This window comes from Hallella colorans (assembly GCF_003096815.1).
In the GTDB taxonomy this organism is placed as follows: domain Bacteria; phylum Bacteroidota; class Bacteroidia; order Bacteroidales; family Bacteroidaceae; genus Prevotella; species Prevotella colorans.
On sequence record NZ_QENY01000008.1, the window covers coordinates 57,672 to 110,975 of the forward strand.

The window sequence follows — 53,304 nt, forward strand, 5'->3', positions numbered from 1 at the left end:
CGATGCCCTTTCCTGTTATCTCACTCAGCGGACGAGGCTCTTTGGGAGTGTCGGTTTGAGCCGGGCGTTCGTCGGCCCCAAATAGGTCTTTGCTAAACTCATCGCCCGCACAGTTCATGTCTCCCTTGGCCAACAGTCCAAGCACAGTGCACATCGTGCCGTCCTTGACGTTGATGGCGGGCAGGTGAGAGTTGATGGTGTGGGTAACAAATTTTGCTATTCTGATTTTTTCCACGTGCGTGTGGTTTCGGAACGCGCGCTCAATGTTGCACATGTTTGAGCCTCCACCCGTGAGGATGATCCCCCCAATGAGCTTGTCGTAATATTCGTTTGGCACTTGGCACCATACGTTTTCAATGATCTCTTGCATGCGCGCCTCCACTAACTCGATGAAAACGCGCGCAGGAATGCTGCGTTCGGGGTCGATGGTATAGGTAGCATCGGCGTCTATGTCGGCTGTCTCGGTATAGGCGTTGCCATGTTTTAGTTTGAGTTTTTCTGCCTGTTCCTCCTCCATTTGAAGAGAAGCAATGTCTTTGGTAACGTTGTTACTGCCCAATGGTATGACTGCAAGGTGTCGCAGTATATTTTTGTAATATACGCAGACGGTAGTGGTATCAGAACCTAAATCCACCAAGACCGCACCACTCCTACGCTCGCTATCGGTGAGCACCGCGTCGGCGAGTGCTAATGGCGAAAGGTACATTTCGGCAATGGCTATGCCTGCGTTGTCAAAGCATTTGTTGATATTGCGGTAGAAAGTGCGCCGCCAAAGTATGTTCAAGAAGTTGCCCTCAAGGTGCGAGCACTGTATACCCACGGGGTCGAGTTGATACTGGTTGTCCAACTTGTATTCTTGGGTTGCTGCATCAAGTATCTCTTGATCGGTGTATTGCATGCTGCGATTGGCGTCCATCAGCTCGTTAACCATGTCTTGTGTGACGATAGTGTCATTGGGAAGTTCCTTGACATGCGTGTTTCTAACGCTCCGAATAGATTGTCCGCCTACTCCCACATACACGTGTGCTATTTTAGCTTTGAGTGTGGTTTCTAACTTTTTAACGATATTGGTGAGTGTCTGTACCGTCTTGTCAATGTTATAGACAACACCTTTTCGAACGCACGACGAGGAGTCTTCTTTCACGACTGCGAGAACACTGATGCTCCCATCGAGATTTTTCTTGCCCGCGATGCCGGTCATCTTAGACGACCCAAGTTCGATCGCTACTATAAATTCTGCCATAGGTATATAATAATTTTCAATTCAATTCTTTCTTCTTGCAAATGATTTGGTTGTCAAATTCTACGTTGATATACGAGTATTTGTTCCATCCAGCCTGTGAGAGTCCGTATCGATAAAATTTTTCCAAACGGTCCATTTTTTTCTGCACATAATCAGTAATCATCTTTTGTCTCATGCTGGTGTATTTAGTTTCGGGCAGCTGCCCTATATAGATGATATGGTTTCCGACGCGTGGCACCAGCTCTACTCCATGATCGGGCAGCACGTTGATCTGTACTATTTGGTTTTTCCAAAACTCGCTCGCGTTGAGAGACTCGGCCAAATAGGATATGTAATGGCGTGCGTACCACTTGTTGATATACCCCGTGGCGATGATCAGATCGCTGGTGTAATGTGAGTTGGGCATGATACTGTGCTTGTCATCGATGTAATAGTCGTCGCCATTGATGGCTTTGATGCGCAGCGATGGCATGCGTTGGGTCAGCGAAATGGAAACGTGCCCATTCTCTGTCTTGTAACATTCGGCTTGCTTGACAAACGGACTTTGTTCCAATGTCTCTTCGATGACGCGCGTGTTGATGTCTGCCATGAGTTTGGAAAGAGGGTAGAGTTTGCTTTTTTCCAGTCTTTTTTTTATCTCCGTGGCATTGATAAAACCATTGGTGGCCTCGTCCTCGATATTGATGTTAACCTGTGTGCATATTCGTTGCTCTGCGTTTGGCCTGTCAAACGCGGTGATGGCAATGATGATATATCCTGCAAGGATTACATCGAGTGCGATGATCGTGGTTTTTCTCCAGTTGATATGCATGTCAATTTATGGCTCAATCTTGTGGTGAGCGTTCGTCCTTCTCTTTTATTATTTTGGCTATGGCAGGCACGGCATTGTCCAAATCGCCTGCGCCCAAGATCGTGAGCACGTCAAAATCCCGTTTCTTTGCGAGCTCAAGCACGCTGTCTTTATCAATAATAAGTCTCTCAACACCCTGTTCGAGGTTGTCGTAAATGAGTTGCGACGTGATGCCGGGAATAGGTTTTTCGCGAGCTGGGTAAATCTCGGTGAGTATCACTTCGTCAAAATGGCTGAGCGCATGGGCAAAGTCTTGATAAAAGTCGCGAGTGCGGGTGTAGAGGTGCGGCTGGAAAATGACGGTGAGTTTTCGATCTGGGTATAGTTCCCTAAGACTTTTGGCGCATTGCAAAATTTCTTTGGGATGGTGCGCGTAGTCGGATAGGAGAACGTGTTTAGGTGTGCGAATTTTGAAATCGAAGCGTCGCTTCACACCATGATATGTCTCCATGCCATATTTCAGCTCGTCAGCAGTGCACCCACATAGCTGAGCCATTGCCATAGCGGCTACCCCATTCTCGATGTTGATGGGGATGGGTTGCCCAAGCTTGACGCCTATCACGGATTTTATTGGTGAGATGAAATCAAATGTTATTTCACCTTTGTCAATGACAATGTTTTCGGCGTGGAAATCGCCTTGTTCACGGCTATAGGTATAAGTGTTAACACCTTGTTGCACGTCTGCCTGCATTTCAAGGTCAGTATGTATGATGAGTGCGCCACCGGGCTGGATAAGTTCGGTATAATGGCGGAAACTCTCAAGGTATGCCTCTTTGGTACCATATATGTCAAGATGGTCGGGGTCGGTGGATGTTATAACCGTCATCCATGGCGAAAGCCAATGGAATGAGCGATCAAATTCGTCAGCCTCTATCACCACATAGTCGCTTTTGTCAGATAGGATATAGTTGCTGTCGTAGTTCTTCGAGATGCCACCGAGAAAGGCGTTGCATCCCAAGTGACTCTGATGCATGATGTGAGCGCACATGGTTGAGGTAGACGTTTTGCCATGAGTGCCAGCCACGCACAGTCCCTTGTGGGTGCGAGTGAGCGTTCCTAACACTTGCGCTCGTTTTTGCATCTCAAAACCATTGGCGCGAAAATATTGCAATTCTCGGTGCTCAGCAGGGATGGCTGGGGTGTAGACCACAAGGCAAGAGCTGCTGTCTCGACATGCTTGTGGTATCTCGTCCACATTTTCTTCGTAGTGGATCATCATGCCCTCGCGTTCCAATTGCTTGGTAAGCTCTGTCCGTGTCTTGTCGTATCCGGCCACGACCATCCCCCTGTGAATGAAATATCGGGCGATGGCACTCATGCCGATGCCACCCGCTCCCACGAAATATACTGCTTTGATATCGTCGATTTCCATTGTCATGATTATCTTATTGTCCTCCCCCGGCAAGTTTTATCACTTCCTCAGCAATAATGTCTGCAGAGTCTTTCAGTCCTAATTTTTTAATATTGCGAGACAATAAGGCCAGTTTGTTGTCATCAGTCACCGTTTGTAGGGCTGTTGATAGCAACACTTCAGGGGCCTCTGCGTCTTTCACGTAGATGGCGGCGTCTTTGTTTACAAGTGCCATGGCGTTTTTTGTTTGGTGGTCTTCAGCCACGTTTGGGCTTGGTACTAAAATGACAGGCTTGCCCAATAGACAAAACTCGCTGATGGAACCAGCTCCCGCTCGGCTCACCACCAAGTCGGCTGCTTGGTATGCCGCTCCCATATCGCTAATAAAATCAAGCACTTTCAGGTTAGCAATCTCACCAAAATCAGCGACGGCACGGTTTATCTTTTCGTTGTAATACTTCCCTGTTTGCCAGATAAACTGAACGTTGGAGGCTTTCACTTGGCCTAAATGTTGACGCATACTTTCATTTAGTGTGTGTGCTCCAAGACTTCCACCTACGAGCAAGATCGTTTTCTTGTCGGGAGCAAGGCCGAACGATTGGCGAGCCTCTTCCTTGCTTTTTTCGCAGCGAAGCACGTTTTGTCGTACTGGATTGCCAGTCATGACGATCTTCTCGGCTGGGAAAAACCGTTCCATTCCATCGTATGCCACGCAAATCTTGGCCACTTTTTTGGATAGCAACCGATTGGTCACGCCCGCATAACTGTTTTGCTCTTGGATGAGGCATGGTATGCCCTGCTTGGCGCAAACATTGAGCGTTGGGCCACTGGCGTAACCGCCTACGCCCACAGCGACCATTGGTTTGAAGTCGCGAATGATGGCCTTGGCCATGCGTTGGCTCTTCCATATTTTGTACATCACACTGATATTCTTGAGCAAATGTTTGCGATCGAATCCACAAATGGGTAGACCTTTGATATCGTATCCCGCCGCTGGCACACGCTGCATTTCCATGCGGCCGAGAGCGCCTACAAACAATATCTTGGCGTCAGGGCATTTGGCTTTGATGGCATTGGCTATTGATACGGCTGGAAAGATATGTCCTCCGGTACCGCCACCACTTATGATAATTCTTAAGTCGTTGTTCATATGAGCGTTATTATATTTGGCAAAAGTAATCAAAAAAAACCGCTTTAGGGTCTTTTCGTCCCACTTTATTTATTAGTTTTCAACTCTTCGATAGCACCTTGAGCCATTAGTTCTCAGCATTTTGTTCATGAAAGAATTTTCCAAGACTTTCAAGTCAAATTCAAATATAAGGCTTGTTCTGTCTAAGTGGTGACAAGAGAAGATGCTGTTTGCTCGTCATCGGCGGCGATGTTTTTTTTCGCCGAGCGGCTCACGCTGAGAATTGCGCCAATATAAATGCAGTTGATGATAGACGAGGTGCCACCCTTGCTGATAAGTGGCAGCGGCTGACCCGTGACGGGCGCCAAGCCCACAGCTACGCACATATTGAACAATGCCTGCGTCACCAAGAGCATGGCAAGCCCCATGGCCAAGAAAGCCGGGAAATTGTTCTCGCACCGATTGGCTATGCGCCCTGTGCGAAAAAGTAGGATTATATACAGCATGGCTACGAAAATAGCACCGGCAAGCCCCAATTCCTCAATGATGATAGCATAGATAAAATCAGAAAAAGCTTGTGAGAGAAAATCTCGCTCCACCGAGTTGCCAGGCCCTTTTCCTATGACGTTCGAAGAGACAATAGCTATATTGGCATGCGCCACCTGTGCGTCTTTGTCAAGATCCACTTCTTCGGGTGGCACTTCTTTGCTGTAAAGAAATTTGTTTATACGCGATTTCCAAGTGTCAAAACGGTGCAATATGCCAGTATTGTTGCCCTGCTGGTTCGGGGTATCAATGGTTGCCACCTTATCTGTCAGGTTGTTCGACATGTCCTCTGGCATCTCATCCTTTCCCAAAATCATCACCGATGCAATAACTGCAACTATCAAAATGGTTACCACACCTATCAACTTACCCAACTGTTGGGCTGGCACACGCCCCACTACCATCATCAAGAAAATAACGGCGCACAGCAATGCGGCTGTGGAGAGGTTCTCAAGACCGATGAGCGGCACAAAGATGCCACATACCACAAGGATGTATTTCATGGCGTGCTTGTCGGCTCCGTCATCTGTCTGCATAGCGCTCAATATCTGGGCGGTAGCTAACACCAGCGTGCCCTTTGCTATCTCGGATGGCTGAAACTGTATGCCAAGTATTTCTATCCAGCGACTTGCGTTGTTAACCTGACCAGCAAAAAACACCCAAATCAACGTAAGCGCCGAAATAACTATTAGGATTGGTGTCGCGATCTTGAAGTATTTGCACTTGATATTGAGTGTCACTACCATGCAGAAAAAACCAACAGCCAATATAAAGCAATGCTTAAAGATGGGTGCGAGGTAGTTTCCCCCCTTGTACGTCAAGCCAGAAGAGGCCGAGAAGACCTCCACAATGCTGATTATGCAAAGAAAGAAGAACACCATCCAGATGACCTTGTCTCCTTTGAATATGTTATTGAATTTCTGGTTCATTCATATTTTGTTTGCTAATATGATAGCTATAAACGTTTATGCTCCAATCTAACCTTTGTTATAATGGCCATTAAAGGTTTCGTACCAATGTCTTAAACTGATCTCCTCGGTCCTCCATGTTTTTGAAAAGGTCAAAGCTGGCGCAGCATGGCGAGAGCAGCACGGTGTCGCCAGTCTTGGCCATTCGGTAGCAGGCTTCCACACACTCTTTCATCGAGTGGGTGTCTGCCACGGGTATCCCCATGCCGTCAAAATTATCATGCAATTTTTTGTTGTCGGCTCCGAGATATACCAATCCGACGCATTTTTGTCTCACTAACTCTTTGATGGCCGTGTAATCGTTGCCCTTATCCTTGCCACCGAGTATGAGGATGGTAGGAGTGCGCATGCTCTCCAAGGCGTACCAGCAAGCGTCTACATTGGTTGCTTTGGAGTCGTTCACGTAGTGCACGCCGGCTACGTCGCACACTTTTTCTAAACGATGTTCCACCCCGGGAAAGTCGCTCAGGCTCTTGCGGATAACCTCTTTCTTGATGCCACTGATGTTGGAGGCTATGCCGGCGGCCAGCGAGTTGTATATATTGTGTTTCCCCGTGAGAGACAGCGCTTCTTGCTCCATGTTAAAAGGCACGGGATATTCCAATTTGTACTGTCCCTGCTCAATATATCCGATACTTCCCTTTTCTTTCACTTCTGAGAAAGGACACTGCACGGCGTGTATGTCATATTTGTCCAATTCTTTCTTCACCACGGGGTCGTCGTTCCAGTAGATGAAACTGTCCGTCTCCGTTTGGTTGCGTATGATGCGCATCTTAGCGTTCACGTAGTTTTGGAATTTGTAATTGTAGCGATCAAGGTGGTCGGGCGTTATGTTGAGCAATATGGCGATGTTTGCCCTGAAGTCATACATGTTGTCCAGTTGAAAAGAACTCAATTCTATGATGTAATACTCGTGAGGGTCTTCCGCTACCTGAAGCGCGAGGCTTCGTCCAATATTCCCTGCCAGTCCCACGTCATACCCGGCGGTTTTGAAAATGTGGTATATGAGAGATGTCGTGGTGGTCTTTCCGTTGCTGCCGGTGATACAAATCATCTTGGAATGAGTGTATCTTCCCGCAAACTCTATCTCGCTGATAATGTGTGTTTGCTGTTTGATGAGTTTTTGGATGATAGGCACTTCATCTGGTATGCCTGGACTTTTTATCACCTCGTCAGCGTTCAATATATCTGCCTCGGTATGTCCACCCTCCTCCCATGCTATGTCATGGTCGTCAAGTAGTTGTTTGTATTTATCCTTGATGCCTGTAGAGTCAGACACAAATACGTCAAATCCCTCTTTTTTGGCCAAGACCGCGGCTCCGGCTCCGCTTTCTCCAGCTCCCAAAACTACTATTCTTTTCATAATCTTTTTCTTCTTTATTTGTATGTGTGACATTGTGCGTCAGGTTAGTCAAGCGTTTCGCGCGCAGTCCCAATCATTTTTCTTTAGCTTATCTCATCTTCAAAGTGATAATTGTCATAGCCGCGAGGATAATGGTGATAATCCAAAAGCGGATGGTGATTTTGCTCTCGTGTTTGGCCGACCGTGGAGCTTTTACGAGATAATTGCAGTCAGGGTCCAATTGGTCTTGCGTCACACGGAAGTTGTCGTGTATGGGCGTGCGCTTGAAAACACGTTGTTTCACCCCCTTGCGTTTACCCCATTTGTAATACCACACCTGCACTATCACACTCAGGCTCTCCACAAAAAAGATGCCGCACAGTATGGGCAACAACAGTTCTTTGTGTATGATGACGGCGGTCACCCCAATTATACCGCCTATGGTTAGCGACCCCGTGTCGCCCATGAACACCTGTGCGGGATATGCGTTGTACCATAAAAAACCGATGAGTGCGCCTACGAATGCGCACATAAACACCACCAATTCTTGTGAGCCGGGTATGTACATGATGTTCAGATAGGCGGCAAACTCCATGTGCGAGCTTACGTAAGCGAGTATGCCAAGGGCTACGCCAATAATAGCAGAGTTGCCCGCCGCCATGCCATCCATGCCGTCATTGAGGTTGGCGCCATTGCTTACGGCCGTGACCACGAGAATGGTCATAATGACAAAAAGAATCCATCCGGCCGCCACTTTGTGCTTGCCACAGAACGACATGATTTGTGAATAATCCAGATTGTGTCCTTTTAGAAATGGGATGGTGGTCTTGAGTGTCTTGCGCGCATCAGTCCTATGTTTCACTACCATCTCTTGTCCTTGCCGCTCAAGCACTATGTTTTCGTTCGATTTGACGTCGGGCGAGGCCCAAAGCACCAATCCTACGATAAGTCCAATGCCCAATTGCCCCACTATTTTGTATTTGCCTTTCAGCCCATCCTTGTTTTTCCGGAATATCTTGATGTAGTCGTCCATGCCGCCAAGAAAGCCTAACCATACCGTGGTGATGACCATGAGGATGAGGTAAACGTTTCTCAACCTACCCAACAGCAGCACTGGAATAAGCACCGCCATGATGATAATGATGCCGCCCATGGATGGTACGCCTATCTTCTTGGTGCCGAATGGGTCTATCTTCTCATCGCGTGCAGTCTCGGTAATCTGTTTCTTTTTTAAATATTTGATAAACCTTTCACCAAACCACACGGAGATGACAAGAGACAATATCAAAGCCAAAAGAGCCCTGAAGGAGACGTATCCCCACATCCTCGCACCCGATATGCCGTACTGTTCTAAAAATCTGAAAAGATAATATAGCATATTTTATATTCTTTTTGTTTTGTTGCTTGAGCTGCCTCGATGTTTTAATTGTTGAGGCCGAAAATCTCTTTCACCACCTCTTTATCATCGAAATGGTGTTTCACACCTTTTATGTCTTGATAATTTTCATGCCCTTTGCCAGCTATCAAAACAACGTCTCCTTTTTGTGCCATCATGCAAGCCGTTTTGATAGCCTCACGCCTGTCCACGATACTCAACACTTTTTTCATTTGCTGACTGTTCAGACCAGCCAGCATATCGTCAATGATGGCCTGTGGATCCTCAAAACGGGGGTTGTCACTCGTGATGATCACCTTGTCACTTTGCTTCACGGCCTCGCGTGCCATGAGCGGCCGTTTGCCTTTATCGCGGTTTCCTCCTGCTCCACACACGGTGATGACATGTCCTTTTCCGTCCACCTCATGTATGGCATTCAGTACATTCTCAAGTGCGTCGGGTGTATGGGCGTAATCCACGATGGCCGTATAGCCATCGGCCGACTGTATAGGTTCTAACCTGCCACTTACGCTGTGGAGCGTGCTCAAGGCCACGAGGATATCCTCGCTCTTCTGTCCAAGCATGATGGCGGTTCCATACACGGCCAGCAAGTTGCTCACGTTGAACTTGCCGATAAATTGAACGCCCACCTCGTGCCCATCCACGTTGAGATACATGCCGGCAAAGTGCATCTCCACAATGTTGGCTTTGAAATCGGCCATTCGGCTCATGGAATACGTCTTTACCGTAGCCTTTGTGTTCTGTACCATGTACATGCCGTTTTTGTCATCGGCGTTTGTGATGACGAAAGCCGATTTTGGCAGCATGTCAAAAAACGCTTTTTTTGCGTTTCTATAGTTCTCGAACGTCTTGTGATAGTCTAAATGGTCGCGTGTCAGGTTGGTGAAAATTCCCCCCGTGAAAGTCAGGCCGCCAATGCGCTTCTGTGCGATGGCGTGACTGGAACATTCCATGAATACATAGTCGCAACCCGCCTCCACCATTTTGTGGAGCAGATAGTTCAATTCTATGGGGTCTGGAGTGGTGTGGTCGGCTGGTATGGCGCTTTCTTCTATGTAGTTGCATACCGTAGACAGCAGCCCGCATTTGTATCCCAATTTTCTGAACATATTATATAATAAGGTGGCGACGGTGGTTTTTCCGTTAGTTCCCGTCACCCCAACGAGTTTCAGTTTCTTGGATGGATAATCGTAAAAGGCTGTTGCCACCTTGCCCACTTCGTTCTCCGTGTCGGCCACTCTCACATAGGTAACGTCCGCAGACCGTTCCGTGGGCAAGTCTTCGCACAAGATGGCCTTGGCTCCCAACGAGATGGCTTTGGTGATGAATTGATGGCCGTCCACCAATGTTCCTTTCATCGCTACAAACAAATTGCCATCGTGTATCTTGCGCGAATCAATGTTCACGCCAGTGATATCAACATCCGTATCACCAATGATGGCAATCGACTTAATGCCAATCAGCAATTCTTTTAATTTCATATATTGTTTATTTATGGTCCAATAGTTTTATTCACGGGCAACGGCTTACTCCAATGTCAGCACGCAAACGTCTCCTTTTTTAATGTAATGGCCGACTGGCAAGCTCTGTGCCACCACCTTGCCCCTACCTTTGATGCGGCATGTCGCACCTCTACTCTCAATGAGATAAACAGCGTCTCGAGCGCCCATACCTATGACATTGGGCACACATTTCTTGCCAACCGTTTTTTGTTTTACCAATGACACGTGGTCGGCACACTTTTTCACCTTGCCCCACACTGGCGTTTTCGTGGCAGAACCGCTGCTAAAATTAGTGTTGGTCTTGATGCCAAGGTGCGACAATACATAGTCGGCCGAGAGCACGTTGCCATCTTTCACGTCAGGAATTGGCATCGATAAGGAGTCTCGAGCGTCAGCCACATCAAAACGAATGTCGTGCGCCATGATGCCCTCGGCTATGTTATGAAACACCACTCCGCTCATGCCACCGCCCGAGGCGGGTAGCCCAGATTTTTGAATACATACGATACAGCTGTACCGCGGCGCGTCAGCGGGAAAGTATCCGGCGAACGACAACAAATAGTTCACCCGTCCACTCTTATATCCAGCGGCACCTTGCGATATTTGCGCGGTGCCTGTCTTGCCTGCCACGCCAAAGGCCTCAGACCCTGCTTTGCGCCCTAAACCTTCGCTTACCACTTTTCGTAGCATCTCTTGCATCAGCTTGATAACACGTGGCGAGGCTATCTGTTCGTGCCCCTCCACCACTTGTGGCGGAAACTCTTGCAATATTTTGCCGTCTTTCACGGCTGCTTTCACAAAGCGTGGCTGCATCATTTTGCCGTCATTGGCTATGGCGTTGTAGAACGTCAACGTAGAAATGGGTGGTATCTGAGACTCGTATCCGATGCTCATCCATGGTAGGGCGGTGTTGCTCCAATTGACCCATTCACCGCGTTTGTTTTTCTTGGGCATGCGTACTTTGCCATGCGTGGCACCAACGATGGGTATGTGCAGGTCGGCGGTGATACCCGATCGATATACACCGCGTACAAATTTTTCGGGGTTGGCATGGTAATATTCGTCTATGATACGGCTCACGCCGATGTTCGAGCTCACTTTCAGTGTTTTCGGAAGCGTCATCGTGCCATAGCCACCACGACGCCAGTTGTGGTCTTTCATCTCCCTACCGTACATGGGCCAAATGCCCCCACCAGTGTCCACCACCTTGTTAGTGTCGCACATGCCGTCTTCCAACGCCGTCATAATAGAGACAGGTTTGAATACCGAGCCGGGCTCTAAGAGGTCGCTTACGGCGTGGTTTTTGATTTCACGATACTCGCCGTCCACGCATTTCTCCATGTTCACGATGGCCTTCACGTCGCCGGTTTTCACCTCCATCACAATGGCTACGCCCACGTTGCCGTTTATTTCTTTCAGCTCATCGATCACCGCGCGCTCTGCCAAGTCTTGCATACTCACGTCGATGGTGGTCACGATGTCTGCCCCGGCAATAGGTGGCGTGTCCACAATGTCAAGATAACGATTGAGCACTTTGCGGCGATGCTTAATGCCAGTGGTGCCGCGCAAGAGTGAATCATACGACAATTCTAACCCACATCGGGGGGTGCGACCACCATTCATAGCTGCGTACATGTCGCCCACGGTTCGTCCAGCCAACGTGCCGTAAGGCCGCTCGCGCGCATTAAGCTCCTCCCAGTGAAAGCCACTCTTGTTCTTGCTCAGGTTAAGCACTGGCAATTGTTTCACCTGCGAGAATGTATTATAATCTATGCGGTTCGGCCAAATGGGCCAATGTCGTTTCTCTTCTCGTCGTCCTTTTTCCAACGAGGCTTTAAACTCCGCTGCGCTTCGCTCCGGGAATATATGGTTCAAGCCCATGCATATACTGTCTATTTTGGCCTCCCAGAGCGAGTCTGTGCCCGTGTCTTTGAGGGGCTTGAAATCCATATAGATTTTAAACTCTGGTAGCGAGGATGCCAGCAGCTGCCCGTCACAACTCAATATGTTGCCACGCGTGGGTATCACCTCCACGCTGTCTTTCTTCACTCGATTGGCCACTTTCAGCCAATAGTCGCGTTTGGCGGTCATGACGTATGCCGCTTTGCCCACCACAGCGATGGCCACCAAGGTCATCAGCACGGCAATGGCGCTATATCGCGGCATAATCTTATTATAGTCAAACTTGCTCATATTGGTACTATTCGGGTATGTTGATGATGTATGGTGGTTGCTTAGCTATTTTCAGCACGCTGTCTTGGTTTGTTTTGAGCATTTCCATCACGTTGCTCTCGCGACTCTTCTCGGTGAGCTGACTCGTGCTTGAGAGGGCTTTGTATTTGGCATCTTTCAATTCTTCTTGCAGACGATCTATCTCAATGATGTCACGCTGGCAGCCATATCTGTTGGCAATATAGACCACCATGAAAGCCGCTATCAGTACAAAAAGCCATATTTGCCGACGTATGGCGGCCGTGTTTAGTATGTCACCACCCAATATTTTGCGCAATGAGAATTTGCGCGACAGAGGTGCTTCTCCTTCGATGGCTTGTTCCTGTATCACCTGTTTGAGCGTCGGAGCCTGTTCGGTGTTGCCCACTTCCGTTTGGGGTGTCTCCCCATCCTTCAGGTTTTCTGTGGAGGTGGTGGTGCGCAAGGCTTCTCTCACTGCTTGGTCGGCGGAGCCATCGGGGGCTTGGCTGAACGTATGCGAATTATTCTTTAAATCCTCTTTCATTTCTTTTCCGCTATTCTTAGTTTGGCACTTCTGCTTCTTGGGTTGTGCGCCTGCTCGTTTTGGTCAGGTATGATTACTTTGTTGTTCACAGGTTTGAGCGCAAGATCCACATTGCCAAAGAAATCTTTCTCAATCCGTCCCTCCACATTGCCAGTTTTAATCAGGTTTTTCACGATGCGATCTTCTATCGAATGGTAAGTTATGACACACATTCGACCACCCGGGGCGAGTAGCTGCGTTGCCGCCCGGAGCATCTCTTTGAGGGCTTCCATTTCTTGGTTCACCTCTATACGCAGAGCCTGAAAGAGTTTGGCCATGTCCTTTTTCTCTCGTTCTCGATTGAATATGGGTTCCGCTATTCGCAACAAATCTTGTGTGGTGGAGATGGGGGCTTCTTTTCGCGCCTTTGCGATGGCTGCCGCTATTCGCCGTGCGGATTTCAATTCGCCATAGAGGTAGAAGATGGAAGCCAGTCGTTCCTCGGTCTCTTCGTTTACAACATCTGCGGCCGTCCTTCCCGCGCGATTGTTCATGCGCATATCCAAGGGAGCGTCAAAGCGAAACGAGAACCCCCGTGTCTCATCGTCAAAATGATGGCTCGACACGCCGAGGTCGGCCAAAAGGCCATCTATACTGCTTATCTTGTAATAGCGCATCCAATTTTTTAGGTAGCGAAAGTTGGAGCGCACAAAGGTGAAACCTTCTGCCGTGACATCTCCGATGTTAGCCTCTGCGTCTTCATCTTGGTCAAAACTGAACAACCGCCCCTTGCCACCAAGCCTCGAGAGTATCTCACGCGAGTGGCCGCCACCGCCAAAGGTGACATCCACGTAGATGCCACCGGGCTTGATAGCCAGGCCGTCCACGCTCTCTTTGAGCAACACTGGGATGTGATATGTCTCTGCTTTAGTAACCATATTTTTCGGGGGGAAGTTTTTTTTGGCAGACTTTGATTATTCAAGTTGGCTGTCCTTGCTGCTCATAAGTTGTTCCAACGCTTCCGCAAACTCGTTTTTTTTCATGATGGGTAAATTATCGTTGGCTTGACAAGCCCATATCTCAATGGTGTCGCCCATGCCTACAAAGCGTAGCGACTGCTTGATGCCTACGGTCTCAAGGAAGTCTCGAGGGATAAGGATGCGCCCACTGGAATCTATCGAAACGTATGTCACTCCACTCACAAACGTGCGATAGACCATCTGTTGCGCACGATCCCAGCGTGAAAGTCGACTGCGTAACTCGTCCATTAGATCGTTCCACACTGGCTCGGGGTAGAGCACAAGCGTACGCTCAAAGATATCTTGTCGAAGCACAAGACCCTCTTCCTCGCCATGCACGAGCTTCTTGCGAAACTGTGCAGGGAGAAAGGCTCGCCCTTTGGTGTCGATCTTTGCTTCTATATTGCCTAAAAAACGCATGCGTACATCTATGTAATCTGATTTCGCTTCAAAGTTACGCAAAATTCCCCACTTTTAGCCACTTTGCCCCACTATTTTTCATTTTAGGTTGTTTTTTAACGCTATTTGCTTGTTCTATGCATTTTCTAAACGTCTTTGGCAATGTTGCCGTGTGTTGTATTTTTGCCGTATGTGGTGAGAGTGTAAACTTATCAGCCATATTCGAGATAAGGAAAAAAAAGATGTAATAAATCTTACAAACGCCCCATGTTTAGAATTTATCGGTCCAAACCAATGCTGTGGAGGCCGGAATAGGCCATTTTTGATATTTTTCACAAATCGCTGTTTATAAGGCACTTGTTGCTTTTCAGATTTTATTGACATGTAAGATCAATCATAAGGGCCGTACAAATAGTGTTTTAGGGCATCATGATTGAGTAACAATGACAAACCGAAGAAGATATTCCAGCAAAAGTTTTATTTTATCATGGCACAGTTTTTTAAACTTTGGCGGATATACCACATGCTTTCGTTCGATTTATTTTTTATGATTTATATTGACATTTTCTGAAGCGTTTGTACTGCTGAGAGTGTTTATGAGCTGATGGCAGTCATAGATAGAGATGACTCAATTTCCATTTCGGCAACACAGTGATGATAAAGAAGGGATTATATTTAAAAATCTGACGGTTTTATATTTCATTTTTAAGAAATTACGTTTTTTTTTAAAAGAAAAAGTAAAAATTACGAAAAGATGTGCTATTTTTGCAACTACTTAGCATGATCGGAAACATGGTACAAAACGTACAAAAAACAATTGACATTGAAAAGGTGCTGAGAAGCAAGATGGGGGGCAAGGTGAAGTATGTGCCCCGTTTTGTCATTAATTGGTTGAAGCGCTTGGCCCACGAAGACGAAGTAAACGCTTTTTTGTGGGAAAATCGTGACAAAGAGGGCACGTCATGGTTGGAAGCGTGCGTAAAATACTTGGACATGGACATTTCCATCGAGGGCGAGGAAAACCTGCCCGATAAGCATGACGGTAAGCTCTATACCTTTGTTTCCAACCATCCGTTAGGAGGACAAGACGGCGTGTGCCTTGGTGCCATCATCGGTAGACGTTATGACGGAAAATTTCGCTACTTGGTGAACGACCTTTTGATGTTTTTGCCCGGATTGAGACCAGTGTGTATCGGCATCAATAAAACCGGGCGGCAAGCGCGAGACTTTCCGCGAATGGTAGAAATGGGCTTTCAAAGCGACAACCACATACTCATGTTTCCGGCCGGCCTAAACTCGCGTCTCATTGGCGGAAGAATACATGACTTGCCGTGGAAAAAAACATTTGTGACCAAAAGCGTGCAATATCAGCGTGATGTGGTGCCCATCTATTTCAGTGGACGCAACTCTAAACGCTTTTATCGCATAGCTAAATGGCAAAAGATAATAGGGCTGAAAGTAAACATTGCCATGCTTTTTTTAGTCGACGAGATGTACAAAAACCGGCATAAACACTTTAGAGTGGTTGTTGGGAAACCCATTCCTTGGCAAACTTTCGACAATAGAAAAAAACCGGTGGAATGGGCAAAATATGTAGAAGATAGGGTTTATGAGCAGGCAGGAACACTGGGATTGCGTGCGGAGTAAGGCCAACTATAAACAATATGGAAGAAAAAATTATCCAACCCGTTAGCAAGGAGGCGTTGAAAAAAGAGCTCACGCCAGAGCGACTGATGCGCACCACCAACAAAAGTCATAACGACATCTACGTGGTCACGGCTCAAAATTCGCCCAACGTGATGAGGGAAATAGGCCGGCAGAGGGAGATTGCCTTCAGAGGCGCGGGTGGTGGAACGGGCAAAGCCGTTGACATAGATTGCTATGACACCATGCGTGACGGTTGTAACCAATTAGTGGTTTGGAACCCAGAGGCCGAAGAGATCATTGGCGGATACCGCTATCTGTTTGGCGACAAATGGAAAATAAAGGATGACGGACAGCCTAATTTGGCCATGAGTCACCTGTTCAGGTTCTCTGACGATTTTATGAAACACTATGCGCCCTATACTGTTGAGTTGGGCCGGTCGTTCGTGTCGTTGGGGTATCAGAATGTGAGAAAGAGTGTCAAGAGTATCTTTGCGCTTGACAATCTGTGGGACGGACTTGGCGCACTTACCGTGCTCAATCCGCGGTGCAAATATTTTTTGGGAAAAATGACAATGTATCCCTCGTTCAGCAAGCGTGGACGAGACATGATATTATACTTTCTACAAAAGCATTTTGGGGATAAAGAAAAGCTCATTTATCCGATGAAACCTGTAAAAATGGAGACTGATCAAACAGAATTGGCTTCTATTTTTTGCAAAAAAGACTTTAAAGAAGACTACCGCATATTGAACCACGAGGTGCGCCAATTGGGTTTTAACATCCCACCGTTAGTCAATGCTTATATGAACCTCAGTCCTTCGATGAAATTTTTTGGCACAGCCATCAACGACACGTTTGGCAACGTGGAGGAGAGCGGCATTCTCATTGCGACAGACGAAATATTTGAAGAGAAACGTGTTAGGCATATCAATAGTTTTGTGAAAGAGCATCCAGAAGCCCTCAAGATTCCCGGGAAACCCAATAACGTGATACTGTAACGGCTTGAGAAACACTACCGTTGGCACACGATCAAAAACCCCTTCCATAGCCAGCTGCCTATGGAAGGGGTTTTTGATAGCATCCGCATTTGGCATGAATGTATTTTAACACATTCACGTACTCATAGGGACAGCTACACAATGGGCAAGGATATGCCATTGATTTTTTGGTATATGTCAAGAGCGTAAATATCCGTCATACCACTGATATAATCCAAGACAGCCATGACGCGCGTTTCCAAATTGTCGCTTTCAATGTCGTATTGGCTACTCACGCGGTCTATGAGTTGCTTGCTATGAAATTTACCAGGATTTACGGCAGCGTCTATAAATCGCTGCATCAACGTCTCCATGATCTTGTAACCACTCAGTTCCACGTCCAAAACAGGCTTGCTTCGGTATATTTTCTTGTAAGCTATCTTCGCGCATCGCTTGTACGCTAAGCGCTGATGTTCGGCGATATTGTCAATAAGGCTACCTTGAAACGTGCCCGACAAGATCTCGTCCTCATGCTCGACAAATGTCTTTACACACTCGCCCTCAAGCAACCCCACGACGCAGGCACGCATATAATTAATGCGCTCGTTGAGATCTGTTACTCCCTCGGCCTCTAAACGTTCCTTGATAGACTCCCGCATGGGTTGCTCCATGAAGCCCAAGAGTAGGTCGGAGGTTTCCTCGTATGACAAGATCTTGAGTTTGTGTGAGTCTTCAATATCCATGATCTCATAGCAGATGTCGTCTGCCGCCTCCATCAAATAGACCAAGGGATGTCGTACATAGCGTAAGGGATCATTGGGCTTTGATATGCGAATAATGCCCAATTCATCGGCTATTTTTTGATAAGTATCTATCTCCGACGTAAAAAAACCAAACTTGCCGTGTGCTCCGGAGATCGCGCTGGCGAATGGATATTTCACCATAGCCGCAAGCGAGGTGTATGTCATCACAAATCCTCCGGGCCTACGCCCTTTAAATTGGTGGGTCAATAGGCGAAAAGCGTTGGCGTTTCCCTCGAAATGTGTGATATCGTCCCAAAACTCCGAACTTACCTTATGTTTGAGAAAAGAACCTTTGTCCTCCGTAAAATAGGTTTGAATGGCTTTCTCTCCAGAGTGCCCGAATGGTGGGTTTCCCATGTCGTGTGCCAGTCCGGCGGTTTGAACAACGGTTCCAATCTCCTCAAACAGGGTTCCTTGAAGCTCCGGATGCTTTTTGATAAGACGCTTGGCCACGTCGTCGCCCAATGACTTGCCGAGTGAGGAAACTTCCAAAGAGTGGGTGAGCCGGTTGTGCACGAATATGCTTCCGGGCAGCGGAAAGACCTGCGTCTTGTTCTGCAAGCGGCGGAAGGGAGCCGAATAGATGAGCCGATCGCCGTCGCGTTTGAACTCCGATCGATCGTCATGGCGCAAGGGATGTCGATCTTCCTGCCCCAGACGCCTGTTGGATATGAGTTGTTTCCAGTCCATCATAATGCTGTATGCTTTGTTCGCAAAGTTACGTTTAATTTTCTGTTTTCGGTCTTTTTAATATTTAAAATGTAATAATGTGGTTATAATTGTTTATATTTGCACCCTATATGGTAAAAATTAAAGTTGTCAACAAGGGGCACCAGTTGCTTCCCCGATATGCCACAGCGCAAAGTGCGGGTATGGATTTGAGGGCTAATCTTGACGCACCTATCGTGTTGAGACCAATGCAAAGACAGTTGGTGCCAACTGGATTGCATATCGCTTTGGCCGATGGTTATGAGGCTCAAGTGCGCCCAAGAAGTGGATTGGCCCTGAAACACGGCATCACCGTGCTCAATACGCCTGGCACTATCGACGCCGATTATCGTGGAGAGGTTAAAGTTTTGCTCGTGAATTTTTCTGACGAGGAGTTTGTTATCAACGACGGCGAGCGTATAGCGCAAATGGTGATAGCGCGCTATGAGCAGGCCTCTTTTGAGCAAGTGGACGAGCTTGACGAAACAGGTCGAGGCTCTGGAGGATATGGTCATACGGGGATAAAATAACAATTGCAGATGGTCGGAATGTGCAAACAATTCACGTTATACATGGTCGCCATTTTTATGGCCATGACATGGGCTATGCCCTCGCACCTATATGCCAATGAGGGGAGAGCCAAAAACGCGAAGACACAAAAAGCATCGCGCAAACTAAGCTATTCGGACAGTTTGCGTTACAAATATTTTTTCCTTGAGGCTGTACGGCAACAAAATGCCGGACACTATGCGGCGGCATTCGATTTGTTAGGGCATTGTCTTGAGATAGACTCTTTGGCGGCCGAGGCTTACTTCTTACAGGCGCGGTATTTCTCGCAGCTTCGCCAAGACAGCGTCGCGCTAAAACGTTTGGAAATGGCCGCTCAATTGCGCCCCGAGAATAGCACATATCAAGAGAAATTAGCTCAATATTATATAGGACTGAGCGATTATGCCAAAGCAGTCAAAGTTTACGAGCGATTAAGCGAGACGCAGCGAGATCGCAGCGACGTGATGAACATCCTCGTCCAACTATACCAACAGCAGAAAGATTACGACAAAATGCTCCATGCCATCGACAGATTGGAGCAAATAGAGGGCGAGAACGAACAATTCGCTTTGGCTCGTATGCGTGTGTACGAACTGAAAAACGATACCAAAAAGGCTTACCAAACATTGAAAACTTTGGCCGACACGCATCCCAACGACCTTACTTATACAATTATGTTAGGCAATTGGCTCTTGCAAAACAAGAAGCCCCAAAAAGCGTTCAAGTTGTTTGACACCGCGCTAAAAGCGGAGCCTGACAATGTTTACGCGCAAAGCTCGATGTATGATTACTATCGAATGAATGGGGAAAAAGAACAAGCCAAGGCGATGATGGAACGTATCTTGTTGGGAAAAAACACCCCGAAAGAAACTCGTGTGCAGTTTTTGCGGCAAGTCATTCAGGAAAATGAGCAACAAGGAGGAGACTCCACCGTTATCCTTTCACTGTTTGATCACATGCAAAAAGAATTGCCAAAAGACTCATCGATATTAGAAATGCAAGCAGCTTATTATTCGCTCAAGAAGATGCCTCAAGAGCAAATCAATCAGATATTGACACAATTGCTCAAGCTTGCACCCGACAATGCCGCTGCGCGCTTTCAGTTAATCCAAAGTAAATGGGCCAAGCAAAATTGGAAGGAAGTGTCCGAATTAAGCGAGCCGGGCATGCTTTACAATCCTGATGAAATGGCGTTTTATTATTTCACAGGTCTTGCGCGTTACTATCAAAAAGACGACAAGGGTGCTCTTGATGCCTTTCAGCGAGGCACTGCCGAAATCAACGATAAAAGTGATCCAGCCATTGTAAGCGACTTTTACGCCATCATGGGAGAGATATACCATAACCAAGGCTATCGTGAAAAGGCATACGAGGCTTTTGATAGTTGCTTACAATGGAAGCCAGACCATGTTAACACGCTCAACAATTACGCCTATTTCCTTTCTGTTGAAGGAGGAGATCTCAAGCGAGCGGAGGCTATGAGCGCATTGGCGGTTAAGGCTGAGCCCAAAAACGCCACTTTCCTTGACACTTACGCATGGGTGCTTTACTGCCAAAACAGGTACGCTGAAGCGAAGATATACATAGACCAAGCCTTGAAAAACGATACCGACTCAGTGCTCAGCGCTGATGTTATGGACCATGCTGGAGACATATACGCCAAGGTAGGAGACATTGGCCATGCCTTGGAATACTGGCAAAAAGCCATCAAGTTGGGCGGAGATGCCAAGGCTATCAATCGGAAAATAAAACGATATACGGTGAAAAAATGAAGACAGCACGAGTTTTTTTAATTTTATCCATTCTCTTGGCGCTTGCCTCTTGCGGTACTAAGAAAGCCATGGTCAATGACAGTGGCTCGGTGATAAACAAGCCATCAAACGGCGCGACATCGATGGAGGCGCAAAAGTTAGCCTTTGTTCAAAAGGTGAGTGACCAAAAAGTTTACGCTAAAAACATTGTCGCCGACATGACCTTTACAGCTCAAACAGGAGACAAAGACATTACAGTGCCGGGAGCCATAAGGATGCGAAAAGACGAGGTCATACGCTTGCAACTGTTCATTCCGCTGCTTGGGAGCGAGGTGGGAAGATTGGAGTTCACCCCCAATTATGTACTTGTCATTGACCGACTTCACAAACAATATGTCAAAGCTGACTACAATCAATTGGATTTTTTAAAAGAGAATGGCCTGAATTTCTATTCCCTGCAAGCATTGTTTTGGAACCAATTGTTGCTCCCCGGCGCTTCAAGGATTGGTGAGGCTGACCTCCATAGATTTGACGCCAAACTCGATGGAATGGGAAAAAACGTTGATGTCACTTTGCAAAACGGCAAGATGGGCTATGTGTGGCAGGCCGATCGCGACAACGGACAAATACAAAACGCTTTGGTAACTTATGACAATGACGGGCGCGACAAGTCGGAATTGACTTGGAAGTACAGCCAGTTCAAACCTCTTGGAAGCAAGAGATTTCCAACTTTTCAAGAGTTTTCGTTCTCCACGACAGCTACCAACAAGATAAAAAAGACTATCATAAGGATTGATATGGGTACGCTTAGCACCAATGAAAAATGGAATGCTCGCACTACCATCTCACCTTCTTACAAACAAATGGACGCACGAGATATTCTCGGAAAATTACTGAATATGTAATGAGAAAAATACTGATTATTTTATTGGCATGTATTTTAGTGGTTGGCGTTGATGCCCAAACGAGAAAACAAACACGAAAAAAACACACAACAACAGCCAAGACTTCATCCAAGAACACTTCTCAAAAGAGAGGGGGTAAGAACAGAACGTATAGCAATTCTTCTATCAGGGGATTGCAAAAACAGCGTGTGTCCATTCAAAAAAAGATACGAGAGCAGGAGCAAGCGCTCCAAGCCAATAAGAAAGACGTGGAGCAACGGTTGCAACAATTGCTCATGCTGAACGGAGAAATAGACCGTCGACAAAAAAACATTGAGGAGATACGAACCGATATTCATCATATAGATGGCAATATTGGCATACTCAACACGCAGTTGTCCACACTCGAGGCACAATTGAAAGACCGGCAGGCGAGGTATATAAAATCCATGAAGTATATGGCGCGCCATCGTTCTGTACAAGACAAGTTAATGTTCATTTTCTCTGCTAAAAATTTGTACCAAATGTACCGCCGCTTGAGATTTGTGCGTGAGTACGCACAATACCAGCGCGCTCAAGGTGAGATGGTAAGAGCCAAGCAACGTGAGGTGACCAACAAGCGACAACAATTGCACCACGTGAAAGGACAAAAGAACAACCTCTTGTCAAAGGGTGAACAAGAGAAACAAAAGTTGGAAGGCAACAAAACCGAGCAACAACAGATGGTGCAAGGATTGCAAAAGCAACAGAAAACCATCCAATCGATCATTGCCGAGCAGCATAAAAGGGATGCCGCCCTTAATGCGCAGATAGACCGCTTGGTTGAGATAGAGATACAGAAAGCCCGGGCACGCGCTGAAGCCGAAGCCAAGCGCAAGGCAGCCGCGGCCGAAGCCGCCAAACGTAGAGCTGCCGAAATAGCGCGCAAGAAAGCTGCAGCCGCTGCCGCTGCTCGTGAGAACGCCCGCCGAATAGCAGAAGCCAAGGAGCGAGAGGCCAAACTGAAGGAGGAGGCCCGCAAAGCAGCTGCGGCCGAGCAAGATGCTCGTCAAGCTCGCTTGGAGGCTGCCGCGGCAGCCGAGAAAAAAGCTAAAGAGTCTGCTGTAGCCAATGAGCGAGCAGCCCAGCAAGCCGCAGCCCGGAAACTGGCTGAACAAGCTCAGCGAGCCGAGGCTATCCAACGCGCGGCTGAGGCAAAAACCGCAGCCGCCGAACAGGCAGCCCGTGAGGCCGAGTCGCAGCGTAGAGCAGCTGAGCGCAAAGAGGTGGCAGACGCCGAGAGGGCAAAGAGGGAAATAGCCGATGCCAAGGAAAACGCAGAGAACGCGCGCAAATTTTCAACCGTGGATCGGATGATGAACAGTGGATTTGAGGCTAATCGTGGCAGGTTGCCCATGCCCATTACCGGCAAATACAAGATAGTGAGTCATTTTGGACAATACAATGTAGAGGGATTGAAAGGCGTGACGCTCGACAACAAGGGTGTCAACATCATGGGTAGCAATGGTTGTCAGGCTCGCTCGGTGTACGATGGAGAGGTGAGCGCGGTTATCAGCTACGGTGGAACTATGGTTGTCATGGTGCGTCATGGCGCTTATATATCCGTGTATTGCAACCTTCGGTCGGTCTCGGTTAGCAAGGGACAGAAAGTTGGAACAGGGCAAGTGATTGGAGCTGTCGGCGCTGATAATATACTTCAATTCCAACTTCGCAAGGAGAGAGCCAAGCTAAATCCAGAAGTTTGGTTAAGAAGATAGACCCCATGTGCTTTTCTTGATAGGTGGTAGTCCATGGCTGATGGCTCAAGCCGCAAAGGCTGAATTTTATTGCTCATCTACGATTTCAAGAAGACAACAGGGCTTCACTGTCATAAAATAGTCACAAAAAAGCGATATGTAAAAATTGTCGTTTGAGAGGCGTTTTTCCCTATTCCAAGGCAATGTTGGGTCGCTCAAGTATATCACGTTTACGCTTTGTATTCACGATTAATGCTTTATGGCGTCGTGTTTAAGGCGTAAACGCAATCCGTTTCATACTTATTCGAAACACCTTTAATGCCTAATCAGCATCCGAATAGCACTCAATCGCAAGCCATTGGGAAGAGATTTTTTAGGCGAGCATGCTTTTCTGGGTGTAACATCTTGTTCTGCAGGTGCTTGATAAGATGGCTTCATTTTCGCGTATTTGCATCTACACACTTCCTTTGTTGTAAATAGGCGCGTCTTACGAGACCTATTGTAAAGTTTTTTACAATATATTTTCATCTTTCGAGTCCGACTTTTTTGGGCATTCCTCACTCTGCGTTTACTGCATGCCTATATGTAAAAAATGCCCATTTCATCGTTTGTATTTCATTTGTACATCCTGCCATCTCATCCCATGGCCAGCATTTCTCACGCACCAGTCCTCTGTCTTTGGCACCACAATTTAACTCTTTGCTCACGTATCGTTTAAATATTTGCAGATGCGCCACGCTTACAAAACACCCTCGTGGCAACGCTGTGGATATGCCACGGCAAACACAACCACCTACGATTAACGTGCACACCAAATTAAAAAAATAACGATATTCTTGTTTTCTTACATGATAAACCTTATCTTTGCATTATAATAAACTATATCGTATGCGTAGCAAACTCCACTTTTCGGTATTCGTTCACGAGCAGGCCAAGAAATATGGCTCTCGCCCAGTGTTGACATTTAGGAGCTTTGGTAATCCTACATGGAAGACCGTGTCATGGAACCAATTTTCTCTTCGGGTTAAACAGGTGAGTAACGCATTGCTTAACATTGGCGTGAAGCCCCAAGAAAACATAGCCGTCTTCTCGCAAAATTGCATACAATATTTGTACACAGACTTTGGCGCTTACGGCGTGAGGGCATGCTCTATACCGTTTTATGCCACTTGCTCGGAGCAACAAATACAGTACATGCTCAATGATGCGCAGGTGAGATTTCTTTTTGTTGGCGAGCAGGAGCAGTACGATAAGGCTCGTCGTGTGCTACCAGTTTGCCCTTCGTTGGAACGTATCATCGTCTTCGATGGCAGGGTGCGCATCAGTAGCCACGACCCCAACGCCCTTTATTTTGAGGATTTTATTAAACTTGGCGAGCAACTTCCGCGACAAACAGAATTAGACGAGCGATGGGCAGAAGCCAAGGATGAAGACATTTGCAACATTTTGTATACCAGTGGCACCACTGGCGAGAGCAAGGGTGTGATACTTACGCACGCACAATACCAAGCTGCCATGAAAGCCAATGCCGAGGTTGTGCCAGTTGGAGAAAAAGACCGTGTGATAAACTTTTTGCCCTTCGCGCACATCTTTGAGCGTGCGTGGGCATACTTGGCATTACGCCAAGGAGCGCAGTTGATCATCAATACCTATCCCCACGACATACAGCAATCCATGCGCGAGACGCATCCCACGTGCATGTCAAGCGTGCCACGGTTTTGGGAGAAGGTGTTTCAAGCCGTGAAAGACAAGATAGACCGGTCTAATGTGGTACAGCGCAAACTGTTTAACCATGCCTTGGCGGTGGGCCGCAAATATAATGTAGACTATCACGGTAACAACAAACGGGCACCTTTAAACTTGATATTGGAATACAAGATGATGAACAAGATGGTGCTTAGCTTGGTGCGCAAGGAGCTTGGTTTGGAGCGTCCGCACCTGTTCCCGACGGCTGGTGCTTACGTGTCAAAGAATGTTGAAGAGTTTGTTCATTCGGTCGGCATACCTATGGTGGTGGGCTATGGTCTCACCGAGAGTTTGGCCACGGTGTCCTGCGACCGATTTGACAAGAAGTTTACGTTAGGCTCTGTTGGCTTCCCTATCAGTGGCTTGGAAATCAAGATAGATGACAACGACGAGATATTGCTCAAGGGCCCTACTATCACCAAGGGCTACTACAATCGTGACGACCTCACGGAACAAGCCTTCGACAAGGACGGTTTCTTCCACACGGGAGACGCAGGATACATAGAGAATGGAGAACTGTTCTTAACAGAGCGTATCAAAGATCTATTCAAAACGAGCAACGGTAAATACGTGGCTCCACAAATGGTGGAGTCGTTGTTGCTGGTAGACAAGTTCGTCGACCAAGTGGCGGTGATCGCCGACCAACGTAAATTTGTCTCGGCCCTTGTCGTTCCGGCATTTAATATCGTGGAAGAGTGGGCGAGAAACCATAATATCGTATTTGAAAATCACGAGGAATTATGCGCTAACCCAGATGTGCACAACATGATGATGGAGCGCATACAAACGCTGCAACAGAGCTTGGCCTATTACGAGCAGATCAAACGGTTTGTGCTGTTGCCACATCATTTCACGATGGAAACGGGCGAACTGACCAACACTTTGAAGATGAGGCGCCCCATGATCAATAAAAAATACAAGGAGCTGATAGACCAAATGTACGAGGAATAGTTGTCATGGCCGGTGACTACAAATGGCGTTTTTAAAACACATGACATCATTTCACATCTCCTTACAAGGCAAAAACAAAGACAATGATTACATCAGATCAAGTAAAGGATATTGTGGAGCGCACGAACAAGCTCCATCACTACCTCAACATAGACCAAAAAACAGTAGAGCTGGAAGAAGAGACGCTGCGAACGCAAGCGCCCGATTTTTGGGAAGATCCCAAGAGGGCCGAGGCTCAAATGAAAAAGGTGAAGGCTATTGAGAAGTGGGTCAAAGGCTATAAAGAGGCAAAGCAGTTTGCCGATGAATTACAATTGGCTTACGACTATTACAAAGAAGAACTCGTTACAGAAGAAGAGGTGGATGCCGACTATGCCAAAGCTCTGAGAACTATTGAGAATTTGGAGTTGAAAAACATGTTGAGACAGGAGGAAGATCCCATGGACGCCGTGTTGAAAATCAATTCGGGTGCCGGTGGAACCGAAAGCCAAGACTGGGCCAATATGTTGATGCGCATGTACATGCGCTGGTGCGAGGCTCATGGATATAAATTGACTATCACCAACATGCAAGACGGCGACGAGGCGGGTATCAAAAGTGTCACCATGACAGTGGAGGGCGGTGAGTATGCCTATGGATACCTCAAGAGCGAGAATGGCGTTCACCGGTTGGTGAGAGTGTCGCCTTACAACGCTCAGGGCAAGCGCATGACGAGTTTTGCCAGCGTTTTTGTCAGTCCTTTGGTAGATGATACTATCGAGGTGTACGTAGACCCGGCGCGAGTGAGCTGGGATACGTTCCGCTCAAGTGGCGCGGGCGGCCAAAACGTGAACAAGGTGGAGTCGGGCGTGCGCCTGCGCTATCAATATGAAGACCCAGACACGGGCGAGAAAGAAGAGATATTGATAGAGAACACCGAGACACGCGACCAGCCCAAAAACAAGGCCAAAGCCATGCAATTGTTAAAAAGCCAGCTCTATGACCGTGAGCTTAAGAAGCGCATGGAGGCACAAGCCAAGATAGAGGCTGGCAAAAAGAAAATAGAATGGGGTAGCCAAATACGTAGCTACGTGTTTGACGACCGCCGTGTAAAAGACCATCGCACGAACTATCAAACATCTGATGTGGATGGCGTGATGGACGGCGATTTGGATAATTTTATCAAAGCCTACCTCATGGAATATGCCGGAGGCGAGGAAGCTCAATCACAGTACTAACAATATCTAATGTTAAACTTTCTAATTGGAAAAATATCATGAGCAAAAACAAAACAAACCCACATGAGCCTGTACGTGAGATTAACAGTATGAGCAGGGAGGTGAAACGCATGAACAGAGAGGAAAAACAGAAAATTCATGGCGCTACAATTGTGAAATGGATCTTTAGTGTTCTCATTCTTTTGGCCATACTTTACATGATATGGACCATGACTATCGTAGGATGAGTGGGCTTGAGATAGAGCGCAAGTTCTTGGTGAGAAGAGGGGGCGAATATAGGGATGTCGCCTTCTCAGCCAGCCATATCCAGCAAGGTTACATTCCTGCTATGGGTGCCACGGTGCGTGTGCGTGTGCGCGACGACCATGCTTTCTTGACCATCAAAGGTCGAAGCAAAGACGGTGGCCTGTCGCGATACGAGTTTGAGAAAGAGATCACGTTGGATGAAGCCAGGCATTTGATGAAGCTATGTCAAGGTGGAACCATCGACAAACATCGTTTCTTGGTCAATAGCGGCAACCACGTGTTTGAGGTGGATGAGTTTCATGGGGACAATGAGGGGCTTGTATTGGCAGAAGTGGAATTGTCAAATGTAGCCGAAGAGTATGAAAAACCCGATTTCATCGGGTTGGAGGTTACGGGTGACGCGCGTTTTTACAATTCCCACCTGTTAACTAATCCTTATGTCGCTTGGAAAGATACCGTGCCAGAAGAGTACCGATAGCGGCGCCCAAGAGCACGCCAAGGGCGTCGGCCAAGAAATCGTAAATATCACCACTGCGGTTGCCTCCGGTGCATGTGGCTTGCACAATCTCGATGAGACCACCCATTGCAATGGGAAGGATTACGGCGCCGACGATAATTTGTGACCACCGAATATGTTTATGCCTTTGACCGTATTCGGTCAACAAAATGGCACAAAAAACGCCATACATCACTATGTGCGTCCATTTGTCTATCATCGAAACATTGCTCAACGGAGTTTCGGGAATGGGTATAAGGCATAGCGTCCAAATGGTAACAATGACGAGACAAGAGAGCGGATAATGCCTGATGATGTTGCCTATTTTCATAATTTTGCTTACGTTTTAGGTGTAAAAGTATAGAAAAATTTACACGTGGCCAACTAATAAACAACGAAAAGAGAGATATTTGATAAAACACGCTCGCAAAATGGGAGCTGTCAATGTGTGATGACGTTTAGTATGCTTGTTGGCTTGGGTGTCAAAGATCATAGCCCTTCGCTACACATTTGATACCTACCATATAGTCAAGTCATCGTGGCTTTCAAGCTAAGTATCGAGGCTTGACATGCAGGGAGCTGTCCATTGAGTATAATTTGAGATATGAAACTGAAAGATTTTTTCTATTTCAACCGTTCAGACCGTGCGGTGTTGCTTTTCTTTCTATGTCTCGCGGTAGTTTCCATGGCATTTATCTTTATTGTTGGCGGGGATGGAGAAGACACTATTTTGGATACAGAAGACACGTTGTCACGACGAGATTTGCCCTATTCATCGTACTATTCACATGCAAATCGTCATTACATTGAGGCAGAAAACAGACAAGTGGAACGGTTTGCTTTCGATCCCAATACGGCCGATAGCACAGAGCTATTGCGATTAGGCTTGCATTACTGGCAGGTCAGAAACATATACAAATACCGCGCGGCGGGTGGCGTTTACCTTCGACCGGCCGATTTCGCCCGTCTTTATGGCCTTACACGTAAACAGTATAGAGAGCTTGAGCCTTATATACACATCAGTAGTGACTATGCCCCTGCTGCCGGCCTTTTTGCTGAGGAAAGACATGAGCGGCGTGACACTACACACCGATATCCCACAAAACTAAAAGTGGGGGAGCAGTTGGACCTCAACCTTAGTGATACCACCGCGTTGCAACGCGTACCCGGTATTGGTCCCTATTTTGCTGGCAGGATAGTGCGTTATCGCCAGAGGTTGGGAGGATTTTATAGCGCACGACAGTTGAAAGAAATAGAGGATTTTCCAGAGGAGGCCATTTTTTTCTTCCGCACAAGTAACAATATACATAAAATCAACGTCAATATGTTGAAGCTAAATGAGCTGAAGCGACATCCTTACATCAATTATTATCAAGCCAAAGCTATCATAGACTACCGCCGTTTACGCGGTCCGCTACACAGTTTGGACGAATTACGATTGCTCAAGGATTTCACCGCGGAGGATATAGCACGGCTTCAACATTATGTCATTTTTTAATAAACCAATGCTTATGAAAAAGATTTTATGGATGTTATTGCTCTTGGTTAACTTTCAGTGGGTATCGGCACAGGAGGCGCAGGCACTGATCAACGAGTTTAAAACACAGAAGAGTGCCGAGTATATGAATGTGTCCCACGCTATGATGGGAATAGCGGCTTTAAAGGTAAAAAATGATAATGTCAATGCTCTGCTAAAACAAATAAAGACGATGAAAATCTTGGAGCTTAGCGAATGTGACAAAAATGTACGCAAAAAGTTTATCGAAAAAGCTCAAAAACTTACTGCCAAGGGATACGAGGAATGCACCCGTGTACGTGACGGAGACGATAATGCGCTTATCTTGATGAAGGGCAACGACAAGGTGATAAACGAGTTGTTGGTGCTTTCAAACGATAAGAATGATTGCACTTGTGTGTTAGTGATAGGCCAAATAGACATGAATAGTTTACAGGGAGTAATCGACATGGTTGAAGTCAATGCTGACTAAGTGTATGATGATAGGCTAAACCCTCCGTGAGATAATCGAAAGCCTGTTCACAAACATGTAAAAACAAACACCAATCATACTGGACGACCAGCTTGATTGGTGTTTTTTCTTTGGTCGGGATGAGGCGACTCGAACGCCCGACCCCTACGTCCCGAACGTAGTGCGCTACCAACTGCGCTACATCCCGATAGTCAAACATAGAGCGTGGAATGACTGTCCATGCTTTCTTTGACGATGCAAAGTTACATCTTTTTTCTGAAATGTATGCATTTTTTCATGGAAATGTTTGGAGGATTAAGTAAAATGCCTTACCTTTGCAAACGCAATACAAAAGAGGTACCTTAGCTCAGGTGGTAGAGCAATGGACTGAAAATCCATGTGTCCTTGGTTCAACTCCAAGAGGTACCACTTCCTCCTTTCATTCGGCCCGGATTTCACCACGTGTGATTCCGGGCTTTTTCTAAATTACAACTCCTTTGTTAGCTCTGCGAGATGTATGCCGTTGGAGCCCTTAACAAGTATATACCATCCATTGGGTGTGTCTGTGGCGATGGCCTTTTTTACCTCATCCACATTGTTAAATTTGCGAAAGGGGCTGTCGGTCTTGCCAAATTCCTCTCCCACTAACCACACTTTGTCAAATCCAGAAACTTTGAGCATGTCGACTATCTTCTGATGTTCGACCTTGCTCACGTCGCCCAGCTCGCGCATGTCGCCAAGGATGGCCATCTTGGGTTGCGCTACATGTATGCGCTTAAAGTTGTCTATAGCTGCCGACATGCTTGTGGGATTGGCGTTGTAAGCGTCTACGATGACATGGTTTTTGGCCGTTTCCATCAGTTGGGAGCGATTGTTGGCAGGCGTGTAGCTCTCCAATGCGTGGCAGATCTGCTGTGGCGATACTCCAAAATGCAATCCTACGGCAATGGCGGCTAACATGTTATCCAAGTTGTAAGTGCCAATAAGATGTGTCGTAACCTCATAAGTGGTTTCGTCATGGAGGCTGGTGGCCATTGCGGCTGCCCATTTGAAACGCAAGAAAGGCTCACAACTCACCACCTCGCCGCGTACTTGCGCCATAGCGTCTTGGCCGTAGCTGACAATGCGCTCAAGCCCACGCTCGTGGGCCATTGCCATCAAATACTCGTTGTCGGTATTGAGAAACGTCAAGGCTTGATGAGCCTTCAGGAAATCGTATAGCTCACCTTTGGCCCTCATCACGCCCTCGAACGAGCCAAAGCCTTGCAAATGGGCGCGCCCTACATTGGTGATCAGACCACAGGTTGGCTCCACGTAGTCTACCAATTTCTTGATGTCTCCCACGTGCGAGGCCCCCATCTCCACTACTGCCATTTGATGGTCGGCGTTCAGTCGCAACAGTGTTTGGGGCACACCCACATCGTTGTTGAAGTTGCCCTCTGTGTGCATCACATTAAATTTCTCCGCCAACACCGCCGAAAGCAGTTCCTTGGTCGTGGTCTTGCCATTGGTGCCAGTTATTCCCACGACTGGAATGTGGAATTGCCTGCGATGCTCACGCGCTATCTCCTTGTAGGCCACGAGGCAATCGTCCACCACGATGAAACGGTCGTCACCATCGATAGCGTACTCCTTCTCGTCAATGATAGCGTAGCTGCAACCCTTGTCGAGCGCGGATTTGGCAAATTTGTTGCCGTCAAACGAAGTGCCTTTCAAGGCTATGAAAATACTTCCCGTGGGGCAATTTCTGCTGTCGGTGGTAATCAGGGGGTGTTGTTTGTACAAATTGTACAGTGCTTTAACATTCATATTTAATGATATTCTTTTGAGCTGCAAGATATGTATTTGGGGATATGTAGGGTTTGTCAATGTGGCAATATTGCCAGACAATTTTGCCGAAATGCCTTGATGCAAACCCCTTTGACGTCGTTATCGGTCTATTCGGCCACCTTTAGCTGTCATGTTAGCGATTATTTCGTCTTCTGTTACCAAGTTTTGGTCGCCCGAAATCGTATTTTTAAGGGCGGAGGCCGACACCGAAAATTCCAAGCACTGTCGGTCATCGCCCGGCCATCGGTGCATGGCATGGATAAAGGCCGCTACCCAAGCATCGCCCACACCCATCTGATCCACGATGGGATTGATGTCCCAAATGCGTGATGTGCGTATCTCGCCGTCCACCCATAGCACTCCTGCGTTGATGTGATGCTGAAACGATAGCTGGTTGCGATGGGCCATCAGCATGCGCCGGCAGTTGGGAAACATGCGGTGTACCTTGTCAAAATACCGACGGTAAGCGTCCAAATCGAACTGATACGAATTGTCCAGCGCGTTGAAAGGGATAGGCTCAAGGTCGGTGGCCACATACCATTCGTTTTGGTCTCCAAAAACAAAGGCGCTGTATTTCATCAGCTCTTGCGTAGCCGTTCGGGCGTCAGCGCCAGGATATTTCCACAGCGACGATCTATAATTGATGTCGCACGACAATTCTATGCCACGCTCATGGGCCATCTCCACGGCATCCATCGTCGTGTCGAGAGCGGCCTTACTTGTAGCGCATGTTATGCCGGAGCAGTGAAACAACGTGGCATCGGCGAGCACAGGCTCCCAGTTTATGTCGCCATACTCCATCGTGTTAAACGACGATCCGTCTCTGTCGTACACCACTTGTGTGCCTCGAAAAGCTGCCGAAGGTTCAAAATAGTAGGTGCCCAACCGTTTACCCCTGCGCGCCACGTGCGATACATCCAGTCCCAACTGTCGCAGGTGCATCAACGCCGCCTCGCCAAGGTTGTTGTCAGGAACGCTTGTCACATACTCCACGCGGTCGCCAAGCTGGGCCAAACTCACTGCCACGTTGGCTTCTGAGCCTCCATAATTGGCATCAAATCCACCTGTTTGGAACAACCGCTGACTGTCGTTTTTTGACAGTCGGAGTAGAATTTCTCCAAAAGTTACTACTTTCATGTTCAAAAATCGTTGCCTTCACACCATGCGTGAAGATGGTTGTGTATCAAGGTGTAGGCGTTAAAAAACGTGTCTTTCTATCGTCTGTCCTTGTTGTTAAAAAACATTCCCCTCACCTATTGTGGGTGAGGGGAGCGATGAGCGGTTTGTTATTTCTTGGCCTCAACCAAATCGCGCGTGTCTCGTGCTATGACTATTTCCTCGTCGGTAGGTATCAATACCACCTTCACCTTTGAGTCGTCAGCCGAAATCACCTTCTCCACGCCGCGGCAATTGTTGCGCTCGGCATCCATCTTGATACCCAGAAAATCCAGTCCCTCGCATGCCGTTATGCGCAAGCTTGCTTGGTTTTCGCCCACACCGGCGGTCCACACGATGATGTCCACGCCACCCATTGCGGCCGCGTAGGCACCTATATATTTCTTGATGCGATAGCTATACATTTTCATACCCAAAATGGCGCGCTCGTCTCCAGCGGCCTCTGCCGCCTCGATCTCTCTCATGTCGCTCGATATTCCGGTAATGCCGAGCATGCCACTCTCCTTGTTCAGGAAGTCGGCCATTTCTTGCGGAGCCTTGCCAAGTTTATCCATCAGGTAGGTCACAGCACTTGGGTCGATGTCGCCCGACCGGCTACCCATCATGAGTCCGGCCAACGGTGTCAGTCCCATGGAAGTGTCTATCACCTTGCCATACTTCACCGCCGCCATCGAAGCGCCATTGCCTATGTGGCACGTTATAATGCGTTTCTTGGTGATATCCTCGCCCAGAAACTCGCAAACGCGGTGTGACACATAGCGGTGGCTGGTGCTATGGAAGCCGTATCGGCGCACATGGTATTTTTTGTACAGTTCGTAAGGCACGGCGTACAGGTAGGCATAATCGGGCATGGTGCTGTGGAAGGCGTTGTCAAACACCACCACTTGCGGCACGTTTGGCATCAGCGTGCCCACCGCGCGAATACCACGCAGGTGGCCAGCGTTGTGCACCGGTGCCAGATCTATGAGGCTCTCAATGCCCACCTCTACCTCTGGCGTCACCAAACAACTCTTTTCAAACAAGTCGCCACCTTGCACGATGCGATGCCCCACGGCATCTATCTCGTCCACGCTCTTCAGTGAGCCGATCTCCGGGTCGAGCAAAACCTTGAATACCAAGGCCACGCCCTCTTTGTGTGTGGGCAGGTCTGCCATGATCTTCTTGCTCTCGCCATTGTCGAGTTTCACTTTGATAAAAGCCTCGTCGAGACCTATACGCTCCACGCCACCTTGTGCCAGCACTTTCTCGCCAGCCATATCGTACAGCTTGTATTTAATAGAACTGCTGCCACAGTTCAAAACTAAAACTTTCATATTTTCTTTTTGATGTTTTATATTTCTTCTTTCCAAATATTATTTGGCTGTTATTCCAATCTTCAATTTGAAGAAATACGTAGTTTTTCTCGCCCTTTTCAATTTCTGATTATTAACTTAGAACAGTCTTTGTCATAATGGTGAATTGAAAATTGTGAATTGTAAAATGTAAATATTATCCTTGCGCTTGGCACGCGGTGATAGCCACCATGTAGTAGATATCGTCTACGGAGCATCCTCGGCTCAGGTCGTTCACTGGGCGTGCGATACCTTGTAGAATAGGGCCTATAGCCGTGGCGCCACCCAATCGCTGCACCAATTTGTAGCCGATGTTGCCCACCTCGAGGTTGGGCACCACTAACACGTTAGCCTTTCCGGCCACCTTGCTGCCCTTGGCTTTCTTCTGTGCCACCGTGGGGTCAAGCGCGGCGTCGGCCTGCAACTCTCCATCCACCTTCAGGTCAGGGTATCTCTCTTGGGCTATCTGTGTGGCCTCTACCACCTTATCTATAATATAGACACTCTTTCCAGTCTCTTTGTCTTTGGCGTCTTTGGCCGATCCTTTTGTCGAGAAGCTCAGCATGGCCACCTCGGGGTCTTCAATTCCGGCCACCGTTCGGGCAGTTTGCGCCGTGGTGTAGGCTATCTGTGCCAGTTGGTCGGCCGTGGGGTTGGGTGTCACGGCCACGTCGCCCATCACCACAACACCGTTCTTGCCGTATTGTTGCTCGTGTGTCAAGAGCAGCATGGCACCACTCACGCAGGTGACGCCGGGGGCGCATTTGATAATTTGGAGAGCTGGGCGCAGGGTGTCGCCTGTCGTGCTCAGCGCTCCTGAGATTTGACCGTCGGCGTCGCCGCTTTTGATAATCATGCACCCCAAATAGAGATTGTTGCCGGTAACAAGGTCGCGAGCTTGTTCCATCGTCATGCCTTTCTTCTTGCGCAGCTCCGCGAGAAGGGTGGCATACTCCTCTGTCTTGTCACAATTTTTCGGATCTACGATAGTCGCCTTGCCAATATGCTTCAATCCCCACTCCTTGGCCTCACGCTCTATATTCTCTGGATTGCCAATAAGGATTAGGTGAGCCAAGTCGTCGGCCAACACTTTGTCGGCGGCTTTCAAGGTGCGTTCTTCCTCGGCTTCGGGGAGAACGATGCGCTGCTTGTTTGCTTTTGCCCGCGCCACAATGTTCTCTAATAAATTCATCATTTCTTTTTATACGATTAGACTTTTGATAATTTTTACAAAGTTAGCCATTCTTAACGAGCCTAACAAGTAATTGAGCATCAGTCTTGGGTTAAATATCTTTAACCCGCCACGTGCTCATCACACGGCCATTTCTTGTACGAGGAGGCTCTCCAATTCTTCTGCCGAGAGCCTGAGCCTAAACCTTCCCTTGATGGCCACGCTGATACTGCCCGTCTCTTCAGACACCACCACGGCTATAGCGTCAGAGTCTTGCGATATGCCCATGGCGGCACGGTGGCGCAAGCCCAATTCCTTGGGTATGTCCATGCTGTGGCTCACAGGTAGTATGCAGCCCGCGGCTTTGATGCGTTTCTTTGAAATGACCATGGCGCCATCGTGCAATGGCGAGTTTTTAAAAAAAAGATTTTCTATCAACAACTTGTTCACCTTGGCGTCTATGGTCTCGCCTGTCTGCACAATGTCATCAAGGGGGATGGAGCGTTCTATCACGATGAGCGCGCCCACCTTGCCTTTAGCCATGTCCATGCACGACCATACGATGGGCATCACGGTCTCTTTGTCCTGCTCACGGTCGTCATCTTTTTTCTGTGAAAAGAACTTCAAGAAGTGGCGCACGCGCTGGTGCTCGCCCAATTGGTATAGAAATTTGCGCACTTCGTCCTTGAACAGCACTATCAGGCCGATGACACCCACGCTCACCAATTTGTCCATGATGCTGCCCAAGAGACGCATCTCGAGCACCTGCGACACAAACAGCCATGTCAGCACAAACACTATAATGCCACCAAAGACGTTGAGCGAGCGACTCGCCTTCATCAGTTGGTAGATGTAGTATAGTATCAATGCGACAAGTACGATGTCGATGACATCCTTAATTCCAAATTCAAAAAACATGTATGAGCGGTTAATGGTGATTAGGTTCGGTTGTCATGCGTGCCATTTGGGGTGGCGCAAGCGCGGCGGTCAGGCATATCTTGTCAGGCAGACACTCCAGATGGGTCGACGTTTTTCATGGCTTTGTAAAGTCTCACGGCCTCTACGGCAGCCTTGACGTCGTGCACACGCAGTATGTTGGCCCCTTTCATCAGGGCGATGGTGTTGAGCACCGTGGTGCCGTTGAGCGATTGGTCGGCGGTGATCTGTAGCGTTTGGTAAATCATTCTCTTGCGTGATATACCCACGAGCAATGGCAGCTCCAATACGCTAAAACGCTCCATTTCATCGTAGATAGCGAAGTTTTGCGCCATCGTTTTTCCAAAGCCGTACCCCGGATCCAAGATGATGTCTTTCTGTCCCAATTGGCGTAGCTGCTCCACCTTGCCAGCCATCTCCATCATGATGTCTTGCAATGTGCCCTTTTGACTCATCAGTATGTAGGGCGTGCCAGTCTCGGCCACCAAAGGGAACATCTCTGGGTCTTCGCCAGTGGATATGTCATTGATAATGTCCACACCATATTTTTCTATGCACATGCGTGCCACCTTGGGCCGAAAAGTATCGATGGAAACGGCTATTTCCGCATCTTCTTCTTTCAATATATGTAGCGCTCGGTCCAGCTGTTCCAGCTCTTCGCTCTCTGTGGTGAGCTGTTCCAAATAGGGGTTGGTGGAGCATGCGCCCACGTCGATGATGGTGGCGCCCTCGGCTCTCATCTGCTTCACGCGGGCGCGTATATCTTTTTCGGCCTGCACGCGGCTGGCGGCGTAAAACGAGTTGGTGGTCACGTTCATGATACCCATCACTTGTGGCTCTTTGAGCGACATGAGATGGCCTCTGATGTTTAAAGTGTAGTGCATCGGTTATTATTTTTAGGACTGCCGAACATGTCGTGTCTCTGCAAACGGCAAACGCTCGCCACGTTCGGCATTAGCCATATTTTCCATTCGTGCCACTACAGACGTCGCGCTATCTACCGGTATGTCAGCCACGTTGGCGTCGCCTGTCGTATTGGCAGTGTTGTCGTGTTGGCGCACTTTTCATGCAAAGATAGATTATTTGTGACATACACCCAAATGTTTATCCAACTATTTTTCGTTGCTTTTTCGGGATATAATATATGACAAAGCCAACGCATGGCAGTTCACGACACACAGCGTATCGCGCCCTGTTTTAAAATAAAAATCATTGATTGACGGAATGATGCGTTGACGAAACGTGATTGATGAAATCGCGAATTGAAAATTATGAATTGTGAATTATTTCTCCTGTCGTATCTGCGATGGCGTTTTTCCCACTTTCGTTTTACAAAATGCGCGCATGATTTGCAATGACGAGAAGCCCAGTTCATTAGCGATATCCTGTTCTGTACGTGGTGTGTTGCGCAGTTGCTCCAACATTCGGCGCAACCTGTTTTCTGCTATCCACTCCTGTGGATTCTCCTTGAACACCTTGCGAAAGTGTCGTACAAACGACGAGTAGCTCATGTTAAGATGCTCCGCCATCTCACTCACCGTGGGATATTCCTTGCCTATCTTTTGCACCTCGTTATAGAATTGTATATGTGGGTCGTAGATGGGCGCCACAAAATCGCGAAGGTCATCTGTCTTGTAATAGCCCTGCAGCACCGCCGCCAACTCTTGTTGTTTCAGTGCGTGTATGTCGCAACACAGCACGCCGTCGGTGATATAACCCACCATTTGTCGCACGATGGTTTTCACTTCTGGCACCATGGTCAGCACCTTGCCCGTCCCATCGCTCTCCATGTCCTTGGGAAATGACACGATGCGGTGGCAGAAGTTCAGCCCATCGCCCATGACATACAGCCGCAGGCACAGCGTGTCTGCCATAGCCTCCAAGGTGTAGCCGTCTTCGCATATAGCAGCCACCATCTGGTTGTCTGCTATAACGGTCTCCTGCTTGGTGTTGGAGATGATTTTCAATTTCCCGCTCACGACAAACAACAGCAGGGGAATACGTAGAAAATCGTGCACCGTCTCGCCTTTCTTTTCCGAGAAGAGTACGAAACCTATCGGTCTGTCACCGATGTATTGTGGGCACGACTTATGTCGGTTCAGGTAGTGAAATTGCATGTTTAGCTATAATTTTTATACAAATATGAAACTTTTTTTCGTATTATTCATACTGTTGAATAGCATAAGCAACTAAACTTAATGATTATTAACTCAAACAGGGGGGGGTAAACATACGTTAACACAATTGCTGTAAATGAACAGAAATTGTTAGCAAAATGATTTTTTTAGTTTTTCTTTATTGTAGCAATCGCTGTAATTTTGCATGTGGAAAATTTTGGATACAATAAAAAAGGTTCTCTTTGATAGACAGATGATAGTCACTTGCTTTGTACACCTTATTATAATATTATAATAGAATATAAATGGGGTATGTTTACGGTGGCTTGATAATAGAAAATACAATAATAATTAATAAAAATTACACTTTATGGCAAAGAAAAATTATGTAAGTCCAGTTAGCTTGGTTTTGGTTGGGGGCGACCCGGGTACAGGTAATGTCCCGTTCAGCCAACAAGACCCTGACAACCCTAAAACTGGCAAGGCAAAAGAAATGGAATTTGACGAGGCGCTGTACGACACAGATTGGGAAGACTGAACCCCATGTCGGCGATCGTAAGAGAATAGACGTACAATAAATAAAAAAATAAAACAACATGAAACATTTATTACCAGCAAGGTATCTGTTGACAATGCTGCTCGCGTGCTTCATGGCACTCGGGGCACAAGCCGAGCCGATTAAGTTCTATGTGTCGCAGAAGCGAGGCAACGATGCGCGCAATGGTACATCGTGGAACGCAGCATTCAAGACGCTCAATGCGGCACTTAGGGCGGTGAACAGCAACAGCAACCTTGATGCCGTCATCTATATGGCGGAAGGAAAGTACAATGTAGACAAAAATCCCGTAGGTGGGAAAGGTCAGGATGGTTACTACACGCTTACTCGTAAGGGCGAGAGCCTGCGTATCTACGGTGGATTCCCCACGCCAGGTTCACAGACGCTGCCGCAGGACACTTGTAGCAACAACCCCAAGCGTTATGTTACCGAGTTGGTTGCTACTACGAAAATTACCAAGTCGGTGTTCCGTACCAACAACAGCAACCAAACACTTGCGTTGCAGGGTGTGAGCTTCAACTCGACAAACTTCGTGGGCAACCTCGCCAACGGATCGCTCGTCACGCTCGACAACGATGGCTTTGACAACGTGACCTTCTCCTTGGAAGACTGCCGTATACCGTACTACCGCTCAACGGCTTCGGGTGCTATCTTCGTATATGGAAATACCAAGAATCCAAAGATTCGCCTGCACCGTGTGGAGGTGATGCGAGCTGAGAGCTTCGGACCGATAGGTGGTGGATTCCTTGTGGCAAACGTTACAGGTAGGGCTGTCAACTCGCAGATTGACATCAGCTACCTTACCTTCCACGACGTCCAGCATGTGGGTTCCACACAAGAGGGTGCTGTCATCGGATGGACCAACTGCGGTGATTGGAGCGAGAACCCCGATGCCTATGTCAAGATAGACCACATGCAGGTGAACCGTGCACAGGGTGGAACTGCCTCGGGACAGCAGGGCACGTTCTTCCTTGAGGGATTCAAGAACATCTCTATCACCAACTCTAACTTCCACAACTCGGAGGGTGGCAATGGTGGATTGTTCTGTATAGCCAGCTTCGTAAACTTCCGATCGGAGAACAACAGCTTTTACAAAAACTTCGGTGGTGACATTGGTGGTGTGTTCTACTTCTATGACGGAGCGCAGTCTCGTTGTCAAATCGACAAGACAAACCCAGGCAAGAAGCGCAGCATCGTTTTCAAGAACGATGAGTTCTATGGCAATGGTTCAGGAAAGACATCGGCAAAAGGCGATGGTGGTGCGGTGAGCATCAAGGCATCGGCTAGCGATATTCCTTGCGACGTGACCATAGAAAACTGTAACTTTAAGAACAACTATACAACAGCACTTGAAGGCGGTGCCTTGTGGGCTGGTGTAGCTGGAGAGGTAAAAATCAAGAACTCTATTTTCTGTAATAACAATGCTAACACCAAAGGTGCCAGTGGTACTGGTGCTGGTGGTGCCATCTGTTTGGCTGATGCTTCTAAATTCACCGTGGAAGGTAGCTATTTTGGAGAAAATAGCAATCAGAAGGATGGCGGCGCTATCGAAATAAGATCACAAAAAGAGTTTGAATTCCGCAATTGTGTTTTTAAGGATAACCAATGCGACTGTCCGCAAGCAGTAACTAATGCTGGCGGTGGTGCAGTTGCCATCTTTAAAGGTTATGGAAAGTTTGTCAATTGTAAGTTCTTTGGCAACAAGACAGGTTCTATCGGTGGTGCTGTAAGTATGTATCACAATGGTGGCAACGAAGACAAGACTATCGACTTTGACAACTGTCTATTCGAGGATAATACATCGAAAATGAACGGTGGTGTCATCGGAATGGATACTAACGGCTGTTTGGTACGTATCAGCAACAGCGTCTTCAAGAACAATTCTTGCGAAGGTTATAAGCGTCTTGGTAATGGAGGTGGAGTTATCTCTATGAACATTGGCTGCGCTGGTGTAGAACTTAGGAACAATACCATTATTAACAATACCTCTTTTGGAGGTGGTGGCGTAGTTTGGAACAACTCTGGTTATGTTCATTCAGAAAATAACCGTTACTACAATAACAAAGCCGAAGTTGGAGGTGTATTCCAAGTACAAGACGTAAAAAATATTGCACAATCTGCGCGTAGAGGTCTTGTTTCATACAACGATATTTTCTATGGTAACGAGGCAAAGAACACAACAGGTAAAGGTTCAGCGCAGGGAGGTGTGGCAGACATCTATACTAACCAGCATCAAAACGTGACTTTCAAGGATGGTTTGTTTGTTAATAACATTTCATATGCGAAAAAGGTTGGAGGTTGTATCTATGCTGAATCGACATCAGCATTAGTGACAGGTGATTACTTTCTTGTAGACTCTATCTATAATTGTACGTTCTACAACAACCAATGTTTGGATGATGCTGGAAAGCTTTCTACTACCACACAGGGTGCAGATATAGGTGCTTTCAATAATGCTTATAGCATTATGCGCGCTCAAAAAAGCAAACTTCAATGTGCCGAGAGTGTATATATAGGAATTGCTGGTAAAAAAAGATGGAAGGCAGAACCAGACGTACAGTATTCCTCAACTTACAACCCTAATGTTCCCACAACACCCGAAGCCATTGCAGGACAGGGCTACACAGCCCCTACTGATGCAGAGCTGGGTACGGAACAGAACCCCGGGATGAAGGTGGACTGTAAGGAGATTAATGAGCGTCAGGATATTGACGTGACCAAACCGCACGCCGACATTGCTACCAGCAGGGTGCGTCCAACTACCTTTGCCACTTACTGCACCAAGGTGAAGGACGAAAAAGACCCAGAGAAACAGATATGGGCAGAGTTCCAAAGTATCGGTGGTGAAGGTCCATATCAGTTTACCTATGATATTTGGAAACAGAAAGGACGTGACATCACGAGAATCGTGAAAGACGCAGTTGTCAAGACATCCGATGAGAAATATAGAACACCAGATTATACGCTTCCTATCTACGATTACGACAAGCCCATTATCCAGAATGGTGACACCATTGGATATGAGAAGATAGGTGAGAAGAAGATTCAGGGTACATGGGAATATCCAGACAGCGTTATTCTTAGAGGTCCACAGCTCATTGAGAGCAAGTACATTGAGGAGGGAGCTACCTTCACCATCATCGTGAAGAAACTCACCGACCACTTTGGTATGGAATATCACTACGACTGCTATGGTGACTACAACCTGCAGCGTGAGTTCTCGCAGAACTTGGGTGCGCAGATATTCTTCGAGGGATGCGATGCGCCCGGTGACGACCTCGACTGGGACAAGGATGGTATCTTGAATACCACAGAGTGTAACGATTTGGCTCCCGACAACCTAACGGCACTTACTGATAACAAGCTCAACCCAACCAATGGCAAGTGGGTGCGCTATCGTGACAACGTGAAGACGCAGAAGTTGTTTGCTACAATGGTGAACGACCCCAACTACCTCAACGATAAGCCAAGCACCAACAGCCGCGTACTCACACTGTTGCCGTCTGTACTGGGTGTGGCAACTGGCTTTACAGGAGTAAAGACTTTTGATATTTCTGACAAGTTCGGGTATCCTGCCAACTCGGGTGCAGTAGTTGTGAAGGTAGCAGACTGCATGGTTGATAAAGACCGATTCATGACAGCACCATCAAAAGACAGGCTCACCAGCTATTGGGAGATTGGCGGTACGATGAAGCCATACGTACTGATGCAAAGTACACCGACAGCAACATTCCATGCCGACAACTACTTTGCAATCAATATTCTGACCAACTCTGACACGCAGTCGCAGACAGAATTGTACACTGACCTCAAAGATGGTCGTTATACGGTGTTCGAGAATGAAGGAACGAAGAAGGTAATCTTCAACAACGAAGATGCCAACCTGACGAATACAGTGGGACTCTCCCACCTTAACGTAGAGCCTAACACCAAGTACTTTAACTTTACGCAAAGCCCAGACAAGAGTGGACAGGTGAACACGCTGGTAACCATCATGTTGCCATGCGACGATGATATGGACGGTATTCCTAACTTCTTTGATGCCGATAGTGACAACGATGGTTGTGTGGATGCCATTGAAGGCGGTGACAATGTAACTGAGGACATGGTTGACGACCAAGGGCGCATCAAGGGTGACGAAGATAAAGATGGTGTGCCAGTAGCTGTGAATGCTGGTGGCAAAGCCGATAAAGACGGTAAGCAAGGACAAAGCGCAGGTTCTGCTTACGATGAAGAAGAGAATGCCTGCGGCAACAACTATTGGATTGGTGGCGTGGACAACGACTTCAATAAGAAAGAGAACTGGACCAACGATGTGCCTAAGGATGGTCAGAACATCATCTTTGCTAACAACCAGCCCGACATCAAGGGTGAGAAGAAGGTGGCAGAGCGTGATATGCACTTGCCTGCCGGTAAGTTTATCTCTGCAAACAAGTTGGTGAACAACACCCCGAACGAGAAGTTTGAGGAAGGTGCCACTACCAAGACCACTGGTCACCCAGCTGTGGTTGTTCCCGCTGATGGTGGCTTAACCGTGAAGAGCGTAGCAGGCTTTGAGAATGAAACAGACAAGGACAAGCTTGTGATGAAGACATCAACCGACGGTACGAAGGTGGGCACGTTCATCTTGAACAATGAAAATTCATGCAACACTACTGTATTTGCCACTGTTGAGTTCAAGCCATTGGGTACGTATGTAAAGCGTCGTACTGCTACGGATAACAAGGATCAGACTTCGCCAGACTACAACAAGACGGTATGGAATGAGTTTGACTGGCAGTATATTGGCTTGCCTGTTAAACAGACCAAGAAGCAGACACGCTCTAAGGATCTTTATATCCGTGCTTACAGTGAGAAACTGAATGACCCCAACCACTATTACCGCAAATGGACAGACGTTCCTAAGGGTAGCGAGATGAAGGCATTCGTAGGCTATGAGGTGGCTCCTGTAACCGACACAGGTAAGGGTGTACACAAGATTCAAGGACAACTGAACCTTTGCGAGCAGACTATTGAACTGACACGTCAGGCAGCTGTCGTTAATGCTTCTACAGCAGAAGGCGATAATGCCAAGCGTTACGGATTAGGTCACAACATTGTTGGTAACTCGTTCATGGCAGGCGTGGACATCAAGAACATCCAGCTGGAATCCGGCGAGAATGGTGTGAAAATGGACAACACGGTTTACATCTACACCACCGGTAGCTGGGAAGACTGGAAGAATGCTTATGGCAACTCAGTGAAAGACAAGGGTGGCTACGAGGCAGTGCCTATTGGTGTGGCAGGAGAGAATGGTATGCCCCATACCCTTGCACCTATGCAGGGCTTCATGGTGAAATACAAGAATCCTACCTATAGCACTACTCTGGGCAAACTCACCATCCCTTATAAAGGTGCTGTGAAAGAGGGTGGCGAACTTCGCGCCAAGCCTTTCTACATGGAGTCTGACTATTGCAATGGTGGTATCGCTGTGAAGCTGGACAACGAGCAGGTGTACGACAAGTTCACCATGTTGCAGCGCCAAAACGCTACGGCTGCTTACGACAATGGATACGACGGCGAGAAGCTCAACATGGGCGAGCCTTCAGCCTTCGGTACGACAACCGATGCCAAGAACGTGCAGGTGATGACCGTGCCGAGTGTCATAGGAAGTGCTTTCAATGTTGAAATCAGCAAGGGCAAAACCTATAACATGGAGCTCACGGCTATGGATTTGGACTATCAGAATCTGAAGTTGATAGACTTGAAGAATGAGACGGTTACTCCGTTTGTTGACAACAAGGCCAGATACTTCTTCACCGGAGACGTGGATGGCATAGAGGCAAACCGCTTTGTATTCGTGGACACTCCAGAGACCGATTTCGCCAAGATACTTGGCTCTGTAACAGGTATTGAGAATATGACCACCACTTTGACCAAGGGTCAGGCAGAGGTTTACGACCTCTCAGGTGTGAAGATTGGCACCTTCAAGTTGCCACTTAGCGCTGATGATCTCAAGGGTAAAGTCCCTGCTGGCGTTTACCTTGTAAAGGCCACTGACGGCAAGACGGTGGAGACACGCAAGTATGTCGTGGAGTAACGCGACCGATAACACTCGCTGAACGGATAGGGAGCCAAGAGCTCCCAATCGTTCAGCCATAACAAAACTCCCACAGATATTCACAAAGGAATGTCTGTGGGAGTTTTCTTTTTTTATCTTTGGCCGCAGATTGGCGTGTCAAAGATTGATTGTTTTGGGCGCTTGATCTTGTCGATATGGTCTATAAGGTAGGAATTACGGCTCGCTCTCGCCCTCTACATACTGTTCTAAGAAGAGATGCTCACCATCAAACACGGCATAGGTGAACTGCCAAATCCAGTCGCCGAGAATAAGCATGCGTGTCTTGTCAGCAAGCGTAACATCCAATTGGATGTGTCGATGCCCATAAATAAAATAATCGATGTTGGGATGCGTCTGTTTGTATTGCTTGGTCCAAAGCACTAAATATTCCTTGTCCTCGCCCATATAGGGAGGCTCTTTACCGTCAGCTCGCTTCAGTCGACTGTGCTTGGCCCAGTTCAGTCCAAGCTGCATGCCCCACCATGGGTGTATGAAATTGAGCATGCGTTGGCACAGCGGACTATGGAAAATGCGCCTGAGCACCTTGTATTTGTTGTCCGGATCGCCTAACCCATCGCCGTGCGCAAGATAAAACTCCTTGCCATACAGCTCTGTGGTGAGCGGCTTTCGGTGCACGATAAGCCCACATTCCTGCTCCAAATACCCATAAGTCCACAAGTCGTGGTTGCCGGTGAAAAAGTGCACTTCCACCCCCATGTCGGTCAGTTCGGACAGCTTGCCCAAGAATCGAGTGTATCCTTTGGGTACCACATAGCGGTATTCGTTCCAAAAGTCGAACATGTCGCCTAAGAGGTAGATAGCTGCGGCTTTGTGCTTCACGCTATCCAAGAAGCGCACCAACCGTCGTTCTTGCGTCCTTTTGTGCGCGATGGCCAAAGAGCCCAAATGCGCATCGGATAAAAAATAAATGTTCTTAGTCATCCAAGTGTTCGTTTAATCAGTCGAACCCCAGCTCCACACGCGCTTCCTCGCTCATCATGCTCTGGTCCCATGCGGGCTCAAACACCAAGTTCACGTTGGCCGCTTTCACGCCGTCTACACTTTCCACCTTGGTGCGCACATCCTCAAGGATGAAATCCGCGGCAGGGCAAGAGGGTGCCGTGAATGTCATATCAAGGTCCGCCACTCCGTCTGGTTGCAGGTCTATCTTGTATATCATGCCAAGATCCCAAATGTTTACGGGTATCTCAGGGTCGTAGACGGTTTTAAGAACGTCTACTATTTTTCCCTCTATCATGGTTTTTTCTTGCTGTGTCATAGTTCTGAAAGATTGTTGACTCTGCGAATTTAAGCATTTAATTCGAATGTACCAACTGTTAGAGCTATGAATTTAGTTCATCTGTTACGGCGCTACCATCGCCATGAGTGATGGGTGGCATGCGGAGGATGACGCTCGAGCGTTACAGCCTGCCCTCCTCCCGATAGCTGTAATACATTCCATCAGTCACGATGATGTGGTCTAAGAAGTAGATGCGCATTATCTCGCACGCCTTTTTTATTTGTTGTGTCAGCTTGTCGTCGTGTGTGCTGGGATGCGTGTTCCCACTGGGATGGTTATGGCACACGGCCATCACGGTGGTATTGTTGAGGATGGCTTGCTTCATCATCAAACGTATGTCTACGGCGGTTTCTGTCATTCCTCCGTGGCTGATGCGCACTTGCCTGATGAGCCTGAAAGCCTGATTCATCAATAAGACATGAAACTCTTCCACATCCAAGTCTTGCATTTGTGGGTGCATGTAGTTGTAAATGTCTGTGGCCGATCCAAGTTCTTGCCGTCGTTGCGCACCTGTGTTGCCCCGCCTCTTGCCCAATTCGCATGCGGCGAGAATGGTGATGGCTTTGGCTGGCCCCATGCCGTGATACTGCATGAGGTCGAAAATGGACATCTTGCCAAGGGTGTTCAGGTTGTTGTTACAATCGTCTAACACCCGTCGCATGAGTCCCACGGCACTCTCTTTTTGTGATCCAGAGCCGATGAGAATGGCCAAAAGCTCCGCGTCGCTCAACGCCGTGGCGCCAAGACGTTCCAATTTTTCGCGTGGGCGGTCGGCCTTGTCCCAATGGTTGATGGTGAGTTTTTTCAAAGTTCAAGCGTGTTTTGTCCAACTCATAGCGATGTCAACCTTTCGTGGAGCTGGCTCATTTATAAAAATTGTGGTTGTAAGCGGAGTATTCATCCTTGTGCCATAACAGGCGTTTCCATGCCGCGCCAATAAACCCGCAACCATAACCCATGAGCTGCGTGAACGCCGCGCGAATGGCAAGCAGCCCTATCTTGGCACTGCTGAAAAAAATGGCGGCGTCGGCAAAAATCAGAATTGCGTAGAGCACGAGAGGCAACAACCCTATCGTCATGGCTGTGACGCCAAACGAATGTTGCGCGGGTGTGTGCCCAAAGAGGAAAATGACAGCACCCAAAAGCGCGAAGAGCGTCAGGGCAATGGTGCCTAAGGTGAAAATCATGGGTAGCAAGTGTACCGCTTTCAGGCTGTCGGGGTATCGTTTAAAAAGGTTTATCCGTGCTATGCCGCTGTTGTAAACTTGCCGCCAAAATTTACGAAAGTCTGTGCGACGCTTGTGGTACACCCAAGCGTCGGGAAATAGCCGGCATTGGTAGCCGGCCTTAAAAATACGTATGGAGAAGTCGATGTCTTCGCCAAATCGCATCTTGGAGAAGCCACCAAGCTGCTGGTATACATCACGACGAACGCCCATGTTGAATGAGCGTGGATAAAACTTGTCCAACTTTTTCTTGCCACCACGAATGCCCCCGGTGGTGAAAAAACTTGTCATGGCGTAAGAGATGGCCTTCTGAGTGTCGCTAAACGAATGGTGCGCACGGTCTGGTCCTCCGAAAGCGTCGGCAGGCTCGCGCCTTAATTCGTGCTTGATGGCTGTGAGGTAACCCTCGGGTAGTACCACGTCAGAGTCGAGTATGAGCATGTATCGGCCGTTGGCGCGCTCCACTCCGTAGTTGCGGCTTTGTCCTGGACCACTGTTGGGCTTCGCGAAGTATCGCAGGCGCAAGCGTCCTTGGTATTTGTCGCATACCGATAGGCAGGGCGTTTGTGACCCGTCTTCCACGACGACGACCTCGAAGTCGCGCTCTTGCTGTCGTGTAAGGCTGTCTAACAGCTCGTCCACTTCGTCTGGACGGTTAAACACTGGAATGATGATGGAGAACAAAGGCTCGCTCTCTGCTTGCGCCGATGTGTGGCGCGGCTGGGTGTCTTGATCGTGGCTCATGATGCGATATATTCAGAACGGTAACTCCCCAAGCCCGTCCTTGCCGGGTCATGTCTATCTATGCGCTAACACTTTTGAGCCTGCGATAGTGGTCAACATTCCCTTGGGGGATGGGCTTGGGGAGCTGTAAATGGTGAAGAGTGTGCCTATGGATTTACTTGTCGGTCACGCGCCCCACATAGCTTCCATCGCGGGTGTCGATGGTGATGGTCTCACCCTCGTTGATAAAGAGCGGCACGCGCACCTCAGCCCCAGTCTCCAATGTAGCTGGCTTGGTGGCGTTAGTGGCGGTATTGCCTTTGACGCCCGGCTCACTGTGAGTGATGACGAGATTGGTTTTCACAGGCATCTCTGCCGAAAGGATGGTTCCATCAGAAGTGTCGGTTTGCACATCCACGATGTCTCCCTCTTTCATAAACTCAGCTCCGGTGATCATGTCTCTCGCGATGGGTATCTGCTCGAAGGTCTCTTGGTTCATGAATATGCAGCCTGTGCCATCCTCGTAGAGGTATTGGTAGGGTCTGTGCTCCACTCGCACGTCGTCAAGCTTGAAGCCTACTTGGAACGTGCGTTCCAGCACGCGACCGTCGGCCACGTTTTTCAGTTTGGTATTCATCACGGTGTTGCCTTTTCCAGGCTTGCGATGTTGAAAGTCTACGCATTTCCAAATGCCTCCATCCATACGGATGCAGGTACCGATTTTTATTTCTTGTGAATTGATCATATTATATGTTTTTATAAATTTGTTGCATTGCTCATAGTGCCATTTTGGCGCAATTGGTTGGGCTGCCTGTGCCGTCGTGCCGTTCTGCTGGCAGTTGTTTCATCCGGGTAGCTTTTGAACGGGAGCATCTCAAGTTAGCTTCCCCACTCGCCAGTTAGTGGATTGAGCCTATGAAGAATGGCGACTAAGTTGCGCTATTCGGGAAAAACCAACCGAAACGCTTCGCCATACGGCTTTATTCGCAAGGGTTTGGCGGGATGGCTTCATGCCCTTTTTGCGCCTGCAAAGTTACTATAAAATTATAAAAAAACGCCGATTTGGCTCTGAAAAAACATATAATTCTTTGTTATTTGGAAAATTATGAGTAATTTTGCAGCCCAATAGGGACTATCACGTCCGTTGGTATCGACATTATAATAAATTAAAAACAATATAGAAAGATGAAAAGAACATTCCAGCCCCACAATCGTCGCCGTGTCAACAAGCATGGTTTTCGCGAAAGAATGGCAACCAAGAATGGCCGCCGCGTGCTAAACGCGCGTCGTGCTCATGGTCGTAAAAAGTTGACTGTGTCAGACGAAAATCACGGAAAGTAAGAAGCTCTTTCCAATCAAGACGATTAAAAAAGGTGTGCTCACAATGCTGTGGGCACACCTTTTATTTAATGTGTTTATTTCAACACGCCTAATTCCTTGCCTATTTTGATGAACGCGTCCACGCATCTGTCAAGCTGCTCCTTGGTGTGTGCGGCCGAAAGCTGTACGCGAATGCGCGCCTCTCCGCTTGGTACCACTGGATAATAAAAGCCGGTGACATAGATGCCCTCGTCTAATAGTTTGGCCGCATATTTCTGCGACAGAGGTGCGTCGTAGAGCATCACGGCGCAGATGGCACTCTGGGTGGGCTTGATGTCGAAGCCAGCGGCAATCATACGCTCACGGAAATACTCCACGTTCTTGACCAACTGGTCGTGCAGGTCGTTGTTTTCTTTCAGCATCTTGAATACCTCCAAGCTGGCGCCGATGATGCCGGGGGCGAGCGAGTTGGAGAAGAGGTATGGCCTACTGCTTTGACGGAGCATGTCGATGATCTCCTTGCGACCGGTGGTAAAGCCACCAAGTGCACCGCCAAAAGCCTTGCCAAGCGTGCCTGTGTAGATGTCTACACGGCCGTAAGTGTCTGTCAGCTCGCTTACACCGTGCCCGGTGGCTCCAACCACACCGGCTGAGTGACTTTCGTCTACCATAACCAAAGCGTCGTATTTCTCCGCCAAGTCGCATATCTTATCTATCGGCGCTACGTTGCCGTCCATAGAGAACACGCCGTCTGTGCAGATGATGCGAAAACGCTGCTCTTGTGCCTCTTGCAGGCATTTTTCCAATTCGGCCATGTCGGCATTGGCGTAGCGGTAACGTTTAGCCTTGCAAAGGCGGACGCCGTCGATGATGGAGGCGTGGTTCAGGGCGTCGGAGATGATAGCGTCGTCTTTGTCCAAGAATGATCCGAAAAGTCCACCGTTGGCATCAAAGCAGGCAGCATAGAGAATGGTGTCTTCGGTATGGAAATACTCGGTGATGGCAGCCTCAAGCTCTTTGTGTATGTCTTGCGTTCCACAGATGAAACGCACGGACGACATGCCGTATCCTCGGCGATCCATCATCTTCTTGGATGCCTCGATCAACCGTGGATGGTTGGACAGCCCCAAATAGTTGTTGGCGCAGAAATTCAGCACATTCTTGCCTTTCACTTGGATCACGGCGTCTTGCGGTCCTTCGATAATTCGTTCTTCTTTGTAAAGGCCAGCTTCTTTCAAGTCGGCGAGTCTCTTTCTTAGTTGCTCTTTAATTTTTCCGTACATGTGATTTAAGATTAGATATTTTTTATTTTTCTTGCACACAAAGTAAGATAATATTTCCGAGAAAACCACTTAATTAGTGTTATATTTTGCAAAAAGCACGCATTGTTCACAAAAAATAATAGCCAAAAGATTAAACGGTGGTGAAAAAACGTTATATTTGTGCGCAAAATACAAAAAACCTAAATCATATTGAGAATGAAGAACATTTTGGTTATTGGCTCCACAGGGCAGATAGGCTCCGAGCTGACAAGAGAATTGCGAAAAGTGTATGGAAACGACCATGTGGTGGCAGGCTACATTGTAGGAGCTGAGCCCAAGGGTGAGCTGAAAGAGAGTGGCCCATCGGCCATTGCCGACGTAACCGACGCTCAGCTCATCGCTGACGTGGTGAAAAAATATGACATAGACGCGATCTATAATCTTGCGGCGTTGCTCTCAGTGGTAGCCGAGAAAAAACCTCAGCTGGCATGGAAGATAGGCATTGGTGGCCTTTGGAACATACTCGAGGTGGCTCGTGAGAATCATTGTGCCGTGTTTACGCCCAGCTCCATTGGATCTTTTGGTCCCACCACGCCAAGGGACATGACACCGCAAGACACTGTACAGCGTCCGCGTACCATATATGGCGTTTCTAAGGTGACGACCGAACTGCTGAGCGACTATTACTACTTTAAGTACGGTGTGGACACGCGCGCGGTGAGATTTCCGGGTGTTATCTCATACGTCACACCTCCGGGGGGCGGAACAACAGACTATGGCGTGGACATATACTACTATGCTGTGCGTGGCGAGAAGTTTGTTTGTCCCATCAAGGAGGGAACGAAGATGGACATGATATACATGCCAGACGCCCTGAAAGCTGCTATCCAGCTCATGGAAGCAAACCCCGACAACTTGGTACATCGCAACGCTTTTAACATAGCCTCGATGAGTTTGGCACCCGAAGACTTTTTCGCCGCTATCAAAAAGTACAAGCCTGACTTTGAGATGGAATATGATGTGGACCCATTGAAACAAGGCATTGCTGACAGTTGGCCAAACATGCTTGATGACACTTGCGCTCGCGAGGAGTGGCAGTGGAAACCATCTTATGACCTTGACAGCATGACAAAAGACATGCTTGAGAAACTGACAGTGAAATTGGCTAAATAAATGGCACGTGGCCAAGGGGCGATAGCCCCTTGGTCGATAACCTGTTTGTTGTCAACACGAAGTATGGACATGAGCCAAAAACTGTTGAAACAAACACGCAAAGCAGCTATCGGAATTGGCGTATTGGCGAATGGCATGGCCATTGTTCGCAAATATGCCAATTTTGATATATATTAATAGGTGTCTGTAAAACAAGAGGGTATATACATGGCAAACCTTTTTTGGGCTCTGTAGAAAAAGTATGGCGTCTCATTTTGCTATTGAGATTAACCCATTGGTACAATAAATGCCCGTATGTTTTTTGAAGAGACGCTCGTCATGTACAACATAGGTGGGGGGCGAATGGGGCGTGTGTACGCTTCGAGATGGCGACAGAATGTTTACGCATTTTCGGTTTTTCTCTTTAAAAACCTGCTTATCCCAAACGCAGTATTTGAAAAATTAGAAATAGTCAATTATTTGAACAAAACGCCCTCTCAAATTCGCTTATTTAAAAATAAGTTTGCCTTCGCCCGAAATACGCGAAATCTGTGATAGTTTGTAAATAACTGACATTCAGCATCTTTTAAAAAACAGCCTTTATTCTCCTATTTTGTGGTCTGCGATTAAGTATCAAATGGCATGATGATAAGGTTGTAATCGCAGCGTGATTGAGGCTCTTCCGCGCTGCGAATAAGGCCTAATCAGGCTATGAGCAAGCACCAATCGCAGCCTTCTTATGATTTTTGGTAACGCTCTACTTGGTTTTGACAAAAAAAGATAGCCCTTTTTGCTCTGGATGACTCGAAAATAATGATCAAAAAAACAGTAATTATATTTTATAAAATGAAGAATAAGGAGTAAGGAGAGAAGAGTGGGGAGCGAAGAATGAATGAAGACAGCAGCACCGGATTCGAGAGGCGTCTGAGCGCGGTAGAAATTTGCGCGTGTGAACTTTTATGCCT

General features: G+C 47.7%; 44 protein-coding genes and 2 tRNA genes (1 of these 46 cut by a window edge). 17 read left to right on the top strand and 29 right to left on the bottom strand.

The window, feature by feature from the left end; translation table 11 throughout:
- The 12 genes from ftsA to C7379_RS05525 form a co-directional block, all read right to left on the bottom strand.
- Window positions 1–1,243 carry the 5' portion of a cell division protein FtsA gene (ftsA, locus tag C7379_RS05470; protein WP_116616363.1) on the bottom strand. Its footprint begins 200 nt before the window's first position, so only the first 1,243 of its 1,443 coding nucleotides appear in the window; the start codon lies at window positions 1,241–1,243; its stop codon lies beyond the left edge, outside the window.
- A 16-nt stretch (window positions 1,244–1,259) separates the two neighbouring features.
- Entirely contained in the window at window positions 1,260–2,054 is a 795-nt protein-coding gene (locus C7379_RS05475; RefSeq protein ID WP_116616364.1) for a cell division protein FtsQ, read from the bottom strand.
- 13 nt (window positions 2,055–2,067) lie between these two features.
- Window positions 2,068–3,465: a UDP-N-acetylmuramate--L-alanine ligase gene (murC, locus tag C7379_RS05480; RefSeq protein WP_116616365.1), complete on the bottom strand. Its 1,398-nt coding sequence runs from the start codon at window positions 3,463–3,465 to the stop codon at window positions 2,068–2,070.
- 13 nt (window positions 3,466–3,478) lie between these two features.
- Window positions 3,479–4,594 (bottom strand): undecaprenyldiphospho-muramoylpentapeptide beta-N-acetylglucosaminyltransferase, encoded by a 1,116-nt coding sequence (murG, locus tag C7379_RS05485; RefSeq protein ID WP_116616366.1) that lies wholly within the window; start codon window positions 4,592–4,594, stop codon window positions 3,479–3,481.
- Between the two features lie 182 nt (window positions 4,595–4,776).
- Window positions 4,777–6,048, bottom strand: a complete 1,272-nt coding sequence (locus C7379_RS05490; RefSeq protein ID WP_116616367.1) for an FtsW/RodA/SpoVE family cell cycle protein — start codon at window positions 6,046–6,048, stop codon at window positions 4,777–4,779.
- A gap of 70 nt (window positions 6,049–6,118) precedes the next feature.
- Window positions 6,119–7,450, bottom strand: coding sequence for a UDP-N-acetylmuramoyl-L-alanine--D-glutamate ligase (gene murD, locus C7379_RS05495; protein ID WP_116616410.1), 1,332 nt, complete (start codon window positions 7,448–7,450; stop codon window positions 6,119–6,121).
- An 88-nt stretch (window positions 7,451–7,538) separates the two neighbouring features.
- Entirely contained in the window at window positions 7,539–8,807 is a 1,269-nt protein-coding gene (gene mraY / locus C7379_RS05500; RefSeq protein ID WP_116616368.1) for a phospho-N-acetylmuramoyl-pentapeptide-transferase, read from the bottom strand.
- Window positions 8,808–8,851: 44 nt separating this feature from the next.
- Window positions 8,852–10,306, bottom strand: a complete 1,455-nt coding sequence (locus C7379_RS05505; RefSeq protein WP_116616369.1) for a UDP-N-acetylmuramoyl-L-alanyl-D-glutamate--2,6-diaminopimelate ligase — start codon at window positions 10,304–10,306, stop codon at window positions 8,852–8,854.
- A 45-nt stretch (window positions 10,307–10,351) separates the two neighbouring features.
- Window positions 10,352–12,520, bottom strand: coding sequence for a penicillin-binding protein (locus C7379_RS05510; RefSeq protein ID WP_116616370.1), 2,169 nt, complete (start codon window positions 12,518–12,520; stop codon window positions 10,352–10,354).
- Between the two features lie 7 nt (window positions 12,521–12,527).
- Complete coding sequence (locus tag C7379_RS05515; protein ID WP_243406720.1) at window positions 12,528–13,064, bottom strand: FtsL-like putative cell division protein; 537 nt, start codon at window positions 13,062–13,064, stop codon at window positions 12,528–12,530.
- The gene (gene rsmH, locus C7379_RS05520; RefSeq protein WP_116616371.1) at window positions 13,061–13,981 is read right to left on the bottom strand and encodes a 16S rRNA (cytosine(1402)-N(4))-methyltransferase RsmH; all 921 of its coding nucleotides are present in this window, start codon (window positions 13,979–13,981) and stop codon (window positions 13,061–13,063) included. The genes C7379_RS05515 and rsmH overlap by 4 nt, the downstream gene beginning before the upstream one ends.
- A 36-nt stretch (window positions 13,982–14,017) precedes the next feature.
- A complete protein-coding gene (locus C7379_RS05525) occupies window positions 14,018–14,482 on the bottom strand; it encodes a division/cell wall cluster transcriptional repressor MraZ (protein WP_116616372.1) in 465 nt (154 codons plus the stop codon).
- A gap of 771 nt (window positions 14,483–15,253) precedes the next feature.
- Between C7379_RS05525 and C7379_RS05530 the strand changes: the two genes are divergently transcribed.
- Both C7379_RS05530 and C7379_RS05535 read left to right on the top strand, forming a co-directional pair.
- On the top strand, window positions 15,254–16,108 hold the full coding sequence (locus C7379_RS05530; RefSeq protein WP_116616412.1) for a lyso-glycine lipid O-acyltransferase GlsA: 855 nt from the start codon (window positions 15,254–15,256) through the stop codon (window positions 16,106–16,108).
- A gap of 17 nt (window positions 16,109–16,125) precedes the next feature.
- Window positions 16,126–17,106 carry a glycine N(alpha)-acyltransferase GlsB gene (locus tag C7379_RS05535; RefSeq protein ID WP_116616373.1) on the top strand — a complete coding sequence of 327 codons (981 nt, stop codon included), beginning with the start codon at window positions 16,126–16,128 and terminating at the stop codon, window positions 17,104–17,106.
- 134 nt (window positions 17,107–17,240) lie between these two features.
- Here the strand turns inward: C7379_RS05535 and dgt are convergent, their stop codons facing one another.
- Window positions 17,241–18,578, bottom strand: a complete 1,338-nt coding sequence (gene dgt / locus C7379_RS05540) for a dGTP triphosphohydrolase (protein WP_116616413.1) — start codon at window positions 18,576–18,578, stop codon at window positions 17,241–17,243.
- Window positions 18,579–18,688: 110 nt separating this feature from the next.
- Between dgt and dut the strand changes: the two genes are divergently transcribed.
- The 8 genes from dut to C7379_RS05585 all read left to right on the top strand — a co-directional run bounded on the left by dut (window position 18,689) and on the right by C7379_RS05585 (window position 28,154).
- Entirely contained in the window at window positions 18,689–19,126 is a 438-nt protein-coding gene (gene dut / locus C7379_RS05545; protein ID WP_116616374.1) for a dUTP diphosphatase, read from the top strand.
- A gap of 42 nt (window positions 19,127–19,168) precedes the next feature.
- The gene (locus tag C7379_RS05550; protein ID WP_243406721.1) at window positions 19,169–20,917 is read left to right on the top strand and encodes a tetratricopeptide repeat protein; all 1,749 of its coding nucleotides are present in this window, start codon (window positions 19,169–19,171) and stop codon (window positions 20,915–20,917) included.
- The gene (gene lolB1, locus C7379_RS05555) at window positions 20,914–21,801 is read left to right on the top strand and encodes a lipoprotein insertase outer membrane protein LolB1 (RefSeq protein ID WP_116616375.1); all 888 of its coding nucleotides are present in this window, start codon (window positions 20,914–20,916) and stop codon (window positions 21,799–21,801) included. Before C7379_RS05550 ends, lolB1 begins: the two co-directional genes overlap by 4 nt.
- Entirely contained in the window at window positions 21,801–23,537 is a 1,737-nt protein-coding gene (locus tag C7379_RS05560) for a peptidoglycan DD-metalloendopeptidase family protein (protein ID WP_116616376.1), read from the top strand. The genes lolB1 and C7379_RS05560 overlap by 1 nt, the downstream gene beginning before the upstream one ends.
- A gap of 867 nt (window positions 23,538–24,404) precedes the next feature.
- Complete coding sequence (locus tag C7379_RS05570; protein WP_116616378.1) at window positions 24,405–26,213, top strand: AMP-dependent synthetase/ligase; 1,809 nt, start codon at window positions 24,405–24,407, stop codon at window positions 26,211–26,213.
- 83 nt (window positions 26,214–26,296) lie between these two features.
- Window positions 26,297–27,430 carry a peptide chain release factor 2 gene (prfB, locus tag C7379_RS05575; protein ID WP_116616379.1) on the top strand — a complete coding sequence of 378 codons (1,134 nt, stop codon included), beginning with the start codon at window positions 26,297–26,299 and terminating at the stop codon, window positions 27,428–27,430.
- Window positions 27,431–27,468: 38 nt separating this feature from the next.
- Window positions 27,469–27,657: a hypothetical protein gene (locus tag C7379_RS05580; protein WP_116616380.1), complete on the top strand. Its 189-nt coding sequence runs from the start codon at window positions 27,469–27,471 to the stop codon at window positions 27,655–27,657.
- Entirely contained in the window at window positions 27,654–28,154 is a 501-nt protein-coding gene (locus tag C7379_RS05585) for a CYTH domain-containing protein (protein ID WP_116616381.1), read from the top strand. Before C7379_RS05580 ends, C7379_RS05585 begins: the two co-directional genes overlap by 4 nt.
- Here the strand turns inward: C7379_RS05585 and C7379_RS05590 are convergent.
- Entirely contained in the window at window positions 28,105–28,503 is a 399-nt protein-coding gene (locus C7379_RS05590; RefSeq protein WP_165815031.1) for a VanZ family protein, read from the bottom strand. The two genes, C7379_RS05585 and C7379_RS05590, sit on opposite strands and share 50 nt — an antisense overlap.
- Window positions 28,504–28,776: 273 nt before the next feature.
- Here C7379_RS05590 and C7379_RS05595 point away from each other — a divergent pair, with 273 nt between their 5' ends.
- Together C7379_RS05595 and C7379_RS05600 are read left to right on the top strand one after the other, a co-directional pair.
- A complete protein-coding gene (locus C7379_RS05595) occupies window positions 28,777–29,670 on the top strand; it encodes a ComEA family DNA-binding protein (RefSeq protein ID WP_116616382.1) in 894 nt (297 codons plus the stop codon).
- A 13-nt stretch (window positions 29,671–29,683) separates the two neighbouring features.
- Complete coding sequence (locus tag C7379_RS05600; protein WP_165815032.1) at window positions 29,684–30,160, top strand: DUF4252 domain-containing protein; 477 nt, start codon at window positions 29,684–29,686, stop codon at window positions 30,158–30,160.
- 111 nt (window positions 30,161–30,271) lie between these two features.
- Here the strand turns inward: C7379_RS05600 and C7379_RS05605 are convergent.
- Window positions 30,272–30,347, bottom strand: a tRNA-Pro gene (locus C7379_RS05605).
- Between the two features lie 148 nt (window positions 30,348–30,495).
- Here C7379_RS05605 and C7379_RS05610 point away from each other — a divergent pair.
- Window positions 30,496–30,568, top strand: a tRNA-Phe gene (locus C7379_RS05610).
- A gap of 57 nt (window positions 30,569–30,625) precedes the next feature.
- Here the strand turns inward: C7379_RS05610 and C7379_RS05615 are convergent.
- The 8 genes from C7379_RS05615 to C7379_RS05645 form a co-directional block, all read right to left on the bottom strand.
- The gene (locus C7379_RS05615; RefSeq protein WP_116616416.1) at window positions 30,626–31,948 is read right to left on the bottom strand and encodes a UDP-N-acetylmuramoyl-tripeptide--D-alanyl-D-alanine ligase; all 1,323 of its coding nucleotides are present in this window, start codon (window positions 31,946–31,948) and stop codon (window positions 30,626–30,628) included.
- 120 nt (window positions 31,949–32,068) lie between these two features.
- Entirely contained in the window at window positions 32,069–33,112 is a 1,044-nt protein-coding gene (locus C7379_RS05620) for a sugar kinase (RefSeq protein WP_165815033.1), read from the bottom strand.
- A 143-nt stretch (window positions 33,113–33,255) separates the two neighbouring features.
- Window positions 33,256–34,458 (bottom strand): acetate/propionate family kinase, encoded by a 1,203-nt coding sequence (locus C7379_RS05625; RefSeq protein ID WP_116616385.1) that lies wholly within the window; start codon window positions 34,456–34,458, stop codon window positions 33,256–33,258.
- Between the two features lie 175 nt (window positions 34,459–34,633).
- Window positions 34,634–35,668: a phosphate acetyltransferase gene (pta, locus tag C7379_RS05630; RefSeq protein ID WP_116616417.1), complete on the bottom strand. Its 1,035-nt coding sequence runs from the start codon at window positions 35,666–35,668 to the stop codon at window positions 34,634–34,636.
- 120 nt (window positions 35,669–35,788) lie between these two features.
- Complete coding sequence (gene cdaA / locus C7379_RS05635; protein WP_116616386.1) at window positions 35,789–36,565, bottom strand: diadenylate cyclase CdaA; 777 nt, start codon at window positions 36,563–36,565, stop codon at window positions 35,789–35,791.
- Window positions 36,566–36,648: 83 nt separating this feature from the next.
- Complete coding sequence (gene folP, locus C7379_RS05640) at window positions 36,649–37,467, bottom strand: dihydropteroate synthase (protein ID WP_116616387.1); 819 nt, start codon at window positions 37,465–37,467, stop codon at window positions 36,649–36,651.
- A gap of 12 nt (window positions 37,468–37,479) precedes the next feature.
- Window positions 37,480–37,644, bottom strand: coding sequence for a hypothetical protein (locus C7379_RS12700; protein WP_165815034.1), 165 nt, complete (start codon window positions 37,642–37,644; stop codon window positions 37,480–37,482).
- Between the two features lie 222 nt (window positions 37,645–37,866).
- Entirely contained in the window at window positions 37,867–38,700 is an 834-nt protein-coding gene (locus tag C7379_RS05645) for a helix-turn-helix domain-containing protein (RefSeq protein WP_116616388.1), read from the bottom strand.
- Window positions 38,701–39,070: 370 nt separating this feature from the next.
- Here C7379_RS05645 and C7379_RS12705 point away from each other — a divergent pair, with 370 nt between their 5' ends.
- Window positions 39,071–39,238: a hypothetical protein gene (locus C7379_RS12705; protein WP_165815035.1), complete on the top strand. Its 168-nt coding sequence runs from the start codon at window positions 39,071–39,073 to the stop codon at window positions 39,236–39,238.
- Window positions 39,239–39,296: 58 nt separating this feature from the next.
- Entirely contained in the window at window positions 39,297–45,335 is a 6,039-nt protein-coding gene (locus C7379_RS05650) for a T9SS type A sorting domain-containing protein (protein ID WP_243406722.1), read from the top strand.
- 195 nt (window positions 45,336–45,530) lie between these two features.
- Here the strand turns inward: C7379_RS05650 and C7379_RS05655 are convergent, their stop codons facing one another.
- From C7379_RS05655 to efp, 5 genes are all read right to left on the bottom strand, one after another.
- The gene (locus C7379_RS05655) at window positions 45,531–46,298 is read right to left on the bottom strand and encodes a UDP-2,3-diacylglucosamine diphosphatase (RefSeq protein WP_116616389.1); all 768 of its coding nucleotides are present in this window, start codon (window positions 46,296–46,298) and stop codon (window positions 45,531–45,533) included.
- Window positions 46,299–46,314: 16 nt separating this feature from the next.
- Window positions 46,315–46,635, bottom strand: coding sequence for a metal-sulfur cluster assembly factor (locus C7379_RS05660; RefSeq protein ID WP_036893721.1), 321 nt, complete (start codon window positions 46,633–46,635; stop codon window positions 46,315–46,317).
- A gap of 142 nt (window positions 46,636–46,777) precedes the next feature.
- Window positions 46,778–47,464 carry a RadC family protein gene (radC, locus tag C7379_RS05665; protein WP_116616390.1) on the bottom strand — a complete coding sequence of 229 codons (687 nt, stop codon included), beginning with the start codon at window positions 47,462–47,464 and terminating at the stop codon, window positions 46,778–46,780.
- Between the two features lie 55 nt (window positions 47,465–47,519).
- Window positions 47,520–48,626, bottom strand: coding sequence for a glycosyltransferase family 2 protein (locus C7379_RS05670; protein ID WP_116616391.1), 1,107 nt, complete (start codon window positions 48,624–48,626; stop codon window positions 47,520–47,522).
- Window positions 48,627–48,780: 154 nt separating this feature from the next.
- Window positions 48,781–49,350, bottom strand: a complete 570-nt coding sequence (gene efp, locus C7379_RS05675) for an elongation factor P (protein ID WP_116616392.1) — start codon at window positions 49,348–49,350, stop codon at window positions 48,781–48,783.
- Window positions 49,351–49,790: 440 nt separating this feature from the next.
- On the opposite strand from efp, the gene rpmH reads away from it, so the two are divergent.
- Window positions 49,791–49,946 carry a 50S ribosomal protein L34 gene (rpmH, locus tag C7379_RS05680; RefSeq protein ID WP_082722899.1) on the top strand — a complete coding sequence of 52 codons (156 nt, stop codon included), beginning with the start codon at window positions 49,791–49,793 and terminating at the stop codon, window positions 49,944–49,946.
- A 74-nt stretch (window positions 49,947–50,020) separates the two neighbouring features.
- Here rpmH and kbl read toward each other — a convergent pair whose 3' ends face one another.
- Window positions 50,021–51,208, bottom strand: coding sequence for a glycine C-acetyltransferase (kbl, locus tag C7379_RS05685; protein WP_116616419.1), 1,188 nt, complete (start codon window positions 51,206–51,208; stop codon window positions 50,021–50,023).
- Window positions 51,209–51,403: 195 nt separating this feature from the next.
- Between kbl and C7379_RS05690 the strand changes: the two genes are divergently transcribed.
- On the top strand, window positions 51,404–52,360 hold the full coding sequence (locus tag C7379_RS05690; protein WP_116616393.1) for an NAD-dependent epimerase/dehydratase family protein: 957 nt from the start codon (window positions 51,404–51,406) through the stop codon (window positions 52,358–52,360).
- Window positions 52,361–53,304: the final 944 nt, after the last annotated feature.

Excerpts from the sequence above, each read along its gene's own strand:
- C7379_RS05475 (WP_116616364.1), bottom strand. The coding sequence starts at position 2,054 with ATGCATATCAACTGGAGAAAAACCACGATCATCGCACTCGATGTAATC.
- murC (WP_116616365.1), bottom strand. The coding sequence starts at position 3,465 with ATGGAAATCGACGATATCAAAGCAGTATATTTCGTGGGAGCGGGTGGC.
- murG (WP_116616366.1), bottom strand. The coding sequence starts at position 4,594 with ATGAACAACGACTTAAGAATTATCATAAGTGGTGGCGGTACCGGAGGA.
- C7379_RS05490 (WP_116616367.1), bottom strand. The coding sequence starts at position 6,048 with ATGAACCAGAAATTCAATAACATATTCAAAGGAGACAAGGTCATCTGG.
- murD (WP_116616410.1), bottom strand. The coding sequence starts at position 7,450 with ATGAAAAGAATAGTAGTTTTGGGAGCTGGAGAAAGCGGAGCCGGAGCC.
- mraY (WP_116616368.1), bottom strand. The coding sequence starts at position 8,807 with ATGCTATATTATCTTTTCAGATTTTTAGAACAGTACGGCATATCGGGT.
- C7379_RS05505 (WP_116616369.1), bottom strand. The coding sequence starts at position 10,306 with ATGAAATTAAAAGAATTGCTGATTGGCATTAAGTCGATTGCCATCATT.
- C7379_RS05510 (WP_116616370.1), bottom strand. The coding sequence starts at position 12,520 with ATGAGCAAGTTTGACTATAATAAGATTATGCCGCGATATAGCGCCATT.
- C7379_RS05515 (WP_243406720.1), bottom strand. The coding sequence starts at position 13,064 with ATGAAAGAGGATTTAAAGAATAATTCGCATACGTTCAGCCAAGCCCCC.
- rsmH (WP_116616371.1), bottom strand. The coding sequence starts at position 13,981 with ATGGTTACTAAAGCAGAGACATATCACATCCCAGTGTTGCTCAAAGAG.
- C7379_RS05525 (WP_116616372.1), bottom strand. The coding sequence starts at position 14,482 with ATGCGTTTTTTAGGCAATATAGAAGCAAAGATCGACACCAAAGGGCGA.
- C7379_RS05530 (WP_116616412.1), top strand. The coding sequence starts at position 15,254 with ATGGTACAAAACGTACAAAAAACAATTGACATTGAAAAGGTGCTGAGA.
- C7379_RS05535 (WP_116616373.1), top strand. The coding sequence starts at position 16,126 with ATGGAAGAAAAAATTATCCAACCCGTTAGCAAGGAGGCGTTGAAAAAA.
- dgt (WP_116616413.1), bottom strand. The coding sequence starts at position 18,578 with ATGGACTGGAAACAACTCATATCCAACAGGCGTCTGGGGCAGGAAGAT.
- dut (WP_116616374.1), top strand. The coding sequence starts at position 18,689 with ATGGTAAAAATTAAAGTTGTCAACAAGGGGCACCAGTTGCTTCCCCGA.
- C7379_RS05550 (WP_243406721.1), top strand. The coding sequence starts at position 19,169 with ATGGTCGCCATTTTTATGGCCATGACATGGGCTATGCCCTCGCACCTA.
- lolB1 (WP_116616375.1), top strand. The coding sequence starts at position 20,914 with ATGAAGACAGCACGAGTTTTTTTAATTTTATCCATTCTCTTGGCGCTT.
- C7379_RS05560 (WP_116616376.1), top strand. The coding sequence starts at position 21,801 with ATGAGAAAAATACTGATTATTTTATTGGCATGTATTTTAGTGGTTGGC.
- C7379_RS05570 (WP_116616378.1), top strand. The coding sequence starts at position 24,405 with ATGCGTAGCAAACTCCACTTTTCGGTATTCGTTCACGAGCAGGCCAAG.
- prfB (WP_116616379.1), top strand. The coding sequence starts at position 26,297 with ATGATTACATCAGATCAAGTAAAGGATATTGTGGAGCGCACGAACAAG.
- C7379_RS05580 (WP_116616380.1), top strand. The coding sequence starts at position 27,469 with ATGAGCAAAAACAAAACAAACCCACATGAGCCTGTACGTGAGATTAAC.
- C7379_RS05585 (WP_116616381.1), top strand. The coding sequence starts at position 27,654 with ATGAGTGGGCTTGAGATAGAGCGCAAGTTCTTGGTGAGAAGAGGGGGC.
- C7379_RS05590 (WP_165815031.1), bottom strand. The coding sequence starts at position 28,503 with ATGAAAATAGGCAACATCATCAGGCATTATCCGCTCTCTTGTCTCGTC.
- C7379_RS05595 (WP_116616382.1), top strand. The coding sequence starts at position 28,777 with ATGAAACTGAAAGATTTTTTCTATTTCAACCGTTCAGACCGTGCGGTG.
- C7379_RS05600 (WP_165815032.1), top strand. The coding sequence starts at position 29,684 with ATGAAAAAGATTTTATGGATGTTATTGCTCTTGGTTAACTTTCAGTGG.
- C7379_RS05615 (WP_116616416.1), bottom strand. The coding sequence starts at position 31,948 with ATGAATGTTAAAGCACTGTACAATTTGTACAAACAACACCCCCTGATT.
- C7379_RS05625 (WP_116616385.1), bottom strand. The coding sequence starts at position 34,458 with ATGAAAGTTTTAGTTTTGAACTGTGGCAGCAGTTCTATTAAATACAAG.
- pta (WP_116616417.1), bottom strand. The coding sequence starts at position 35,668 with ATGAATTTATTAGAGAACATTGTGGCGCGGGCAAAAGCAAACAAGCAG.
- cdaA (WP_116616386.1), bottom strand. The coding sequence starts at position 36,565 with ATGTTTTTTGAATTTGGAATTAAGGATGTCATCGACATCGTACTTGTC.
- folP (WP_116616387.1), bottom strand. The coding sequence starts at position 37,467 with ATGCACTACACTTTAAACATCAGAGGCCATCTCATGTCGCTCAAAGAG.
- C7379_RS05645 (WP_116616388.1), bottom strand. The coding sequence starts at position 38,700 with ATGCAATTTCACTACCTGAACCGACATAAGTCGTGCCCACAATACATC.
- C7379_RS12705 (WP_165815035.1), top strand. The coding sequence starts at position 39,071 with ATGGCAAAGAAAAATTATGTAAGTCCAGTTAGCTTGGTTTTGGTTGGG.
- C7379_RS05650 (WP_243406722.1), top strand. The coding sequence starts at position 39,297 with ATGAAACATTTATTACCAGCAAGGTATCTGTTGACAATGCTGCTCGCG.
- C7379_RS05655 (WP_116616389.1), bottom strand. The coding sequence starts at position 46,298 with ATGACTAAGAACATTTATTTTTTATCCGATGCGCATTTGGGCTCTTTG.
- C7379_RS05660 (WP_036893721.1), bottom strand. The coding sequence starts at position 46,635 with ATGACACAGCAAGAAAAAACCATGATAGAGGGAAAAATAGTAGACGTT.
- C7379_RS05670 (WP_116616391.1), bottom strand. The coding sequence starts at position 48,626 with ATGAGCCACGATCAAGACACCCAGCCGCGCCACACATCGGCGCAAGCA.
- efp (WP_116616392.1), bottom strand. The coding sequence starts at position 49,350 with ATGATCAATTCACAAGAAATAAAAATCGGTACCTGCATCCGTATGGAT.
- rpmH (WP_082722899.1), top strand. The coding sequence starts at position 49,791 with ATGAAAAGAACATTCCAGCCCCACAATCGTCGCCGTGTCAACAAGCAT.
- kbl (WP_116616419.1), bottom strand. The coding sequence starts at position 51,208 with ATGTACGGAAAAATTAAAGAGCAACTAAGAAAGAGACTCGCCGACTTG.
- C7379_RS05690 (WP_116616393.1), top strand. The coding sequence starts at position 51,404 with ATGAAGAACATTTTGGTTATTGGCTCCACAGGGCAGATAGGCTCCGAG.